Raw genomic sequence first — 56,085 nt, forward strand, 5'->3', positions numbered from 1 at the left:
CGACGGTTCGGTGGCGGTGGCCCTGTTCAACCGGGCCCGCACCAACGCGACCATCTCGATCCCGGCCGAGCAGCTGGGTCTGCCCGCGGCGCCCCACTACCGGTTGCGGAACCTGTGGCGCGACACGGAGTCCACGAGTACCGGAACCGTCCGCGGCGCGGTCGGCGCGCACAGCGCTGTGGTCCTCCGCGTGTGGCCGCGGCAGGGGGATCAGCTCGCTCCGGCGCACGCGCTGGACCTGCGGGCCCCGGAGCACGTCGAGGCCGGTGAACCGTTCACGGTGAACACCACGCTGCACAACGACGGCCGCCGCCCGCTGCACGAGGCCGGGGTGCGCCTGCACGTCCCGGACGGCTACACCGTCGAGAACGGGAACTCCGCCCACACCCGTCTGGTGCGCGGCGGGCAGCACTGGCAGCGGGAGTGGACGTTGCGTCCCACCGCGACGTCGCGGAAACCGGACCGGAAACCCTTGGAGGTCTCCGCGGAGGCGAGCTCGCGCACCGGCGACAACACGCGCACCCGAGGGGCCGGGCAGGAAGTCGTCCCGGTTTCGGCACCCGCGGCCGGACACGTCGAGGTCTCGTCCCTGCCACTGCTGTCGACCGAGAACGGGATGGGCCCGGTCGAGCGGGACCGGGCCAACGGCCACGCCGAGCGCGGCGACGGCGCGACCATGAGCATCGCCGGAACCGAGTACTCCACGGGGCTCGGCGTGCACGCGGACTCCTCCGTCCGACTCTACCTGGGCGGCGAGTGCGAGCGCTTCTCCGCCGAGGTCGGCGTGGACGACCAGTACGACGGGGAGGGCAGCGTCGAGTTCACCGTGCGCGGTGACGGTCGGACGCTGGCCGGAACCGGCAAGCGCGAGGGCGGACAACCCGCTGTTCCGATCGACGTCCCGGTCGCGGACACCACCGTGCTCGAGCTGCGAGTGAGCGACTCGGGCGACGGTGATTACGGCGACGCCGCGGACTGGGCGAAGGCCCGGCTGCGCTGCTGACGACGTTCGAACACCGAGCGCGGGGCCGTCGACACCGCGTCGGCGGCCCCGCCGCTGCCGGGGCGAGTGCTCATTCGGCCGGATCCGACCTGGTGCAAGCGACGGAGCCGCTCGTCACCACCCGAATCAACCGGCCCCGCCGGGTGTTCGGCCACGGGTCCCGAGCGAACCGCCCCGCGCGACCTCCTGGTCAAGACGGGATGGGCTCGCCGAGCTCGGCGAAGAAGGGAGGTTCGGCACCGGCACGCGAACAGGTCACCGCCGCGGTCCTGGCTGCGAAGTGCAGCACCGCACGCCACTGCTCGCCCCCCATCGCCGCCACGGCCGGACCGGACAGCGCGTCGTTTCGCTCCAAACACGCCAGCACGGCCGCCTGCACCGTGTCCCCGGCCCCGATCGTGTCCACCACGGTGGAGCTCGGCACGGGCACGTCGACACGGGTTCCGTCACGGAGCACGGCCGACATCCCCGCCGCACCGTGCGTCACCAGCACGACCGAGGGGCCCATCGTCACCCAGGCACGTGCCGCGGCCACCGGATCACTATCGCCGTCGCCGACCAACCACCGGGCATCCTCGACGGAGAGCTTCAACAGGTCGACGTCCGACAACCAGCTCTCGAAACGAGCGCGATAGGCCGCCGGGTCCTCGACCAGCGTGCCCCGGATGTTCGGGTCGAGCGCGATCAGGCTCCCGCGCTCCGACTCACGCCGCATGACGGACTCGTAGGCGCTGGCCCCTGGTTCGAGCACCAGCGACAACCCGCCCAGGGACACCGCGTGGGCGGAGGTCAGCGGGCCTGGGTCGACGACACACCGGTCGGCGCAGTCGTGCACGTAGAAGGCGTAGTCCACCCCGGCCTCTCCGGGATTGGCCACCGCGAGCGCGGTCCGCTCGTCACCGCGCTGCAGCAATGAGGTGTCCACCCCGGACGAGGCCAGTCGTCGCAGCAGTGCTTCTCCGAACACGTCCGTGGAGAGCCGGGACAGCAGTGCGGTATCCGTGTCCAACCGTCCCAGTGCGACAGCCACATTGCAGGCAGCGCCGCCCAGCCTCGGGGCCAGTGCGGCGAGCCGGAAATCGGTTTGCTCTTGCTCCGGTACGAGGTCGACGAGCGCCTCGCCTCCTACGACGATCACAGCGTTCCTTTCGATGACCAGGTGAAGAACACGCCCGGCGAGGGAGCACGAGCGGTTCCGGTGGAAACGAGCGGGCGCGGCACCGGAAGGACGGGAAAACCCACCCCGGCCCCGAGCGGACGTGACGCGCGCTCGGGGCCCCTCCGGAGGCCTGTGCCTCAGTCGTCCAGCAGCAGCATCCGAACCCCGTGCGGTTCCAGTTCCATCGACTCCACAGCGGTTCCGCTGTCCGGCTCGACGAGCCTGCCCGCAGGGACCTGCGGCTCCACTTTCGCCGCGTGATCGGAATGGCTGACCACGAAGGCGAACCGACGACCGTCACCGTGCCGGAGAACATCGGCGCTGACCAACGGGTTGTCCACCAGTACGGACCGGCTCAGCCCGGCTGTCACGGCGAGCGCGTCGTAGAGCTGGACCGTGGCGTCGGGGTTGACCCCGGGAACGAGGGTGGCCATGTGCTCCAGCGGGTACGTGCACAGCACGACCCAGCCGCTGCCCACCTTCCGGCGCAGCAGCGCGGGTCGACCGTCCTGGTCGACCGCGACGACCTCGGCGTCGGTCGGGCGAACCGGCAAATAGGAGCGGCTGTGCTCGTTGCCCGCAACCGCGAACGGCAGCGTGGTGCCCGCGGGCAGATCACCGAAGTCGGAGGTGAAGGTCATCTCGACCCGGTCGTGCTCGATCCGATCTACCAGGCCGTAGCGCAGCTGGTGTTCGATGCCGAACATCTCGTTCAGGTGTGCGAACCAGGGGCCGCGCTGGAACTCGCTGATGCCGTGGCAGTACGAGACGTAGACGACGGCACCGTCCCGGGCCAACCGCTCCAGCTGATAGCAGCTCGGGGCGGTGAGCTGCTTGGTGGAGGGCAGCAGGTACAACGAGCATTCCTCGCTCACCCCGTCGCGTTCCCGGGTCAGTCCGACCGGCAGATCAGCCAGTTTCGCACTGACGTAGGACTGTCGCAGCACCGCGAACGGGAACTTGTTGTCCTGCTCGTCGGTGATCGGCACATCGCCTTCCATGTGTTCGGGAACCACCAACGCCGCCTGCGCGTCCTCCCGGCTGCAATTGGCGACGTCGATCGTGGACAGCGTCCGCGCGAAGTCGGCCATCTCCTCCAGCTGCGGCTTCGGCGTGCCGTCCACTTCGGTGAGTCCGAAGTGCAGTTCGAACGGGTGATGCCGGTAGGGGTCCTGCTCGACGAGGTTGTCGAAGTCGGTGTTGTTCCAGGCGATCCAACCGGTCGTTCCGGCCAGCAGCGTGTTGTGGAGCGCCTGTCGATAGTAGTGCGCCGCGTGCTCGTCCGAGGCGAAGTCCGAGGACAGCCCGAACTCCTCCAATACGACCGGGTGGCCGAAGGTGCTCACCATCTCGCAGATGAACGCCGCCGCGTAGTGCTGGCGGATCTGGTCGTCCTCCATGCGGTAGACGTGCGGCCCGAGGAAGTCCGTGAGCTCGCCGAGTTCACGGACGGAGAAGCCGTTGTCCGCACCGGTGACCTCGACTCCCCACGCGCCGTCACCGATCGAGACCGGCTGGTGTCCGCCACCCGCTCGGACGGCCTGCACCATCAGCTTCGCCCAGCTGGAGACCACCTCCCGGCCGGCCGCCTCACCGTAAATGGGCATCTCGTTGCTGATCAGCCATCCGGCGACAGCGGGGGAATCGGCGAACCGACGGGTCATCCGTTCGACGAACCAGGCCTGCCGTTCCACCATCCACACATCGGAGTAGAGGTCGCGTCCCGCGCGCCACGGGGGGTCGAAGTTCTGCCCGGACATGTGGCCGACGAGGAAAGTCGGGATCGTGGACATGCCGATTTCCTCGTGCGCCCGCAGGAAATCTGCGTAATTGGCAACGCAGTTCTCGTCGATGCGGTCCGACTCGGGCATGAAATCCGGCCAGAAGAAAAACGAACGAGTGACGTTCAGCCCGTGTTCGCGCAGGGTGCGCAATTCCGAGCGCACGACCTCGGAATTGTATCGGGTCCACATTCGCGGACCGCCCTCGCGGGACCAGAAGTTGACACCCAACCAGTTCACCGGCGAACCGGCACTGTCGACCATCGCGAAACCGCGACGCATGAGATCCCTCCTCGGGACGTAAAAGTGGTGCCCCACCCACGGGGCGAGCAACGGCGAGCACTCACCGGGCGGGAGCGATCGAGAGCGATCACGCTCACTGCGGACACTGCGGAGCCGGGCAGCCCGCTCCGACGACGGCCTTCGCCGCGTCAACCGACCGACTCGCACAACCGGGGACAGCGCGCTGCCTTCTCCCGGGACTCGGCCGCACCGGCACTCGACGAGCACGGAAGCGTCCGTGCGCCGAAGGCACATTAAGCGTTATAGCCCATACAACGCGAACGACGTATCGCTGACCGAAGCGATCGCCCAACACCTCCCAACCATGTGGATCGACCCCCCGCCGGCGCGGTCGACCGCACCGCTGACGCCGGGAGACGAGCCGGTCGATGCGCGCCACCCCACGGCGAAGTCTCGAAAACAACCGCGTACAGCTAATCAGTTAAGCGCTTAAGCGTCAAGCAGGCCGCCATGGCTTCTCCCAGCACACCTCGCGCGGAACCGCGCGAACCGGGTGGAGTCCGGGCCGGGACGAACACGGGATTGTCACCGGGTCGCACCGCGTTCGGACGAATCCTTGAGGCTTCTCGGCTCCCTCGTAATCTCGGAATACCCGCCCCGCGCCGAGTCGACTTCCGCGCCGACACCGGGGCGGACGGCGGCCTCCTCGGACAGGAGCCTCACTCCTGGTGCGGCACCGGGGACGACTCACCGTTGGCTGGTGCGGCGGGTCTGCCGGCCGCTCTCCTGCTGCAGCGCCTCGACCAGCTGCTCCTTGTTCATCGCGGAACGCCCCGGCACGTCCAGCTCCCGGGCGCGCTCGTAGAGGTGCTGCTTGCTGGCCCGGGCGTCGACCCCGCCGCTGGTCGACTTCGCGCGCTTGCCCGCCCCCCGACGAGCCTGCTCGTCCGAGGGGCCGCGCTCCGGCTTGGGCTCCCAGTGGTCGCCCACCTTCTCGAAGCTGTGCTTCAGCGCCGCGTAAGCGGTCCGGTTGGCCCGCTGGCCCTGCCCGTACTCCCGCACCGCGCTGTCGTGGGTCTTCAGCCACGTTTCCTGGGCTTCCTTCGGGGACCGCCGCAGGGTCGAAGGCAGCTCTTCACGAGCAGGCATGGCACTCACCTCCGCATCTCCTACTCCCGAGTGATTGCCCACCGCGCGGCGGAGTAAACAACCTCCGGCTCAGGTGAAGACGATGGTGCCGTTGTCGTGCCGGATCACGCGGTCCTCGCAGTGCCAGCGCACCGCGCGCGACAGCACGGTGCGCTCCACGTCGGCCCCGCGACGCTGCAGGTCGGTGACGGTGTCGGCGTGGGTGACCCGGGCGACGTCCTGCTCGATGATCGGACCCTGGTCGAGGTCCTCGGTCACGTAGTGCGCGGTGGCACCGATGAGCTTGACCCCGCGCTGCTTGGCCTTGGCGTAGGGCGCGGCCCCGATGAAGGCGGGCAGGAACGAGTGGTGGATGTTGATCACCGGCACCCCGAGCTCGGACAGGAACTCGCCGGACAGGATCCGCATGTAGCGGGCCAGCACCACGAGGTCGACGTTGCCCCGCAGCAGCCGCAGGTGCTCGGCCTCGGCGGCCGGTTTGCCCAGCTCACCCGTTGGCACGTGCACGAACGGGATCCCGAAGCCGCGAACCTCCTCGGCGGTGTCGGTGTGGTTGGAGATCACCATCGGGACGGTGATCGGCAGCTGGCCCCTCCGGTGCCGCCACAGCAGGTCGAGCAGGCAGTGATCGGCCTTCGAGGCGAAGATCGCGACGCGCTTGGGCACCGACATGTCCCGCACGGTGAACTCGAGGTCGAACTCCCGCGCCAGCCGCTCCCGGAGAGCGCTCTCGATCTCCGGCAACGCGGCCCGGAGGTTGTCCAAACTGAACACGGTGCGCTGGAAGAACGCCCCGCCCTGCGGATTGTCCGAGTACTGGTCCAGCGACACGATGTTGGCGTGGTGCTCGCGCAGCACCCCCGCGACCGCGGCCACGATACCGGGGCTGTCCCTGCCCCGCACGATCAGCGAGGCGTGCTGGTGCGCGGAGGCGGACTCCACCGTGGAGGAAGCTTGCTGGGAAGCGGTCACCTCAACCCTCCTTCCGAAAGGGACTGATCCGTCGTGGTGGTCATGAGCCCACCGCAGGCCTGCGAGCGCAACTCGGCCCTCACCCACCGAGGTGCCCCGCCGAGGTGTGCCGCCGGGGTGATCGCGCGCACTCCCCGCTAGGAGCGGACCGGTACCGCGCGGGCGGCTGCCCCGGAGGTATCGCTCCTGCTTGTGCGCCCATCGCAGATGTGTGTTTCCCACCGGTTCCGGCCGGTGCCTAGGCTCGAGGCCGCTGTCCCGACCACCGCGCGACACGGACCGACGGGAGCACACCACCGCCGGTCCAGCGCAGCGACACGCCGCACCGGTCGGGACCGTGACGCCCGTGGCACTCGCGCGGTGGACGGTGCGCGCAGCCGCGACCGCGGGCCGGCGGCAGCGGCGACGCGGCCGCGCCAGGAGCGCGCGACCAACCGCGAACAGCTCCGCACCGGCGTGTCGAACGGCTCCGAACCCCCTGGGGGGAGGGAACGGGGGGTGCGCGGGCGGTCCGATGGGGCCGCCCGCGCAGCGTGCCACCGGAGCCACCAAAATCACCTCCGACGAGAGATTTCCGGGGAGGGACGATGGCCGACCAGGACAACGAGGCCGCGGAGTCACGACCGCGGTTGATGCGGGCGCCGGGAGCGGGGCGCTCGGAGGTCGCACCGATCGAGCTGTTCTTCGATCTGGTCTACGTGTTCGCGATCATCCAGGTCTCGCACACGCTGCTCGACGAGCTGAACTGGCTGGGGGCGCTGCGCGTGGCTCTGCTGTTCGGAGCCGTGTGGTGGGCGTGGAACTACTCGGCCTGGGCGATGAACTGGCTGAACCCGCACAGCGGGGCGGTGCGCGTGCTCAACCTGCTGCTGATGCTGGCCGCCCTGGGCATGTCGCTGGGGCTGCCGCACGCCTTCGCCGAGGACGGGCTGCTGTTCGCGGGCTGCTACGTGCTCGCCCAGGTGGGACGCGCGGCGTTCATGGTGGTCGCCCTGCGCGGACACGTGCTGTCGGGCAACTACGCGAACCTGCTGGCCTGGAGCGCCACGGCCGGGGTGCTGTGGATCGTCGGGGCGCTGTTCCCACCCGAGCTGCGGCTGGTGTGGTGGCTGGTGGCGCTGGCCGTGGACGTCGCCGCCCCGCGGTTCGAGTTCCGCTTCCCGCTGCTGGGCGCGGCACCGATGCACACCTGGCCCACCGATCCGGAGCACCTCGCCGAGCGCAACCGCGGGGTGTTCATCATCGCCCTCGGCGAGTCGATCCTGATCATGGGCTTCACCCTGTCCGAGCTCGACCCGATCCCGCCGGGGGCCGTGGCGGCCACGGTGCTCGGTTTCCTCGGGCTGTTCGTGCAGTGGTGGGCCTACTTCGCCCTGGCCGGGCACAACACCCAGGCCAGCCGCGGCGACGCCAGCACCTCGGCGTTGCGCTCGGCCTTCGCCTACGCCCACGCGCTCATGGTCGCCGGGGCGATCGTGGTGGCCGTGTCGATCGAGCTGCGCCTGACCCACGAGCACACCGGCCCCTCGCTGGTGCTGACCACAGTGGGCGGACCGCTGATCTACCTGCTGGGCAACATCCTGTTCCTGCGGTCCCGGACCGGGGCCGTGGCACGCGCCCGCTACGCGGCCGCCGGGGCGCTGGTCCTCGTCGGCGTCGCGGGGCTGGTGCTCGGTCACGCGATGCCGCCGCTGTTGCTCGGCGTGGCCACCGTGCTCATCATGGGCGTGCTCGCCGTGTCCACCCAGCTCAACTCCAGCCAGTCGGCTGCGGAAGCCGTCGAGTGACCGCCGAGGGCGCTCGGCGACCGGCCGGGGCGGGCCGCTGGCGGAGCCGCGCTCGGCCCGGCCGGTCGCGCCCCGAGCGGCGCGGCGGGCCGGCCGGGGCACGCCCGGGTTCACGGCGGGTGGATCACTGCCGAAACACCCCTACCCCGTCCCCGCACATCGCGGGTGCGACGTGATGAGATCGAACAGCCCGTCACAGCGGACGAACGTCGACTGCGAGGAGGAACCACTCCCATGACCGCCGTACGAGCAACCTCGGTGGACATTCCCACTCCGGACGGCGTGGCCGATGCCTACCTCGCCCACCCGGACGACAACGCCGCCCACCCGGCCGTGCTGTTCTACATGGACGCCTTCGGGCTGCGCCCGCACCTGAACGGGATGGCCGACCGGCTCGCCTCCCACGGCTACACCGTCGTGGTGCCCAACGTGTTCTACCGGCACGGCCGCACCCCGGTGGTCGAGCTGCCCGAGTTCATCGACCCCGGCCAGCGCCCCGAGATCTTCGACAAGATCGGCCCGATCATGCAGGACCTCACCCCGGACCGCGCGGTGCGCGACGCCGGGGCCTACCTCGAGTGGATCTCGACCCGCCCGGAGGCCGCCAACGGCCCCGTCGGCGTCACCGGCTACTGCATGGGCGCCGCGCTGTCCCTGCGCACCGCCGCCGCCTACCCCGACCGGGTCGCCGCGGCCGCGGGCTTCCACGGTGGGGGACTGGCCACGGAGGACCCGGACAGCCCGCACCGGCTCGCCGAGAACATCACCGCCGAGCTGTACTTCGGACACGCCGACCAGGACCACGCGCTGCCGCCCGAGCAGATCGAGCGGCTCAACCAGGCGCTCACGGAAGCAGGAGTGCGCTACCGCGCCGAGGTCTACGAGGGCGCCGCCCACGGCTACACCCAGGCCGACACCGCCAGCTACAACCAGGACGCCGCCGAGCGGCACTGGACGGAGCTGCTGGCCCTGTTCGACCGCACCCTGACCAGCGCCGCGTGAGACCGCCCGGCGCCGAGTCGGCCCCGGGCGCGGTCTCGGCACCAGTGCCGACCGCCCCGAGGCCGGCCGGGTCGGCCCGGCTGCTCGGCGTTCAGTCCGCGGGAGTGGCCGGGGCCATGTCGTAGGCCTGCTGGACGAGTTCACCGCGCGTGCCGGAACCGTCGTTCTGCTTGCGGTCCCACACGGCGTCCTGCTGAGTGCGAACCGGGCCCTCCATCTCGGCGGGTACCACGTTGCGGTACCGGTCGGTACCTCCGGTCAGCACCTCGATGGTCTTCTCGAACACGGGCTCGGGATCGAACTGCTTGCGCGGGAAGGCCAGGTTCTCGTAGTCGAACATCCGCCTCGACGGGTCGTCGCGCCACTCCTTCCAGCGCTCCATCGCCGTGTCGTTGAACCCGGTCAGGTAAGGGCCGGGGTTGACGGTGGCGATCGCGACCCCGAACTCGGCCAGTTCCTGGTTCAGTGCCTCGGCGAACGCCTCCAGGGCGTGCTTGGAAGCGGAGTAGGTTCCCGTGAACGCGTCGGTGATCACCCCGGCGATCGAGGACATGAACACGATCCTGCCCGCCCCCTTCGCCGCCATCGCGCGGGCGAACCCCTGGGTGAGCAGCACGGGGCCGAAGGTGTTGACCTCGAACTGGCGGCGCAGGTGCTCCGCGGGGATGTCGGCGACCGCACCGCCCTCGGCGGTGCCGGCGTTGTGGAGCAGCACGTCCACGTCCCAGGACCAGGCCTTCGCCCGATCACCGGGGTCGGTCACGTCCAACTTCTCCACGCGCAGGTCGGCGCCGCGGTTCGCGGCCTCGGCACGCAGGTCCGCGACCTGGGCGACGACCTCGACACCCGCGATCACGTCGTGGTCCCGCTCGGCCAGCCGCAACGCGACCTCCCTGCCGAATCCGTTGCCCGCTCCCGTGATGAGCATGCTTCCCGCCATGTGCTCGCGCTCCTTCCCCGCTGCGGTTTCCGCCGTCTGTCCGCACCAGGGGAGGTACCCACAGCCGGCCACCGGTAACCGGACAGCGGAGCGTTCCCCGGACACCGGCGAACCGAGCGGGCAGCAAGCAGGACCTCGCGTCGGCAGGAGGTACCGGATCCGATGTCGGTGCGGGACACAGCGGAAACCGTGCCGGCAGCCGACTCGCCCGAAGCAGCACCGCCACGGCACCGCTGCGGGCAGCGGGACACCTCGGTGCCCCGCTGCCCGCAGCGCTCGACCACGCACTGCTCCCCGAACACACCTCGGCCTCCGTTCGGCAGCACCACCGGACACCCCCTACGGGACCATCCAGCCCAGCACCGGCGTGGACTGCAGGAAGACCAGCGTGCACACGACCAGCAGCAACAGCAGGCTCCAGCCGAAGATGCGGCGGAACAGCACACCTTCCTGACCGACCAGCCCGACCGCCGCGGTGCCCACGGCCAGGTTCTGCGGCGAGATCATCTTGGCCATCACGCCACCGGAGGAGTTGGCCGCACCGAGCAGGACCGGATCGGCACCGATCCGCTCGGCCGCCGTGGTCTGCAGCTTTCCGAACAGGGCGTTCGCGCCCGCGTCGGTGCCGGTGATCGCCACGCCGAACCAGCCCACGATCGGCGACAGGAACGCGAAGAAGGGGCCGGTGTCGGCCAACCACGCTCCCAGCGTGGCGATCTGCCCGGACATGTTCATCACGTAGGACAGGGCGAACACCGACAGGATCGCCAGGATCGCCCAGCCGAACTGGCGCACCGTCCGGCCCCACACCAGCACCGCGTCCCGCGGTCCGACCCGCAGGAACGGCAGGGACAACAGCCCGGACAGCAGCAGCAGACTGCCGGTGGCCGAGCCGATGGCGAACTCGTAGCTGGTGTCCACGGCCGCCCCCGAGGCCGTGACGACGTCCAGACCGGGCCAGGCGAACGTGGTGCCGATCGAGTCCAGCACCGCCCGGAGCGCGTCGAACCGCACCAGGGAGAACACCGCGATGATGACCACGTAGGGGGCGAAGGCGCGCAGGACGTCCGACCGCGAGTCCCGCTCGCGCGTGGGCTCCTCGATCTCGCCACCACCACCGGCGATGGACGCCGCGGTCACCGGCTCGCCCGCGGGCTTCCACACACGCAGCAGCACCAGCAGCGCCAGCGCCGAGGCGATCGCGGCGATGATGTCGGCCAGCTGGTAGGCCAGCATCGAGCTGACGAACTGGGCCACCGCGAAGGTCACTCCCCCGACCAGCGCCCCCGGCCACGCCTGGCGCAGACCACGCCTGCCGTCGGCGACGAACACCAGCACGAACGGGACCACGATCGCCAGCAGCGAGACCTGACGACCGGCCATCGCCCCGAACTGGTCCGCCGGAAGACCGGTGACCTCGCCGAGCACCGTGATCGGGTTGCCCATGCCGCCGAAGGCCACCGGCGCGGTGTTGGCGATCAGCGTCAGGGTCGCCGCCTTCAACGGCCGCACCCCCAGGGCGATGAGCATCACCGAGCAGATCGCGACCGGACCACCTCCCCCGGCCAGCGCCTCCAGCAGCGCGCCGAAGGAGAAGGCGATGACGATCGCCTGGATGCGAATGTCCTCGCCGACCGAGGAAAACGCCCGCCGCAGCACCGCGAAATGGCCGCTGTGAACGGTGAGATTGTAGATCCAGATGGCGTTGAACGTCAGCCACAGAATGATCAGCACGCTCTGCGCCGCGCCGTACAGCCCCGCATCGACCGCCATCAGCGGCGGCATTCCGTAAACGCCGACCGCGATCAGCAGCGAGACACCGAACGTCGCCACACCGGCCCAGTGCGCCTTCCAGCGGAAAACACCGAGCAGGCTCAACAGCACGAGCAGGGGGAACAGAGCGAGTAAGGCTGACACCCACAGCGATCCGGTCGGATTCGCTTCCTGGTGGTAGGGCACGACGACCTCCGACCCGCAAAAAGTGTTATCGTTCCGAGAAGCAGAACGCTATTCCGTATACCGCGACAAACATCGTGACGCCGACCACAGGCCGGCAACAGCGACCATTCGGTGGAATTCAGAATCATCCGAAAAGCGGTTGTTCCGAAAAACAGAACGCTGTTCCATATCCCGCGACAGGCACAGCGATTCGCCCCACGAACCGGCGTCACCGGCCCGTGGCCGAATCCCGCTCTCCACGGAGGACAGCGACATGGACGTCAGGCACCCCACGCACCCCGAGCAGATCCCGACCTTCGACACCGCGGCGCTGCGTGGGCACTACCTCGTCGAGGACCTGTTCGAGCCGGGCACGATCCGCACGGTCTACTCCCACCAGGACCGGGTCGTCCTCGGCGGTGCGGTGCCGCAACCGGGATCCCCGCTGCAGCTGGAAACCGAGCCCCCGCTGCGCAGCGAGCACTTCTGCGAACGCCGGGAACTCGGCATCCTGTCCCTGGGGCAGGGGACGGTGACCGTCGACGGCAGCACCTACGAGCTCGACCACCGCGACTGCCTCTACGTCGGCCGCGGCACGCGATCCGTCACGTTCGACAGCTCCGCGGGAGGCCACTTCTACCTGGCCTCCACCCCGGCGCACACCACCTACCCGACCAGCGTGGCCCGGCACGCGGACACGGTCCCGGCCAAACTCGGCGACCCCGCCACCGCCAACGTCCGCGAGCTGCGCAAATACGTCCACCCAGACGGGATCCACTCCTGCGAACTCGTCATGGGCGTCACCGAGCTCGCCGAGGGCAGCATCTGGAACACGATGCCCTGCCACACCCACGACCGGCGCACCGAGTGCTACCTCTACTTCGACCTGCCCGAGGAGCACCGGGTGATCCACCTGCTCGGCCAACCCCACGAGACCCGCAGCATGATCGTGCGCAACGAACAGGCCGTGATCTCGCCGAGCTGGTCGGTCCACAGCGGAGCCGGCACCCACCGCTACGGTTTCGTGTGGGCGATGGCCGGGGAGAACCAGGCGTTCACGGACATGGACCACGTCGCCATCGACGAGCTGCGCTGAGCGGAGGCACCACCATGAGTACCGATCTGTTCTCCCTGAGCGGGCGCACCGCTCTGGTGACGGGAGCACGCACCGGCATCGGACGGGCCGTGGCCCTGGGCCTGTCCGCGGCCGGGGCCGACCTGGTCCTGCTCGGACACAACGACGACCTCGACGAGGTCGCCGGCCAGGCCCGCGCCCAGGGCAGCGCGGTGCGCCAGGTCGCCGCCGACCTCACCGACCCCCAGCACGCGCGCGAACTGCTGGAACCGGTCGTGGCCGAGCACCGGATCGACGTGCTGGTCAACAACGCCGGAACCATCCACCGCGAACCCGCCACCGAGGTCGACCTGGCCGACTGGCGCCGAGTGCTCGACATCAACACCGACTCGGTGTTCGCGCTCAGCCAGCTCGTCGGCAGCGGCATGGTCGAACGCGGGCACGGCAGGATCATCAACATCGCCTCCCTGCTGTCGTTCCAGGGCGGCAAGGGCGTGCCCGCCTACGCCGCCTCCAAGCACGCCGTGGCGGGGCTGACCAAGGCCCTGGCCAACGAGTGGGGCCCGCACGGGGTGCGGGTGAACGCGATCGCCCCCGGCTACATCGCCACCAACAACACCGCCGCCCTGCGCGCCGACCCCACCCGCGAGCCGGAGATCCGGGGACGCATCCCCGCGGGGCGCTGGGGCACCCCCGAGGACCTCAGCGGTGCGGCGGTGTTTCTGGCCTCGGAGGCGGCGAACTACGTCAACGGACACGTGCTCGCGGTCGACGGTGGCTGGATGAGCAGGTGAGCACCCAACCCCCCTTCGAGGAGCCGGGCGCGACCCCCAAGGCGCTGCGCGTCCTCGAATCCCTCACCGAACACAGCCGAGTCAGCGATCTGGCCACAGCCACCGGACTGCCCAAGTCCACTGTGCACCGATTGCTGAAGGTCCTCGTCGAGATGGGGTTCGTCGGCACGGACGGGGCGGGCAACTACCGGGTCGGCAGCCGGGCGGTCCGCCTGGCCAACCGGGTGATCGACCGCTTCGACCTGACCACGCAGGCCGAGCCCGCCCTGTCCAGGCTGCGGAACGAGACCGGCTGCACCGTGCACTTCGCACTGCGCACCGGCGGCGAACTGTTCTACACCCACAAGAAGGAACCGGACAAACCGTACCGGATGAGTTCGCGGGTCGGGATGAGCCTGCCGTGGCACAGCAGCTCCATCGGCAAGGCGGTCATGGCCGCGATGCCCGCCGAAGAACTCGACGCCCTGCTGGACACGCTCCCCCTGGAGGCGAGAACACCGTACACGCTGACCACGCGCGAAGCGCTCACCGCGCAACTCGAGCACACGCGCCACACCGGCTACGCCGTCGACGACGGGGAGAACGAGGACGGCATCCGCTGCGTGGGCGCCGCCGTCCGCGACCACACCGCCACAGTCATGGGCGGAGTCAGCATCTCCACGCTCTCGCTGGAGCACAGCATGCACGACCTCGTCCTGCTCGCCCCCACCGTGACCCGCGCCGCCACCATCGTCTCCAGCTCACTCGGCTACCCGGGCTGAAGCGAGACCGCACCCGGCGGAAGGCGACACCGGGCTCGTCGAGCGTGGCGCAGCGAGCTGCTCGCCCGGCACCGGGGAGGATTCCGCCGCCGGAACCACCCCGGTGCCGGTGCGGTGCGCGGCCTACTCGCCGCGAGCGAAGCGGCGGGTCGCCAGAGCCAGCGCCGCGACGCTCAACACGCACATCGCGGCTATCTCCAACCCGACAGGCGGCACCCACTCCCCCCAGCGCACGAAGTCCGACATCGCCGAACCACCAGCATCCACCCCCAGCACGGCGGTGCGGCGCAACGCGTCCACCGCGTAGGTCAACGGGTTCAGCAGCACCAGCGGGGCCAACCAGTCCGGCAGCATCCGGACCGAGAACATCGCCCCGGACAGCAGGTACATCGGCATCAGCATGACCGCCACCATGGACTGGAAGGTCTCAGCCCGCCTGACGCTCACGGCTCCGAGCGCCCCCACGGCGGTGATGGACACCGAGATCAACGTCAGCACCAAGAACAGCAGGACCAGCACCCCGGGGTGGTAGGACAAGCCGACGAACCCGGCCAGCGACAGCAGCAGCGCCCCCTGGGCAGCGGCCGCCGTGGCCCCGCCCAGGCACTTCCCGACCACCAGGCTCGCCCGGTGCACCGGGGCCACCAGCATCCCGCGCAACAACCCGGACTCGCGGTCCCGCACCAGCGACAGCCCCGCCGAGATCGAGGTGGCCTGCACCGCGAACACCAGTATCCCGGGGAACAAGAAGGTCAGATACATGTCCGTGCCACCGGCCCGCGCGGCGATCGTGTCCACCCCGGTGCCGATGACCACAAGAAACAGCAGCGGACTCAGCAACGTGAAGAACAACTGCACCCGGTTGCGCAACGTGCGCACCAGCTCGCGCCGCCAGAGCGCGAGCACGCTGCGCAGCTCGTGCCGGATCCCCCGGTGCAGCGCCTCGTGGCCGTACATCCGTTCGACGTCGAGATCGGTGCTCTGGATCTGGGTCAACTGTCCCTACTCCTGCAGCGAACGGCCGGTGTAGTGCATGAACACGTCTTCGAGGCTGGGTCTGGACACCGACACGGCATCCACCCGGACCCCGAGGTCGGAGCACAGCCGCGGCACCAGCTCCGGCCCGTCCGCCGCGTGTATCCGCAGCCCCTCGGCACCGCCGGAGACCTCCACGCCCAGGCGGCAGCGGGCGTTGCGCGCGGCCAACGCGTCGTCACCGGTGCGCAGTTGCACCACATCGGCGCCGATGGTCGCTTCGAGCTCCTGCGGCGTGCCCTCGGCGACCAGCGCCCCCGCGTCCAGGATGGCGACCCGATCGCACCGCTCGGCCTCGGCCAGGTAGTGCGTGGTCAGAAACAGCGTGATGCCCTGCTCGTCCCGGAGCCGGTCGAGCAGCTCCCACACCAGCGCCCGCGCGTGCGGGTCCAGCCCGGCCGTGGGTTCGTCCAAGAACAGCACCCGCGGGTTGTGCATCAGGCAGCGCGCGATCTCCAAGCGGCGCCGCATCCCCCCGGACAGGGTCGTCACGTTGTGCCGGCCGCGCTCGGCCAACCCCATCAGCTCGAGCAGCGCGGCCATCCGCTTCCGCGCCGCGTTGCGCGGCACCCCGTAGAGCACGGAGTGCAGCAGGAGGTTCTCCTCCACCGTCAGATCGCCGTCGCTGACCTGCTCCTGGAACACGAGACCGATCCGCTCACGCACCCGGTCGGGCGAGCACGTGACGTCGAAACCGGCGACGGTGGCGGCGCCTCCCGTCGGCCGCAGCAACGTGGCGAGCATGTTCACGGTCGTGGTCTTGCCCGCGCCGTTCGGCCCGAGGAAGGCGAACTTCTCCCCTTCCGCGACCGCGAGGTCGATGCCGGCGACGGCGTCCACCCCTCCGAAGCGCTTGCGCAGGTTCTCGCACCGCACCGCCGCCATCACGATCGCCCCGTCCGCTCGACCAGCGGCGGAACCGACCAGACCGTGCGAAAGTGGGGCATGGTGTGCGGGTTCTCGCCCACCGGTTTCCCGTCGACGGCCACCCAGGCGTGCGCTTCGAACGGCTGCAGCCGCACCCCGGTGCACCATTCGGGCCAGGTCCCCGTCATGCGACAGGTCAGCGCGCAGGCGAGCGCCCGCTGCAGACACCACTCCCCACCACAGCGGACGCTGACCTCGAGCACGGCGTCGAGCGCCCTGGAGACGTCCGCCTCGCCGGCAGGTTCGGCACCGCACCGCACCAGCTCCAGCACGGGTCGCAGCACGGCAGGCTTCGCACGGCCCAGCAGCCGGGCGAGCCCGACGGCGAGCAGGGCGATCGGCCGTATCCACCAGGGCACCGGCGCCGAAGGCTTCAACCCCGTGACTCGGACGCTCATGGCAGCACCAGCCCGGAACGTCGCAGCTGCTCGAGCAGCGCCGCCGCATCGCGCTCGGCGTCGTCCATGGTCACCCCCGTGTGCGCGGCGCACAGCGCCGCGGCCGCGTCCAGCACCGTCCCGCCCGCGGCGAAGGAACGCAGCACGGTCCTCCCCGTTGCGTTGGTCATCCAGTACCGTCCCGTGTGCTCGTCCAGCAGCACCGTCCCGTGCTCGGTCTCCGTCAGGATCACCCGAGCAGCGAGCTCGACCATCGATTCCTCCTCGCGTGCGGAGCTCTGCCGTTCCGGCCGCCGCGAAACGCCCCTCGACGAACCCGGGCGATCACGGCGGGAGCCGCGGGAACTCACTCCCGTGGCCACAGTCGCTTCTCGACCGCTTCCGAGCGCAGCCACAGTTCACAGGCCAACGTCGGCTGCAGCGGGATGACCGAGGTCAGACTCGGGTGCAGCCCGAACAGCGTGGAACGCAGCCTCTCCGGGTCGAGGAACCCGAGCCGGGCCAGCCGGGAGTCCCGGCAGAGCCCTGCCATCGCGGCGCGGTGGCGGCGCAGACTGCGGTACATGTCCCGGTTGCCCACGCCCTTGTAGTCCCGCTCCAGGAACTCGCGCGGCACGATCCCGGCCATGGCCGCGGCCAGCACCGGCTTGTTGCGCTCGGCCCGCACCCGGTCCTCCAGCCGCACGGACATGGCCGCCTCGATCACGTTGTCGTCGATGTAGGGAGCCTCGAACGAGACCCCGTAGGGCTCGGCGATCCGCGAGCACTGCCGAACCGTCGCCCCGTTGGACTGGGCCTGCATGAGCATCTCGTGCTGCAGCGCCGTGCTTCCGAACGTGGCGGGAGGAGCGGCCGCCGCCCTCGCGAAGGCCTCCCGCACGAGCGAGACCGCCCGCCCGGTGGCCCAGTCCGGCATCTTGGCCTGGTGGTCCCAGCCCACCTCGGGAGCGCCCACCCCTTCCGCGACGGTCTCGCCGGACCGCCGCAGCCACTCGGAGAACTCGGCGGGAGCGCGCAGCGAGCGCAGCGTTCTGCCCGGGGACATGCGCCGGTTCGCTCGCGTCCGCCGCAGGCAGGCGAGCGCACGAGCGGGGCTCTGCCGGAAGAAGGCGTTGAGGAAGGTCATCTCCGTGCGGAACAGCTCGTCCGATCCGTGCCCGCCGACGTGCCGGACGGCACCGGTCCGGGCGGACACCTCGGCGAGGTGCTCGACGTAGCAGCGGCTCACCTGGATGTAGGGCGACTCCAGGCTCGGACCGTGCCGGTCCGGGGTGGAGACCTCACCGTAGAAGCCCGACCAGCTCTCGGGGGAGAGGACGCGGTGCTCGGTGGCGCCGATCAGCGAACGACACCGGCTCGCCCACTCGGCGTCCTCGTTCGCCGGGTCGGCGGCCTCGCAGTGCACGGTCGAGAACTTCAGTCCGGCCTCGTCGGCCAGAAAGCACAGGCTCGTCGAGTCCATCCCTCCCGAGAGGTCGAAACTCGTCGGCACCGAGCCGTTCGGCCCGCCGCAGGAGGACACCGCCTCGAAGAGCGCCTCCCGGATCACCTGCCTGCCCCGCTCCAGCGGAACCTCGGGCTCGGGAGGTCGCCACCAGCGCACGGTCGCGCCCACCCCGGCGGGGTCCACGCGCAGGTACTCGCCCCCTGTCACGGCGTGGACACCGCGCCACAGGCACGTGTCCTTCAACGGCCACGGCGGCCCGTACGGGACCAGCATGCGCAGCGGCAGTGCCCGCTCGTCGATGTCGGAGCCCGCCAGCGCGGCGATCCGTTCCGGGCGGTCGGCGGCCACGGTCACGCCCGAGACGTTCGCGTGGAAAACCTGGCGGATCCCGGACAGGTTCCCCTGAACGCGCAGCGCACCATCGAGGGAGGCCACAGCGTGGAAGCACCCCACCAACCCGCGCAGCACACCGTCCAACCCCTCGACGTCGCGGATCCGGGCGATCCGTCTTCGCAGCGTTTCCGGGTCGACGTCACCGCGCCCCAGCAGCACCAACCCGTTCTCCCCCGCCGAGACGTGACAGACCGCCTCCTCCTCCCAGCGACCGACCAGCCAGGGCCGCCCGGAGGCGTGCCGCAGCACCTGCGCGCCCCACCAGTTCAACCCGGAAAGAAGCGACGGCCCCACCGGATGGTCCGGAAGCACCACGAATTCCAAGAGACTCCCCCGCGATCGATTTCCACGACCGGACTTCCACCCGAAAAATTGCCGCCGGCTGGCCGAAACCAGAAGAATCGACCAGCCAGGAATCGACGTCACATTTATCCGCAGTTGCCGACGCACCAAACGCCGTACGGACTGTCGATGTAGTTACCCGCGGTCTTTATCCTGGTCAGATCGTTGAACGAGCCGACCTCGACCATGCGGGGCGGATCGTACACACCGTCCTCGACGTCGGCAGCCTCCTGTCTCACGATTTCTTCTCTCATGTCGTTTCTCCTTTCCGCGGGACGCGAACCCGACGAGAGAAACACTAGGCAAAATCCAACACGGGGTCAATCACCCCGTTGTGCGAACAACGACACCGACCCCGAAAATCACGAACAAGAGAATAGATTTCACAAAAAAGACGAGCAATTCATTCCCCCGGAAACAGTAGAATCCACGGGGAAGGCGCCCGATCGGCGCACGGGACGGTGACGCTGCGAGACCACCCCGAGCACCGACGGCACGAACGAGTGGACAACGACTCGCCCGATCGGCAACGACCACTCGACAGTGGGAACCTGGCCGGCCAACCACGCCGAAGCCGCCCGCGTGCACGCGGGCGGCACGATCCCGATCACGAGCCCGCGCACGAGCCCCGCCGAGGCCCTCGCCTCCACGGCCCGTCCGCGTCGACCGTTATGCTGCCCGGCGATGACCACCCCGTCCTCTTCGCCGGAAACCGACCAGCCCGCCGCGGTCGACCAACTGGCGACCGCACTGCAAGCACTGGGCCACTACCGCGGCAACAACACCGCCGACGAGCACGCGGGCGCGGCCGAACAGCTCGGCGGCGAAACGGTCTACCGCGCCTACCTGGCCAACGCACTGCTCGGGGCGGCCCAGTTCGAAGCGATCCTGAACGAGTCCGTCGAACTCGACAACGAGCAGCGCGCCGCCGTCTACCTCCAGCAGCAGCAAACCGTCGGCGTCGCCGGAGACCAGACCGGCATGCTCGAATTCCTGCGGTGGCAGCTGCTGCGGATCTCCGCGCCGCTGCGGGAGAACGCCCAGAGCGAACAGGCAGGCCCCGTCCCGGTGGCCGCGGCCCAGACCGCCGAAGGGCTCGACCGGCTGCTGACCGTGAGCGCGGCGGGCCACACCCTCACCGAGCAGGCCGACATCGACGCGGTCGCCGAGCAGCTCGACACGGCGCACCAGGCGTTGAGCAGCGCTCTCGACAACATCGACCAGCTGCGCGCGCTGACCGAACAGGCCCGCTCCGGCTCGTCCGCCGGCTCCGACGACTCCGAGTCCTGAACCGGCCGATCCCCGCGGGAACGGTTCGGCCCCGCACGCGGGCGCCGAGCCCGCCACAACCGCCCCGTTCCCCGGGGGATGCTTTCGCCCCGCAAGCACCGGCGAACCCGCTCGGGTGCGCACGCCCCGGCGTCGACATCTGAGTAGTCGTACTGTTCCCGCGGCAGGAACACACCCAGCAACCTGGGCGACATGTCCGCCCCGGAGCAGCACACGCTGGAGGCCGTCGCCGACGAACTCACCGAGATGGGGCTTCGGCTGGACCGTCTCGCCGAGGCGGTCCAGCTCCAGGCCGACCGGCAGCCACCACACGCCGAGCAGGACCAGCAGATGCCTGCGCCACCGGCGGAACCACCGTCCACAGCGGACCTCGCCCCAGAACCCGACGGCCCCCTCCCGGACGAGCCCGCCCCGCACGAGTCCGACTCGGACCCCCCGGACGAGCAGCAACGCCTCCTGGCCGCCGGGCGCGGCTGGAGCCCGAGCAGGCTGCTGGCCTGGGGCGGCGGGGCGGTGACCCTGCTCGGCGTGGTCTTCCTGCTGGTGCTGGCCGTCCAACGCGGCTGGCTCGGCCCCACCACCCGCGTGCTCGGAGGCGCCGGACTGGGCACGGCCCTGCTCGCGGCCGCCTTCCGCGCACGCGGCGGCCCCGCCGGCCCCGGCGGCAGCTACGCGCTGGCCGCCACGGGCCTCGCCGCGCTGTACCTGGACACGATCGCCGCCACCACGCTGTACGACTACCTGCCGGTCGCAGGCGGCCTCGCAGCGGGTTTCGCCATCGCGGGCGGGGGCCTGCTGCTGGCCGACTGGTGGAACGCCCAACCGCTGGCCGTGGGAGTGGTGCTGGGATGCGCGGTGTGCGCGCCGCTGATCACCGGGGAACCGAACACGCCCCTGGTCGGCTTCCTGATGCTGCTACACCTGGCGGCCACCCCCGTCCAGCTCCGGCACGGCTGGAGGCAGCTGGCCCGGGCCGCCGCGCTGCCCGTGGTGCTCGCCGCGCTCGGCGCCGACACGTGGGCGATGCTGACCGCAGACGAGCACCTCGCCGTGGTGCTGACCGTCAGCGCCGCCGCACTGCTGGGGGTGGCCATCGCCACGCTCACCGCCGCCCTGCGCCCCGCCGACCACACCGCGACCGCGACGCTGGTGGCCGCACCGCTACCGGTCCTGCTCGCCACACCACTGGTGCAGCGCCCGAGCGCGGCGCTCCTCGCGGCGGGAGCGGCCGCGCTGCTGGCGCTGCTGTGGAGCGCGCGGTTCGTGCCCGGCCCGCGCGCCCGACTGCCGGAGGCGTTCACCACCGCCGCGGGCGGACTCGCGGCGGTGGCCGCGCTGCAGTCCACCCTGATCCGGCTCGACGCCTCGGCGTGGGCCACGGCGCTGCTGTGCGAAGCGCTGCTGCTGACGCTCGGGGCGCTGTGGCTACGCAGCCCCGGGGTGCTGCTCGGAGCGCTGTGCTACACCGGCCTCGGCACAGTGCTGGCGCTGCACCACGACATCCCGCCGTGGCATCTGGTGCTGACCACGCACTCGGCCGGGCTCGCCGGGGCCCTGGTGGGCGCGCTGACCGCGCTGGCGGCGGTGGCGGTCCCGCTGGTGGCGGTGCGCCTCGACGTGCTGGCCCGCCCACCCGCGGGGAAGGTCTGGTGGATCCTGGCGGGAATCCTGGTGCTGTACGGCACGGCCAGCACGACGATGGCACTGGTCGCGCTGTTCCAGCCGGACCGCTCCGGATTCCTGACCGGACACGTGCTGATCACGTTGAGCTGGGTGATCGTGGCGATCGCGCTGCTGCTGCGCGGGATCACCCTGGCCGCGCTGCGCGTGGCGGGCATGGTGCTGCTTCCCGTGGCACTGGCCAAACTCTTCCTGTTCGATCTGGCCACTCTGGACGGATTCGCCCGGGTGGTGGCGTTCCTGTGCACCGGGCTGGTGCTGCTGGCCGCCGGGGTGCGCTACGCACGCCTGGTCAGCGCGGAAACCACGGCCGGAGCCGAGCCGTGACACCGCCCGAGCCGCACCTCACCCGCGCGGCTTGAGCCGGGCGGCGGGCGGCTCGGGAGCGGGCAGCGTCTCCTGCCACTGCACCGGAAACGCCCCGAACCGCGTCGAGTCCGCCCCGCCACCGGCACGCGCGGCGTGCCACTGCTCCCGCCAGGCCAGGATCTCCTCGTGGGTGCGCCCGACGAAGTTCCACCACATCACGATCCGCTCCTCGAGAGGCCGTCCCCCGAGCAGCAGCACCCGCGCGCCCTCGTCCCCGGCGCGCAGCGACACCTCGCGCGCTCCCGGCGCCCGGTAGACCAGCTGCCCGGCGGTGGCGTCGACACCGGCGGTGGTGACCGCCCCGGTGTCGACGAGCACCCCGTGCTCGAACGTCGGGTCCACGTCCAACCGCAGCGTCCGCCCGGCAGGCAGCGTGAGCTCGGCACCGAGCAGCGGGGAGAAGGTGCGCACCGGCGAGCTCACCCCGCACAGCTCCCCCAGGAAGACCAGCACCCGCGCGCCCGCGTGCTCGAACGCCGACGGCGCGTAGTGCTCGAAGCCCGGGGCGGTGAAGCGGTGGGCCTCGGGCAGCGCCAGCCACAGCTGCACACCGTGCAGCACACCGGTCCGCGAGGTGGAGTACTCCGAGTGCGCGATCCCGCTGCCCGCCGTCATCAGGTTGAGCTCGCCGGGACGCACGAACGCGTGCGCCCCGGTCGTGTCGCGGTGTTCGATCTCGCCGCTGAACAGCCACGACACCGTCCGCAGCCCGACGTGCGGATGCCCGGGCACCCGCATCCCGCCGGTGACCGACACGTCCTCGGGACCGTAGTGGTCCACGAAGCACCAGGCGCCGATCAACGACCGGGCGCGCTGCGGCAGCGTGCGCCGCACCCGCATCGCGCGAGGCCCGCCCAGGGGCACCTCCCGCGAGTCGAGCACCACCCCGCTCGGGGCGTCATCGGCCGGTGTCGCCGAGCACACCAGCTCCTCCGGCGCGGTCTCCAGATTGCTCACGGTCCCTCCCTCGCACCTCCACGATAGCCGCCGACGACGAAACGGACACCGGCGACACCGCCACCGAGGCGGACGAAATCCCCAGCACCACCGAAAAGGGAAATCGGAACTGAAAACGGAAAAATGCCATCACCGCCCGCGAAGCGAGAACGAGGGAAAAATCGCAGCCGCGGCGGGAATAGCGTACCGACCCGCCGCGCGGCATTCGAACACCGCGGCCGACCGACCCAACTGAACAATGTTTTCGCAGCGCACAACCTCTAGAAACGCTCGAGGTTCCGCAGTCGTCGCCTCCGAACGAATCACCGGGAAAACCGGCAGAGATCACGCCCGCGTCCAGCGCGGGCGGCACGATGATAGCGTTTCCGACGGAACCCGTTCGGGGGATTTCACGGTCTGCATCGACGCTGTTTCCGCCCCGACGGTTCCTGGTCCGCGGCGCTGTGACCACAGCGCCGATCACGATCTCGAAGCACCCGGTGCCCCGCGACCCCGGAACCCGCCACGGCCGGTGGGCGACGGACAGGAGTCGGATTCCGCGCCCCGCCACCGCACGCGGTGCGACGGAAACCTTCCGGCACGCCCCGCGCGGTCGGCAAATCCCCGCGCGGACGGTGGCCGGCTCGGACAACCCCGGTTCGGGGGACGCCGTCCCACGTCTCCGGAGCGGAGACCGCTGCCCGGGTGAGCTTCGCGCGTTGACGAGCGGAGGTGTTCGTGGCGAACAGTTTGCGAGACGGGACGCGACAGGCCTGGGACCGGATCGTGGCCTCCGACCCCGGGCTGAACCGGTTGCGGCTGGCCCTGTCCGGCGTGCTGGCCGTGGGCACGACGCTGCTCGTCGAGTACGGGCTCGGCCTGCTGCTCGAGGCGGGCCCGCGCGGATCGCTGGTGGTCATGTTGCTCGGCGCGGTCGTGGGCATGATGGGCGCGATGGCGCTGACCGGATCGCAGGTCTGGCCCAAGATCCGCACCGCGGCCTTCTTCCCCGTCGCGATCGGCGTGGGAATGGTGCCGTCCATGCTGACCTCCGGCCACCACGCGCTGCGGCTCACCCTGTTCGTGGCGATGATGTTCGCCGCGGTGTTCGTGCGCCGGTTCGGCATGGCGTTCTTCTTCTACGGGTTCATGGCCTGGATGGGCTACTTCTTCACCACCTTCCTCGGGGCCACGCCCGACCAACTGCCCACGCTGCTGCTGTCGGTCGCCGTGGCCACGGTGACCCTGCTGGTGCTGTCGACGACGGTGCTGCGGGTGCACGTGGGCCGGACGCTGCGGCGCACGCTGAGCGCCTTCCGCAGCCGGGGACGCGCGGTGGCCGCCACCGGCGCCGACATCCTCGCCGCCGAGGAGCCCACCCAGCGGATGTGGCGCCGCCTGCACGGCAGGCAGGTCCGACTCGCCGAAGCCGCGCTGATGGTCGAGGGATGGCTCGGTGAGCAGGAGTCCACACCGCGGGGGCGCTCCGCGGCCGGGCTGCGCCGCCAGCTCATCGACGCCCAGCTCGCCGTGGAGGGCGTCGCCGCGAGCGTTTCCCCGCTCACCCGGGCCCCGGCGGAGCTGCGGGCGGTGGCGGCCCGCACGATGCGGGCGCTGGCCACCAGCGATCACGAGGCGGCGGTGCGGGCCGCGCGCGAGCTGCGGTCGATGTCCACTCCCGACGAGGCGCTGTCCGGAGCGGTCCGCCAGCTCGCCGCCTCGGTGCAGGACTTCGTCGCGATCGTGCGGGACTGGACGGACCAGGACTCCGGCCAGCGGCACCACGCCGAGGAATTCGCCCCCGCCGTCACCCTGGCGATGGGCAACCTGCCCGGCTCCGCCGCCGTGGCCGGCGGCGTGCCCGCCCGCGGCTCCCGCTGGAACCCGCTCAGCAGGCTGGACCTGAACACGCGGCAGGCCATCCAGGTCACCGTGGCCGGAGCGCTGGCCGTGCTGGCCGGGCTGGCGGTGTCGCCCACGCGGTACTACTGGGCGGCGATAGCCGCGTTCGTGGTGTTCACCGGCGCCTCCACGCGCTCCGAGACCTCCATCAAGGCGGTCAACCGCGTGGTGGGCACCTGCGCGGGGCTGTTCGCCGCCCTGTGGCTGGCCCAGCTCACCGCAGGCAACACCCCGCTGATCCTCGCGGTGATCCTGGCCTGCATCTTCTGCGGCTTCTACCTGATGCGCGTCTCCTACGCGTTCATGATCTTTTTCATCACGATCCTGGTGGGCCAGCTGTACACGGTGTTGAACCAGCTCTCCGACCAGGTGATGCTGCTGCGCCTGGAGGAGACCGCCGTGGGCGCCGCCAGCGGGATCCTCGTCTCGCTGGTGGTGGTGCCGCTGAGCACCCGGGACACCGTGCGCAGCGCCCGCGCGAGCTTCTTCACCGATCTCGCCGTGCTGCTGCGGGCCGCCGCGCACCGCCTCGGCGTGCCCGACGAGAGCCGCACCGACGAGAACCAGGCCGACGAGCCCGCCGAACAGCAGCAGAGCCCGGACGGGCTGTCCCGCGTGCTCGACCAGCGACTGCAGCAGATACAGCTGATCGCCGACCCGCTGACCCGCCACCCCATCGGCGGCAACGACGTGCGGTGGTTCCGCCACCGGCTGGTGTTCTACACGGCCTGCGCCAGCTACGCCCGCCAGCTGGCGGCGGGGCTGCGGCACGTGGAACCCGACTACCGGGTCGAGGGAGCCGGTCACGCCTGCGGCTACCTCGCCGCCGTCGCCGACGCGCTCGCCGAACACCGGCCGGACCGCACCGCCCCGGGCATCGACCGGGACCTGTCCCTGGCGGGACGGGCCCTGGAGCACCCCACCACCCCGGCCACGGAGCCGGTGCGGCACTCGCTCTCCCGGCTGCACCAGGTGCTGTACCAGCTCGCCGTGCCCGGGGACATGACCGCCGACCCGCACCTGCTCCCCGAGGCCGAGACCACCGGTGGCACCGCAGCGCCCGCGGGGTGGGAATCCACACCGGACGGCCACGAGGAGCACCGCGGAAGCGGCGGCACCGGTCTGCACGGTGTCGTGCGCGACACCGCGGGCGACCTGCTGCCGCACGCCGTGATCACCGTGATCGGCACGCACGGGCAGCAGCTCGGCCGGATCGACGCCGACGACCGGGGCACCTACGCCTTCCCCGAACTGCCCGCCGACGCGGTCACCGTGGTCACCAGCGCCGCCGGGTTCGTCTCGGACGCCCGGTTCGCCCCGCTGCCCGTGCCCGGCCGGGCGCAGGCCCGCCACGACTTCACCCTGGCGCCGACCGCGGCACGCGAGCGGCGCACGGCGGAGCACAGCGGCAGCGGACCCGCCCGCTCCTGAAACGGCCCGCCCCGGCGAGCGGGCCCGGAGACGGCCCCGAGGGAGGCGAACGGCGCGCGAGGCTCACCCGCCTGCGGGCACACCCGGAATGCGCCGCACCCTGGCCTGCACGCGGCTACCCACCACCCGGGTGTGAAACGTCGGCTGGGGAGCCGTCGCCGGGCCGTGCTCCACACCTCCGTCGGAGAGCCGGAACACGCTGCCGTGCCACGGGCACTGCAGGCACGGTGCGTTGCCCGAACTCCCCGCCCGCCAGGACAGCGTCCCGTCGGACAGCGGGCCCGAGGCGTGGCTGCACCGGTCGGCCAGCACGTGCAGCTCCGCCCCGTCCCGCACGACCACCACGGGCACCTCGCCCACCATCCGCCTGCTCGGCACCCGGTCCCGCAGCTCGCTCAGCGCACCGAGGTCCGTCCAGTCCTCCGGGGCCACGTGCGGGACCGCGTCGGCGTGGTTGACCCCGGTGGACTGGTGGTACGACAGGTGCCCGCCCAGCAGCCCACCGGCCGCGATCAGCGCCAGCCCCGTCCACCCGGCCAGCACCCCGGCGCGGTCGCGCCCCCCGGCCCGCCAGCGCAGGGACAGCACGTAACTCGCCAACGCGGCACCGTTGGTCGCGGCGTGAACCAGCCCGGTGCGCTGCTGCTCCTCGTGCCCCTGCGCGAAATCGGCCGCCCCGGCCAGCGTGGCCGGAAGGCTGGTCACCACCCCCAGCCCGATCAGCGACTCGGCCGCGCGCCGCTCCCCCGCCCCTCGGTCGGGGGACGCGTCGAGCACCCCGGCGGACAGGAACGCGCCCACCGGCGCCTGCACCAGCATCGGGTGCACGGGGTGCCCCAGCCACACACCGTGGAGCACGTCCCGGAACCGGCGGTTCCGCAGCACGGCGAACACCGCGTCCCGCAGTGCCGAGGCGGGCTTGTCCAACCAGGACCACTCAGCGATCCGGTCCAGTGCGGAAAACGGGCGCATGGCCCCAGTGTTGCCCGCCACCGGGCGGCCCAAACGCCGTGCCCGGCTCGACCACCCCCGCGGGCCGGTCCCGCCCGGACAGCTCGTGCAGGAACGCGGCCAGCCCCCCGTGCGCGCGTCCCCTGGTCCGGTCGCTGGTGAACACCACCAGCTCGTTCGGCTGCCCGGTCACCCACCCGGCCTCGACGATGCGCCGCCACAACGCGTGGTCCTCGCCGGTGGCCACCGCCGGGAACCCGCCGAGCGCGGCGAACACGTCCGCGCGCACCCCCAGGTTGGCCCCGTAGACGTGGTGGTGCCCACCGGCGTGGACGTGCTCGGCGACCAGGGCCTCGTAGCGGTACCGCGCCGGCGCGGCCGGGCCCGACCAGCGCCGGATCATCGCCCGCCCCGCCACGGCGTGCGTGCCGCCCTCGGCGTGACGCAGGTGCTCGCGCGCCCAGTCCGCCGGGACCGTGGTGTCCGCGTCGGTGTGCAGCAGCCAGACCCGCCCCGGCGCGTGCGCCGACAGCGCGCGGAACGCACCGCCAGCCCCCAGGTTGCGCACCCCGCCCAGCTGCAGCGGGGCCGAGTTGACCAGCAGCGCGAACTCGTCGAACTCCGCGGCGCAGGACAGCGCGCGGGCTTCGGTGCCATCGGCGCACCGGTCGGCCACGACGAACACCCCCGTGCGCACACCGGCCGGAACGCGACGCAGCGCCCTGGACACGCTGTGCAGGCAGCCGGGGAGCAGCTCCTGCTCGTCGTGGGCCGGCACCACCACGGCCACCGCTCCGACGCGCGACCTCAACGCAGCCCCAGCACTTCGGCGCGGAACTCGGCCTCGCAGTGCGTGACCAGCACCTCCAGCCCGGAGCGCTCCCGCAGTCGCCGGTGCGCCGAGTCCCCGTCACGAGCGGCGTCGTCGGCGCGGGGCCGCCAGTGCACGGCGAGCAGCTCACCCCCGCGGCGCAGGGCGCGCACCGCCGCGTCCACGACGGCGTCGAGATCACCGGTGTCGAGGTAGTACAGGATCTCGCTGAGCACGACCAGATCGGCGCTCGCGCGCTCCGGCGGGAAGCCGTCGGGCAGCCGACGGCGGCACACGCTCACGTGCGGCCAGCCGGCCAGCCGCTGCCGCGCCCGCCGCACCGCCACCTCCAGCCCGTCGGAGGCAGCCAGCCGCGCGCACCGCGGAGCCAGCTCGGCCGTGAACGCGCCGATGCCGCAGGCCGGTTCGACCACCGCGGCATAGGCCGGTCTCGGCAGGCAGGCCAGCGCGACGGCTCGCTTCCGCCGCTCGTACCAGGAACGCGCGGTGTCCCACGGGTCGAACCACCTCTCGTGCAGCTCGCCGAAGCGTTCCAGCGGTGTGCTGCTCACCGGCGCTCCTCGAACAGCACTTCGACGTCGCGTTCGAAGTGCGCCAGCACCCGCGGGGGAAGCACGGGACCGTTGCCCGCCGGGCCCGGCCCGGTCTGGGAGACGAACTCGGCCAGCCCCGCCGACTTGCGCGCGCGCTGCTCACCGCTGAGCCGCTGGACAGCCGCACGCCGCCACGGGATCACCGCGGCGTCCGGGCGCATCCAGTGCCACATCCACACCGGGTAGGACCACACCCGGCCTCCCCAGGGGGCGGCGGCCGAGGCGGCGCGGCCCGCCGCCCGGTGGTCCGGGTGCGGATCCCCCGGCCACGGGACCACGCTCGCATCGGCCCCGGCCAGCAGCGGCCGCAGCGCGCGCGTCAAGCGCTGCTCGTGCTCGCCGAGACGGGAGTCCGGCAACGCCAACCAGGTCACCGGAGCGGTGCCCAACCCGTGCGCGCGCAGGGCCGCGTGCAGCTCCCGCCTGCGCGTGTCGGCCAACCGCGCGCGCTCCGCCGCGGACAGCGCGGGAAAGGCGGCTTCCCCGTCGGTGGCCACGACGATGGCCAGGCGCACCGCCCGCGCGGACAGCTGCTGCAGGAACCCGCCCAGCGCCAGGGTCTCGTCGTCCGGGTGCGCCGCCACGATCACCACCCGGGAGCCCTCCGCCACGTCCAAAGGCCCCCGCCGGACCCGGGCGAGCGCGTCCAACCACTCGGCTTCGGAAGTGACCGGAACGGGATCAGGAGTCACGGTCACCCCCACCCGCCCGGTCGTGCAGCACCCGCCTGCCCAGCTCGGCGAGTTCGCGCTCGCCGTGGTGCTGGCGCACGTACACCTCGAGGTCCGCCAGCCTGCGGCTGAAGACCGGGTCCCGCGTCAACGGGCCGGGGCCGCTGACCCGGGGAGCGCGTTCCAGCACCTGGCGGGCCGCGTGCTCCACGGCCGACCGGCAAGTGTCGGCGGCCCCGCTCGGGTCGGTGCCCGACTCGTCCACGATGGCGGCCGCGCGGGCCAGCGCGCTCTCGGCCGCCACCAGCGCCACGTGCATCGCGGCCACGTGCGCCAGCTGGTGCTCATCGGCCACGCCCCGGCCGAGCAGGTCGAGCACCCGATCGTGCAGCCCGACCGCCCCGCCGAGCCACACCGCCGCGACGCCCGCACCACCCAGCCGGAACCCCGGCCGCGCGGTGTAGAAACCGGGCGGGCCGACGGGCTCCCGCCCGGCCACGGGCAGCTCCCGCAGCTCGACGTCCAGCGTGCGCGAGGCGGCCATGCCGGTCGCCTGCCAGGTGTCCGGGACCGAGCGCACCCGGGAGTCGTCCAGGGCGAGGTCGAACACCACGTCGTGCTCGGCACCGCTGGCGCCCTCCGGGCGCGCCACGACCAACGCCCGGTCGAGCAGGTCGGCGCCCGAGCAGAACGGCACGGTTCCGGTCAGCACGGCCGCGTTGCCCGCCGAGGAGAGCACGGCGCCCCGTCCCGCGGCCCGGGAGGCCCACACCCCGTAGAGGGCGTTCGGCTCCGGCTTCTGCCCGGCTTCGTGCAGAATGGCCGTGGCGTCCGCGTGCCCCTCGACGAGCCGGCCCAGGGCCAGGTCCCGCCGCCCGTGCCCGGCCAGCTCGGTCCAGCGACGCGCGGTCTCGCCCCGCCCGGGCAGCGGCAGCTCCAGCTCGCCCCGCTCCAGCGCCTGCCGCAGCGCCGCCGCCACGTCCTCCGGATGGTGCAGGGGCTCGTCCCGCACCGGCCGCGCCGACTCGACGATTCGCAGCACCCGCGCCCCCTTCGCAACGGCACCGGGACTCCCCCGGTCGATGCCCCGGGGCACCGAGGGCTAAACCCGCCGCGGGCCGGGCCCGGTCCGCGCCGGCGGGTCAGACCGCGCCGGGGGAGGTCTGCCGTCGCGCACCGGCGGGGGCGCGCAGCGGGTCGCGGAACACCTCCTCGGTGATCACGCTCGTTCCACCCCGCACGGCGGCGGTGAAACCGAAGAAGGACGCGGTGATGGGGCAGATGGCCGTCTCCCCCGCGATGGTGCGGCTGCGCAGCTCCCGCATCGCGGCCGGGACCACGTAGGCCGAGACCACGGCGAAGTAGCCGCCGAGCACGACCGCCCCCGGGTTGAGCATGTTGACCGCGATCGAGACCCCCACACCGAGCCAGCGGCCGACCTCGTCGAGCCCGGACAGCGCCTGCGGATCCCCGGCCTCGGCGCGCTGGAGCAGCACCCGCGCCTGCTCCTCGGGATCGCGGAACGCCCCGTCCAGATCCGGCGCGGCCGCCCGGGTCGCCGCGGCCAGGCCGATCTTGGTCTCCAGGCACCCGTGCTGCCCGCAGCCGCACCTGCGCCCGCGGGGGTCGACCGGCACGTGCCCGAGCTCGCCGCTGAAACCGTCCGACCCGCGCAGCAACCTCCCCCCGGAGACCACACCGGCGCCGATGCCGAGCTCGCCGGTCAGGTACACCAGATCATCGGCCGTGTTGACCACGCTGCCGAACTCGGCCAGCGCCGCCAGGTTGGCCTCGTTGTCGACCGTGATCCTGGTCTCCTCCCCGAGTTCGAGCCGGTGGCGCAGCCACTCGGCGATGGGCACGTCCTGCCAGGGCAGGTTCGGCGCGTAACGCACGGTGCCGCTCGGCACGTCCACCAGCCCCGGCACGGCCACGCCGATGCCGACCAGGCTCGTGCGCGCCCTGTCCAACTCGGCGATCGCCTCGCCGGCGAGCCGCGCCAGTTCCCCGACCGCGCGGGAGGCCTCCGTGCGGACCGCGTCGAACCCCACGCGTCGCTCGACCAGCACGCGCTCGGCGAGGTCGACCCCGCGCACGGCGAGGTAGTTCGCGTTGACCTCCAGCCCCAGCGCCGCCGCCGCACTGCCGTCGAGCTCCAGCAGCCGCCCCGGCCTGCCCACGTTGCCCGTCTGGCGCCACCCGGTCTCCCGGACCAGCCTGCGCTCGAGCAGCTCGGTGACCAGGTTGGACACCGTGGCCTTGGTCAAGCCGATCCGCGTGGCCAACGCGGCGCGGGACAGCGTTCCGGGAGAGCGGATCTCGCCGAGCACGCGGGCGAGGTTGCCCCGTCGGACGGCGGTGTGGTCCACACCCCCGCGTTTGCCGTCCCGTCCGCGCCCGTCGTCGTCCTCGCGCACCCGATCTCCTCTCGAATAAGGACAATCGGAAAACTAACTCAGCCCTTCCCGGAACGCCATAGCCCGTTAAGACGAGCGCCTCGGCGGGGACACCACGACAACGGGAACACGGGACAGCCCTGTCACCAGGGGACACTCCTCATCGCGACCGGAGGACCGGCGGGATTTCCGCGGTCGCGACACCCACTGGTTCGTACACGAAATGAACCAACGGGCGTGCTCAACCGCGGGCGGGAAGCGTGAACTCCCACCCCGCCTCGCGCGCCCACGGGACGAAACGCGACACCGCCTCCACCGTCTGACCGCGGTCGCCGCCCCCGTCGTGGAGCAGCACCACGCCGCCCGGGGCGATGCCCTCGCGCAGCCTGCGGACCAGCACGTCCGCGCCGGGCCGGTTCCAGTCCCCGACCGAGAGGCGCCAGCCCAGCGGCTGCATGCCCAGCTCCGCCGCCACCCGCGGTGTCTCGCCCCAGGCGCCGTTGGGCGCGCGGAAGTACCGCACCTCGGCACCCGGGGCCGCCTCGTGGATCGTCGCGTTGGTGGCCCGCAGGTTCTGCCTGATCGCGGCAGGCGACCACGTGCTCATGTTCTCGTGCCGCATCGTGTGGTTGCACAGCGTGTGCCCCTCGGCAACGATGCGCCGCACGAGCTCCGGGTGCTGCCGCACGTGCTCGCCCCACAGGCAGAAGACCGCCTCGACGTGGTGCTCGTCGAGCACGTCGAGCATCCGCGCCGTGTTGCGCGGGTCGGGCCCGTCGTCGAAGGTCAGCGCCGCCGTGCGGCCCGCGCGTCCGGTCGAGTCGACGATGGTGGCATCCGCCGACTCGCGGGGCCCGGCCTGCGCGGAACTCACCGCGCCGAACAACAATCCGACGGCCAACAGGCCCGCGCACACCCGCCCGCGCCGTCGCCGAAATCCTCGATTCACCATAATGGTCCTCCCCCAGGACGCTCCGACGCAGAATCGCCGGAAGCGCCCGGAAAGAATACGGGAAACACGAGAAACGTAGGACCGACCTCCGGGGATGTCAACGCCGCTCACCGGCGCATTCACCCCGACCGGACGCTTCCGGAGCACGACAACGAATACACCGGACAAAGCACCGTTCCACAGTGTACTCTGCTTTACCTGGACGAATTTAGTATTTACCGTCCTTTGTGCCGCCACGACTCGGGAGCGCAATTCGAAAACAGCCGGGGAACGCATTGACAATCCGACGTGACCTGGCCAACACTGCCCGGTGTCGACAGGCCTTGATCACCGTTGATCCCGGCCATCCGCGCGAGCATCGCTTCACCGACGGGCCCGTCGGTGCTCACCACCCGTTCGAAACCCCTCACGAGGAGGAAGCATGAGCACGGAGGATTCCTACGCACGTTCGTTCGGCCGCAGGAGTTTCCTCGGAGGAGCCGGAACTGTGGCACTGGGCGCATCCGCCCTGCTGCTGCCCGGAACCGCCTCCGCGGACACGACCATCACCCAGAACCAGACCGGAACCCACGGCGGATTCTACTATTCTTTCTGGACCAATGGTGGCGGTTCGGTCTCCATGACCCTGTCGTCCGGGGGCAGCTACAGCACCTCGTGGACCGACTGCGGCAATTTCGTCTGCGGAAAGGGATGGAGCAACGGCGGCCGCAGAAACGTGTACTACTCGGGCAGTTTCAACCCGTCCGGGAACGGATATCTGACCCTCTACGGGTGGACGTCGAATCCGCTCGTGGAGTACTACATCGTCGAGAGCTACGGCAGCTACCGCCCCGGCGGAGACGACCACCGGGGAACGGTCACCAGCGACGGCGGCACCTACGACATCTACCGCACGATGCGCTACGACGCGCCCTCCGTGGAGGGGACCGCGACGTTCCCGCAGTTCTGGAGCGTCCGGCAATCGCCGAGAGCGGGCGGAACGATTACCACCGGAAACCACTTCGACGCGTGGGCCCGGCACGACATGCCGCTGGGAAGTTTCGACCACTACATGATCCTGGCGACCGAGGGCTACCAGAGCAGCGGAAGCTCCAACATCACCGTCAGCGGATGACCGTCCGCACGAGAACCCTCCCCGGTCGGATCGACGGCCCGCCCTGATCCGACGAACCGGTGCGGACCGTCCACAGCGGACGCCCGGATGCGTGGGGCGCGGGCCGTTCCGGCGGCGTGCGCCCCACGGCGCTCGTGCACACCTACACCTTCTCGGACCGAAGCTCCGCCCAGCCCCGGTCGTGGTGCTGCCCCAGGCGTGCCCGAGGCACTCGTGGCCCGCGGTTGGCCAGCACGACGGCAGCGGCGACGAACGGCACGAGCACGGCCGCGACCGCGCTGAGCCAGGAGATCGCCGTGGCCAGGGGAAACCGCAGCGTCAGCAGACCGACCGCCACGGCGGGCCCACCGGTTCCGCAGTAGAACGCGAGGTACAACGCGGAGTTGATCGCCGCACGCTCCCGCGCCGGTGCGACCGCGTCCACGGCCGCGGCGGCCCCGCCGTAGGCCGGACCGTGCCCGAATCCGGCCACCACCGCCGCCAGCACGGTCACCATCAGCGCCCCACCACCGGTCCACGCCAGGGCCGCGAGCGCGGCCAGCAGCGCTCCCAGACCGATCAGCTGCGCACCACGCGCACCGCAGCGCGACACCAGAGGCTGGGACAGCACCGAGCAGACCAGCACGGCACCGAGCACGCCGCCGATGACCGCCAGGTCGTCGATCCCGGCGGCGCGGCCGAGCACCGTCGGGACGACCGCCAGGAAGAGACCGGCCACGGTCCAGGCGAGAAAACCGGTCGCCGCGGCGGAGGTGAACAGCCACCGCATCCCGGCCGGTATGCGCGGGCGCGTCGGACGCCAGCGGGCCACGCGCGCGGCGGGCGCGCTCAGCGCCGAGACGCGGTACCACCCCACCGCGAGCAGAACCAGGTGCACCACGTACGGCAGCACCCGCGGCGCGGGCGCGTACTGTGCCAGCAACCCGGCCACCACCGGCCCCGCGGCGGTTCCGCCCACGAAGGCCACACCGGCCAACACCGACGCCCGCCCCCGGTTGCCACCGGAAGCACGCGCCGTGATCAACGCCGTCGTCGCCCCCGTGGCCGCGCCCAGCGCCACCCCCTGCGCGGCGCGGCCGAGCAGCAGCCAGCCGGGTCCGGTCGCCAGCGCGAAGCACCCCGAGGCGAGCGCGGCCACCACCACGCTGATCCGCAGCACCGCCCGGGAACCGAGCGCATCGGCCGCCGAACCGAACAGCAGCAACGCCGGAGCGCTGACCAGCGCGAACATCGCGTAGATCAGCGTCATCGTCAGGTCGCCGAACCCGAAGGCGTGCTGATAGCCCGGGTACAGCGGGCTGGGCAGATAGGCCCCGGCCGTGAGCACCACCAGCAGATACACCGCCGTGCGCACCTCGCGCGCGTCCCGGCGACTCCGGTGCACGATCCGACCGTGGGAAGCACCGGCACAACCCTCGTCGAAGATCCCTTTGAGCAGCACAACCACATCCTGGTGCTCGACACCAGCAAAGAGAAGCAAACGTTCGTGCAAGTAACTGTGTAAAATATTTGCATGATCGATCCGAAGCTGCGCGTGCTGCAGCTGGTGGCCCACCACGGCACGGTCACCGCCGCGGCGGCTGCGCTGCACTACACTCCCTCCGCGGTTTCGCACCAGCTGCGTCAGCTGGCCGCCGAGCTCGGCGTCGAACTGGTGACCCAGTCCGGCCGCGGCATCCGCCTGACCACCGCGGCGCACACCGTGCTCCGCCACGCCGACGTGCTCCACGCCCAGGTAGAACGCGCACGCGCCGAGCTGACCGCAGCCACCGAGGCGGCAGGCGGATCGTTCACCCTGTGCGGCTTCTCCACCGCCGCCATGCACCTGCTGCCCCCGGCCGCGGCCACCCTGCGCGACCACTACCCCCAGTCCACGGTGCGGGTCATCGAAGCCGAACCCGCCCGCTGCTTCGACCTGCTGCTGGCAGGCGACGCGGATCTGGCGCTGCTGATCGCCACCGCCGAGACTCCCCCGACTTCGGACACCCGCTTCGAGCAGCACCCCCTGCTGGACGACCCCCTCGACCTGGTCGTGCCCAGCGGGCACCCGCTGGCCGCCCGCAGGAGGGTCACCCTCGCCGACGCCGCCGACGAGCCGTGGATCGTGGGCCAGCCCGGCAGCACCTACCACCACCTGGTGCTCACCGCCTGCATGGCAGCCGGGTTCACCCCCAACATCGCCCACTACGCCGACGAGTGGGACACCGGCACCGCCCTGGTCGCCCACGAGTTCGGCATCATCCTCGTGCCCCGACTCGCCCGGCTGCACGAGGACCGGCCCGTGACACGCATCCCCCTGCACGGCGAGCCCGCCCCCGCACGCCGCATCCTCGCCGCCACCCGCCGCGGCAGCCGCGAGCACCCCGTGGTCACCACCGCCCTGGACACCATCACCACCACCGCCACCGCGCTGCACCCGGCACCCCGGCAGCCCGCCGAGCAGGAGGAATGAGCGGAGAAAGCGAATTCACCCGAGGCCACCACTGCTCGTCGTCATCCCGCCGGGCGGAATCAACCTCGGCGCGAAAGCACGCTGTATGAGGTCCAACCGGCCGCTGTCGGTCCGGATGACCTCTCGCGCTGGGAAGAAGGACGCGGCGGAACCACTCTCGGCAACATGTGGACCGTCGCCGAGCATCCGAACAGGCGGATGGTCTAGGCCACGATTCCCAAGAACTCCTGACGAAGCGGTTCGTTCGGTTCGGCTGCTCATCCGGATTGGGTGAGCAGCACCGACGTATACGGCGAACGCTCCACGAGGCGACAGAGCACACGAGGCAGCTAACTATTCGAAGTTCCCCGCAACGCTCCCGCTCTCGGCGTCTCACACGCAGGCTGTCCGACCGCCCACACGAGTTCCGCCCCGAAACCTCACTGCTGCCCCGGCCAGTCCACATCGGACTCGGTGGGCTGCTGATAAGCGAATCTGGCCACGTCGAAGCCGTACAGCTGCCGGATATCGGTGGCGATCCGGACGGGAAGCGCCCAACTCGGACAGACCACCCGCCCCGCCCCCCGCTTCCAACGGTCGACGAGACCGTTCTGCACCGGATCGTCGAGCTCCCTCAGACCGTGGGGTTCAGCCGGGTCACCGCAGCCCCGTTGACCGAGGTGCACCGGCGGGCACGTGGCTCAGCACCTACTGCGCGGATGGAGCGCTCGCCACGCGCCGCCGAAGCTCCGAGACCCGCCGACTGAGCTGATGGTTCACCGACATCAGTCCCAACAGCAACAACCCGACTCCGAGCCCGTACGAGTTCGCCCCACCGACCGGATCGATCAGCTGATCCCCCAGCAACACGCTCACCCCGGCCAACATCAGGAACAGGGCCACCACACGGTGGTACATCGCTGCCATGAAACTCCCCTTCAGGACTCGCCCTCAGCAGTTCCCGGAACTGCTCCGTTCAGTGCCACGAACAGGTTCGTCCGCAGCTGTGATCATGGTCTGAACGGGGGATTAGAGGATCTTCATCCTCCGCGCCCTACTCCACCGAACCGGCCTCGGCGACCGACGAACCAGCGATCCGTCCCGCCGCCCGCTCAGCTCACGGCCGCTGCCTGTCCCGGCCGCGCGCGGGCCGCACCGGCGCGACCTCCGCCTCGGTGGGACCGTCGACCACGGTGTTGGCGATGCCACCGATGCCCTCGACGGTCATCTCCACCACGTCGCCCGGCCGCAGCGGCGGCGGCTGCCCAGCACCGCCGGTGCCCCACAGCTCGGCCAGGCACCCGCCGTTGCCGCAGGTGCCCGAACCGAGCACGTCACCGGGACGCACCCGGCTGCCGCGCGCGGCGTGCGCGACCAGCTCCTCGAACGGCCAGCCCATATTGGACAGCAGGTCCCGGCCGAGCTCGACCCCGTTGACCGAGACGGTCATGGCCAACCGCAGGAACCCGTCGGCGTCCCGGTGCGGTTCCAGCTCGTCGGCGGTGACCAGCACCGGCCCCAGGGTCCCGGCGAAGTCCTTGCCCTTGGCCGGGCCGAGCCCCACCCGCATCTCCCGACGCTGCAGATCACGGGCGGACCAGTCGTTGAAGATCGTGTACCCCGCGATGTGCGAACGCGCCCGCTCCGGGGTGAGATCGGCCCCCACCCGCCCGATGACGGCGGCGACCTCGAGCTCGTAGTCCAGCACCGCGCACCCCGGCGGGACCGCGACCTCGTCGTGCGCGCCGATGAGCGAATGAGGGTTGGTGAAGTAGAAGGCCGGCGCCTCGTACCACTCCGGCACCACACCGGCCCGCCCCTCCACACCGCGGCGCACCCCCTCGACGTGCTCCTCGAAGGCCACGAAGTCCCGCACGGTGGGCGCTTCCAGCGGCGGCAGCAGCCGCACCTCCTCCAGCGGGACCGAGTCCCGCGCGGAGAGCGCTCCACGACCGGCCGCGAACAGCCGGTCCTCCCGCAGCAGGTCCAGCACCGTCGTTCCGAGCGGCAACCGGTGCAGCACACCGTCCACGACGACGCCGCACCGCACGGCCCCGCCGGGTTCCTCCACTGTGGCGAAACGCAACCTCGCTCCCTCCTCGTCGTCTCCGTCCCGGCCCCGGCGGTGCGATCACACCGGCGGCGCCTGGAACAGCCCGCGATCGGGATCGTTGAACGACTTCTTGGCGACGAACTCGTCCATCGGGTTGGCCGTGCCCCACTGGTCGGAGACCATCGGGTCGGTCAAGTCGTGCAGCCCGGGGTGCCAGGTGTCCTCGTCGAGCCGCTCCAGCTCGGTGGTGTACTCGACGGTGTTGCCCTGCGGGTCGAGGAAGTACGAGAAGGTGTTGTTGCCCGCCCTGTGCCGGCCCGGCCCCCACACCTTCTCCACCCCGGCGCGCATCAGCCTGCCGGAACCGCGCATGTACTCGTCGAGGCCGCGCATCTCGAAGCTGGCGTGGTGCAGCGAGGCGTGCGGGCAGCGAGACACCGCGAAGCTGTGGTGCCAGTCGTTGCAGCGCAGGAACCACATCATGCGGCCATTCTCCGGGTGCATCAGCACATCGGACAGCGCGAAGTCGAGGTGGCGCCGGTAGAAGTCGACCGTGGCCTCCGGCTCGGCCGAGTTGACCACCACGTGCGACAGCCGCACCGGCACGGACTCGGCCTCTTCGATCCTGCGGTGCGGGCGCAGCGCCACGTCGCTGGAGATCTCCACGGTGCGGCCCTCGTTGTCGAAGAACCGGAAACCGTAGCCCCCGCCCGGGGTGGCGATCACGCCCGGTTCGGAGATCAGCCGCACCCCGCTGCGCCCCAGCCGCACGGCCAGGGCGTCCACATCGGCCGCGTTGGCGGCGCCGAACGAGACCAGGTCGATGCGCTTGTCGGCGGCCTCACGCAGCCGCACCACGTACTGCTCCGGCGAGCCCTCCGCGGCCAGGAAGCTCACCCCCGTGTCGGCGGCGACCTCGGTCAGCCCCCACAGGTTGCGGTAGAACTCCAGCTCCCGGTCGAAGTCGGGCACGGCCACCGCGATGTGCCGCAGGTGCGTGATCAGGCGATCCATGGGAAACCCTCCCGGAGGTGCGAGCGTTACTGCGTGTCCTGCTCTCGCCCGGCGCGCGGAACGAGACCGAGGAGTTCGGCGTTTCCGGTGCTGATGGCGTGCTGGTCCTCTACGGACAGCTCGGCCGCGGCCAGCCGGTCGACGGGATCCGGCACCCCCATGTCGAACGGGTGGTCGGAACCGAGCAGCACCCGGTCGGCGCCGACCGCGGCGACCAGCGCGCGCAGCGCCTCGGGGGTGTGCACCAGCGAGTCGAACCAGAGCCCGCGCAGGTAGCTGCTCGGCGGGTGCGCGCACTCCCGCGCGTCGGGACGCACCTGCCAGGCGTGGTCCGAACGGCCGAGGTAGGTGGGCAGGTAGCCACCGCCGTGGGCGGCCAGCACCCGCAGCTCGGGGTGCCGGTCCAGCACGCCGGAGAAGATCAGGTGGGACAGCGCCACGGCGTTCTCCACCGGCTGGCCGACGGTGTTGGCCAGGTTGAAGCGATCGAGGCGGGCGCCGAGCGTGCAGCCGAACGGGTGCAGGAAGACCACCGCCCCGCGCCGGGCCGCGCGCTGCCAGAACGGTTCCAGCCGCGGGTCGGACAGCTCGACCGTGCCGCCGTCGGGTCGCTGGGCGTGCGAGGAGATCTCCACCCCGGCCAGCCCGCGATCCAGCGCGTCGTCCAGGGCAGCGGCAGCCAGCTCCGGGTGCTGCAGCGGGACCAGCCCGAGCCCGTGGAACCGGCCCGGGTCCGCGGCGACCGTGGCGGCGATCCCGCGGTTGGCGGTCAGCGCCACCGTCCACGCCGGACCGGGCTCGGCCCAGTAGTGGTACTGCGACGGCGAGGGCGACAGCAGCTGCGCGTGCACCCCGGCCGCGTCCATGTCGCGGCGCCGCGCGTCGAGGTCGGTCAGCCGGTGCATCCGCTCGGCAACCATGCGCCCGGACACGGCACTCGACTCCGCGCCCTGGCGCTGCAGGTCCAGCTCCTGCTGGGCCCGCAGCCCTGCAGCACCGGTCACCGCGTCCTCGACCTCGGTCAGCAGCACGTGCGCGTGCACGTCGACCACCGGGGCGCTCGGCTCTCCGCTCATGCCGGCCGCCCCACCACGCGCGCCACCCGGTCCATCAGCTCGGGGACGTCGCCCTGCTCGCCGTCGAGCAGCCACTGCCCCAGCTGCACGGAGGAGTCCACCACGGTGCGGGCCCGTTCGAGCCTGCGCGCGGTGAAGGCCTGCCACAGGGTCTCGTCCACCCGGGCCGAGTCGCTCAGCAGTTCGGCGAGCACGGCCGCGTCCTCTAGCGCCAGCGCCGCGCCCTGGGCCAGCGTGGGCGGGCACACGTGCACCGCGTCGCCGATGAGCACGACCCGGCCGCGGTGCCACGGCCCGTCCAGCAGGTGCGACTCGAACCACGTGTAGTTGATCCGGGACGGGTCGTCGAGGTGCGGGCTGATGTCGTCCCACGGCCCGTGGTAGTGCTCGGCCAGCTCCCGCATCACCGCCAGGCGCCGCTCGGCGGGAAGCTTGCTGCGGTACTGGGCGTCTTCGACCAGGTAGGCGTAGAGACCGTCCTCGGACACCGGGCAGTACCCGGCGATGTAGGCGGCCCCGCCGTAGTAGAGGTCGGTGTGGGTGACGCTGTCCGGCCGGGGAGTGAACGCCCGCCAGATGCCCATGCCGGTGGGGCGGGTGCTCAGCTCGACCCCGAGCATCCGCCGGGTCGAGGAGCGCACCCCGTCCGCGCCGACCGCCAGGTCGTAACGCGCCGAGGTGCCGTCGTCGAAGTCGGCCAGCACGCTGTCGGCGTCCTGCTCGAGCCCGGTGCAGCCGGTGCCGAAGTGGACGTTCACCCCCAGCTGCACCGCCCGGTCGGTGAGCACGCGGGCCAGGTCGGGGCGGTACATGCCGAGCGTGGCGGGCAGGTCGTCGCCGCCGGTGCGGGTGTCGGTGATCTCCTCCAGCAGCTCCCCCGAGGGGGCGCGCATCCCCAGCGTGGAGAAGGGGTATCCGCGGCGCCGGACCTCCTCCCACACGCCGAGCCGGCGCAGCACGCGCAGCGCGTTGCCCTGCAGGGTGATTCCCGAGCCGAGCGCGGTCACCTCGGGGTTGGTCTCGACCAGGTCGACGGCGACGCCCTGCTCGGCGAGCAGGACGGCGGTGGCGGTGCCAGCGGAACCACCGCCGATGACGAGTACGGAACGGACGGCGGGCATCTCGGTTCTCCTACTTCACGGCCAGCGGGTTGAGGGGTGAGCCCACGGCTCCGGTCACGGGCAGGGGCGCGGCGGTGAGCCAGAACTCGAAGCGGCCGTCGGCGGCGCAGTCGGCGGCCAGCTCGTCGAGGTCCCACATCTCGCCGATGAACAGACCCACGTGCGGGATCACCACCTGGTGCAGCGGCTGGAACGCCTCGTCGAACTCGTTGGGACGCACCTCGAAGCCCCACGTGTCGGTGGCGATCGCGGCGATCTCCGTGCCGTGCAGCCAGTCGGCGGTGGCGAACGACAGCCCGGGGGCGGGCCCGCCCGCGTAGTCGCCCCATCCTTCGCGGCGGGCGCGGGCGAGCCGGCCGGTCCGCACGCACAGCAGGTCTCCCCGACCGACGGTCACGCCCTGCGCGGCGGCGGTGGCCTCCAGCAGCTCGGTGTCGATCGCGAACCCGTCGGGCAGTTCGCCCTCGTCACCGGCGAACCGGCCCACGTCCAGCAGCACTCCCCGGCCTGCGATGTGGGCCGCGGCCGTCTCGATGCCGGTGACCCGGTCGCCCTCGCTGGTGACGACCTCCTCGGCGCGGCGGGAGTTGTAGGCGGTGCCGTGGTCGAAGATGTGGCCCAGCCCGTCCCACTGGGTGGAGCACTGCAGCGGCATGAACACCACGTCGTCGGCCCCGCCGAGCCCGTGCGGAAATCCCTGCCCCCGCGCTGCGTCGAGCCCGGTGTCGAGCATGGTGTGCACCGGGTTGGTCCGGCGCCGCCACCCGTTCTGCGGGCCGTTCGCGTCGAACCGCTGGGCCAGCGAGAACACCGTCCCGCGCCGCACCAGCCCGGCCCCCTCGACGCGTTTTCCCTCGTCGAGGAAGTTCAGGGTGCCCAGCACGTCGTCGGCGCCCCACCGGCCTGCGTTCGAGCAGCGCCGCGCCGCGGCGGCGACGGCCCCCTCGGGATCGCTCGAGTCCATCACACCTCCTCGCCGACGCACCTGGTGCGCTGGGCGCCCAGGCCGGTGATCGTGGCCGTCATGACGTCGCCGGAGCGCAGCAGCCTGCCGTGGTGCAGCCCGTTGCCGGCCGGGCTGCCGGTCAGCACCAGATCCCCCGGAAGCAGCTCGGCCACCTGGGAGGCCGCCGAGACCAGCGCAGCCACGTCGAAGATCATGTCCGCTGTGGACTCGTCCTGCATGACCGCGTCGTTGAGCTCCAGCCTCAGCCGCAGCTCCCCCGGGTCCACGAACGACGACGGCACCAGCCACGGCCCGGTCGGCAGGAATCCCGGGGCGTTCTTGGCGCGCAGCCAGTCGGTGCCGATCTCGGGCATGTCCCGGCGAAACACCAGGTCCCGGGTGGTCAGATCGTTGACGATGGTGTATCCGGCCACGTGCTGGGCGGCCGACTCGCGGCCGACGCGGAAGGTCCTGCGGCCGATGACGGCGGCCAGCTCCAGCTCCCAGTCGTGCTGCTCGGAGTAGCCGGGCAGCACCACGTCGTCGTACGGGCCTGCGACCGCACCGGGCAGGCCGAGGAACAGGTACGGGGTGCCCTCGGCGGCCCGCCGGTCCATCATCTCCGCGGTCTCGGCCCGGACCCGCTCCTCCGTGCGCTCGGGGCCGAGCTCGGCGTGCTTGACGGCCAGGTCGACCACGTGGGTCCGGTAGTTGGCCCCGGCCTGCACGATCTGCCGGGGACGCAGCGGGGCGCGCACCTCCAGGTCGCGCACCAGCAGCCAGTCGGCACGCCCCGAGCCCGCGGCCAGCTCTTCGAGTCGCGGCAACACCGCGTCCCAGTTCTCCACGATGGACGAGACCTCTCCCGGCAGCCCCGGGACGTCCGACAGGTTCAAGGTCCGATCATCGACCACGAGCCCGGGAAACTCCTCGTTTCCGGTGGCGAACGTGCCGAGCGCGAACGGACTGCTGGCCTCAGCCACGGCGACGTCCTTTCGACTTCGTAACGACACGTTTACTCTGAAGCGCCACCAGGGCATCACGGAAGACGAATCTGCGAATGCTGGAGATCGATACCATCGATAAGAAGGCCGTGCACAACCTCGACCTCAACCTGCTGGTCTCGCTGCACCACCTGCTGCGGGAGCGCAGCGTCACCCAGGCCGCCCAGCGCATGAGCCTCGGCCAGCCCGCGCTGAGCGCCGCCCTGGGGCGGCTACGGCGGCACTTCGGTGACCAGCTGCTCACCCGGGTGGGAAACCACTACGAGCTCACCCCGCTGGCCGCGCGGCTGCGCCCGCGCACCGAGGCCGCCCTGGCCGGGGTCGAGCGGGTCTTCACCAGCGAACCCGTCTTCGACCCCGCCACCTCGCAGGCCACCTTCCGGGTGCTGGCCTCCGACTACGCCATGTCGCTGCTCGGCGGCCGGGTGGGGCGCCTGCTGACCGAGCGGGCGCCGAACATGCGGCTGCGGTTCGAGCTGCACAACCCGAGCGTGATCGACGCGGCCGACGAGGTGCTGCGCGACGTCGACGCGCTGCTGCTGCCGCACGGTTTCCTCACCGACCTGCCGAACCTCGACGTCTTCTCGGACACCTGGAGCTGCCTGGTGGCCGCGGACAACCCCCACGTGGGCGACGAGCTGACGATGGGGCACCTCGCCGAGCTGCCGTGGGTGCTGACCTACCACTCGCCCTCGGCGTTCACCCCGGCCGCGCGCCAGCTGCAGATGCTGGGCATCGAACCGGACGTGCAGGTGGTGGTGGAAAGCTTCCTCGCGCTGCCGTCCTTCGTCGCCGGGACGAACCGCATCGCGCTCACCCAGACCAAGCTCGCGCCGCTGCTCACCGCAGGGGGCGAGGTCCGCGCGCTGCCCTGCCCCTACGACGCCGTGCCGCTCGTCGAAGCCCTGTGGTGGCACCCCACGCACGACAACAGCCCCGAGCACACCTGGCTGCGCTCGATCTTCGCCGAGGCCGGACAGCAACTCGCCGAGGCTTCCGCCTGAACGGGCCCGCGGGAGCGGGCCCGGCGGGGCGATCGGAGGAAACCGGCGGTCGCCGAGACGAGAAGAGCACCCCCGGAGGCTCCGGGGGTGCTCGACGTGGCCGTGCGGCTCACTCGAACCGGCCGGTTTTCACCGCGGCGAGGAACGCCTGCCACTGCTTCCGGTCGGCGGTGACGTAGCCGAGGCCGCGGTCCTTGGTGTCCCGCACCGCCGCACCGTGGGGAATCCGGCCGACTTCGACGCAGTTACTGACTTTTCCTGACCGGCTCGATTTGCGCCATCCTTCGGGTTGTACAGTCACGACGAAACAGCCTCCATTTCCTCTGCGCAGTTGGCGATGAACTTGGCCGACTCCTCCTCGCTCATCGCCAACGTTCGCAGGGTAGTAACCGCTTCGGCGTACTCCTGCGCGATGGTCGGATTGTGCAGGAACGTGGCCGACTGGTAGTGCTCCAAATGCACGATCGGTGAGGCCTTGGGAAACTCGAAGTGCACGAACGCGCCCATGTGCGCCGGGTGCGCTGTGGTGAATCCCGCCCGCAGCACCTGAACTGCGATGTTGGGCCGCTCAGTCATGTCGATGATGTGACGCAGCTGCTCGGCCATCACGGCGGGCCCACCGATCGGTTCGGTCAACGCCCGTTCACTGATGATCGCGGTGAACGCGATCCCCTTGTCCGTCAGTATCTCGCGTCTGCCCACACGCATCAGTACGCGCGTCTCGCGCTCCTGCTCGGCCATCCCCTGCATGATGACGCGGGCATACGCGGAAGTCTGCAGCAAGCCGGGAACCAGGTCGGTGGCGACCTCGGAGATCGAAGTAGCGGTCCGCTCGAACTCGATGAGCGTGGTCAGTTCGTGCCTCGGTCCGTTGCGCCCCGTGGTGAGCCAGTCCGGCTGATCGGCGTCGCGAGCCATCTCGACGACGCGATCACGTTCGGCGGCAGGCACATCGCACGCAGCCAAGTACACCGCGACGAACTCGGGGGCGGGTACCTGACTCCCCGACTCGTACCGTCCGAGTTTGACGTGGTTGGTTTCGAGCTCGCGTGCCAGCGCACGAAGGCTCTGCCCGTTCGCCTCACGTGCTTCTCGCAGCTCAGCGCCGAGCGCACGAGCTTTGGGTGTCCCACCTCTGGTAACCGCCATGTACCAGATACTAGGCGGTTCCCACTGGTACTTGACCATCACCTGTTTGAGGGATTGTGGACTGTGGACATGTTCCAGAAAACTGAAACATGTCCATCAGGAAGGACTTGACCATGTCCATCAGCACATGTGGAGCGCAGTGAATGTCTTCGACCACCAGAGCCCTGAAAGGTCCGGGTGTGAAGGTGCCGTGCCAGTCCGAAGGTGGGGCGGTGTCGTTGCGGGTCTCGACCGTGGACCGCGAGGTGCGCATCACCACGCCGACGATCTTCAACCGGACGCGGTGGACGCTCGAGCAGGCCCGCGAGCTGCGCGACGTGCTCGACGCGGCGCTGCGGGAGTGGTCGTGAACCGGGGCGAGCTGGCCGTGTGGACCGCGCACGAGCAGTGGCGCATGGAGCAGCTGTCCTACGACCTGGCCGGTGGGCACGCCACCGGGCGGCAGTGCCGCGAAGCCGCCGCGGTGTTCGACCACCTCGCCGCACAGCTGCGCGGCCACGCCGACGGACTCGACGGCACCGTGACCCTCGACGAGCCCGACCGTGATTGACCCGCTCGCCGAACCCGCGCGGGCCGATGCGGCACCCACCGAGATCATGCCGGCGGTGGCGCGGACACCGCGCTGGACGCACTGGTCGGGAACACTGTCGCCCACGGTGATGAGAGTGGACTCCCCTGGTAGCTCGCACCTACCAGGGAAGCCCCTCCAGGATACCGCACCCGATCAACGCCCCGCGCCGGAGCTGATGCGCCGCGTCCTCGACGGACTGCGCCGCCTGTAGCAAGCACCGCCCGGCCGCGCCCCGACAGCGGCCGGGCGGTTCCACCCCTGCCCGCTGTTCGGAGGCAGCCATGAGCGTCACCAAGCACACGAACATCACCAGACGACTGCGCAGCCAGTTGGGCACCGAATTCAAGCACCACCACGAGAGCTGAAGCCAGCATCCGCTCACTGGCGCGGGCCAGCGGACGGTCCTACGGCTTCGTCCGCACCGTGCTCAGCGAAGCGGGAACGCGACTGCGCGCACGCGGCGGAGCGAACCGCCGGCGCACCACCACCGACACGCACTCGCCGGATTCTTCCGCCGAAACGCCGGGCTCCTCCGCCGAAGCGCTGAACAGCGCCTGAATCCCCCGGAAAATCCCCTCGGCGGGCTCCGGTGCCCCACCAGGCCGGATCACCTGTCGGACCTCTGCTCCGCGATGGCGGACTCGATGCGCATGCCCTGCCCGACCACGCACAGCAGGACAGCGATGAGATTCGGAGTGGACTGGGCGGGGGCGTCGGTGACGAGCTGGATCACGGCGATGAGCGCTGCGGCCAGCAGTGCCGTGTTGCCGACGGGACGCAGGTTGGCCACCGGTCTGGACGATCTGTCGAACATCCCCCCGATCGTGCAGCAGGGACACGCGTTCCCCGAAGAACCCTCGCAAAGCTGCGAAACGCCGAAAAACGCCCCGAGAACCGGCAACAGCACGAAACCTTCCTCGAACACGAGGAGTCCTCGCCGGACGCGAAATTTGGCCCCCGACCGGAAAAGCGGGATAGGCTGCCGACATGTCGCACGACGCGGAACCAGCCGCCCAGGTGGAGGACGCGAACTTCGACCGGCCCAGCATCGCGCGGATGTACGACTACCACCTCGGCGGGTCCGCGAACTTCGCCGTCGACCGGGCCGCGGCCGAACAGGCGCTGCGGATCGCCCCCACCGAACGGGACTACTGCTGGGCCAACCGCTCGTTCCTGGGCCGCGCGGTCCGCACCCTGGTCACCGAGCACGGCATCGACCAGTTCCTCGACCTCGGCTCCGGGGTGCCGACCGTGGGCAACGTGCACGAGATCGCCCACCAGCACGACCCGTCCGCCCGAGTGGCCTATGTGGACTGGGACACCATCGCCTGCCACCACGCCCGCCACCTGCTCGGCAGCTCGGAACACCGCGTCACGGTGACCGAAGCCGACGTGGGCGACCCCGCCACCGTGCTCGGCGCCCCCGGGGTGGCGGGACTGCTGGACTTCACCCGCCCGATCGCGGTACTGGCCTTCGGCATCCTCGACATCCTGCCCACCACCGACGGAGCGGGTCTGGTGGCGCACTACCGCGACGCCTGCGTGCCGGGCAGTGCGCTGGCGGTGTCCAACAACGCCCAGCTCAGCCGCACCGACCAGGAAGTCGCAGGCCTGCGCTCCCTGCTGGCCGACACCGCCACCCCGAACCTGCACATGCGCACCAGCGAGGAAGTCGCCGCGCTGCTGCCCGGATACACCCTGCTGGAACCGGGAGTGGTCCCCGCGGCGCTGTGGCGCCCCGACCAGACCGTCACCGAGCAGCAAGCACGGCGCGGCAACGTCCACGGAGCCGTCGGAATCCTGCCCTAGGAAGCACGCGGGCCAGCTTGGGTCCACGGGGAACCTCGGCCGGGAGCTGCTGCGGGAGCCAGTACACCGAGCGCGCCTCGTCGGCGTGGGCCGAGGCGCGTCGTCGCGGCGGTCGCCGGGGACTGCTCCCGATTCCGCCCGTCCCCTGCTGGCGGGATCACTCGGGCGCGGAGGCCGTGACGGTGGCGACCTCGGCGTGCAGGGCCTCGAGCACCGCGGCGACGCCGGGGCTGGTCGCCGTACCGGTGCGGACCAGTGCCTCCATGTGCCGAGCGGCGCGGATGCCGCTCAGCGGGCGCTGCAGCAGCCAGGTCCAGTTGGTGGTGTAGCGCGGCAGCAGGGCGACGCCGTGCCCGGCGGCCACCAGCTCCTCGGTGACGCGGAAGTCGTTGATGCGCTGCACCACGCGCGGACGCACGCCGGTGCGCACCGTCAGCGAACCCAGCACGTCGTCGACGGGCATCCCCACCTCGACGCTGATCCACGGATCGGTGTCCAACTCCTCCAGCCGCACGGTGCGCCGCCCCTCCAGCCGGTGCCCGGGAGGCAGCGCCACGTCCAACGGCTCCCGCAGCAGCGGAACGGCGTCCGCGCGCTCGTCGGCGGCCGAGAAACCGCGCTCGTCGTAGTGGGTGACCACGATGTCGAAGTCGGCCAGCAGGCCCTTGGCCTCGGAGTGGCGCACGTCGACATCGCGGTAGTCCACGGTCAGCTCCGACAGCGCGTCCACCCGGCGGATCAGCCCGGCCAGCAGCAACAGCGCCCCCGAGGGGAACAGGGCCACCCGCACCCGCCCGCGGGGCACCGTCCGGAAGGCGTCCAGCTCCGCCTCGGCGCGTTCGGAGGCCGCCAGGACCTCGTCGGCGTGCCGCAGGAGGGCCTCCCCGGCGTCGGTGAGCCGGAGGCCGCGCCCGGCCGGCTCGGTCAACGCCACCCCCAGCTCCGCCGACAGCGCCTTGATCTGCTGCGACACGGCCGAGGGCGTGCAGTGCACCGCGGCGGCCGCCGCGGCGACGGTGCCGCGGTTGGCCAGCTCGCGGAAGGTCCGCAGGCGCGTCATGTCCATGAAGCAATGCTACCGATGTGGTGTAAATATCTGAGCTGATGCTTCACGGTCGCGGGCGTGCAGGTTGAGCACGTGCCGATCCGAGACCGCCTGCTCGCTCTCACCGTCGCGGTGCTGTGGGGAGTCAACTTCCTGGCCATCGACGTGGGACTGCGACACTTCCCGCCGCTGCTGTTCGCCGCCCTGCGGTTCGCAGTGATCGCGGTGCCCACCCTGCTGCTCGTCCCCCGCCCGGGGGTGCCTGCGCGCTGGGTGCTCGGCTACGGGCTCGGATTCGGTACCGCCCAGTTCGGACTGCTGTTCACTGCCATCCATGTGGGAATGCCCGCCGGGCTGGCTTCCCTGGTGCTGCAGGCATCCGCTCCGTTCACCGTGCTGCTGGGGGTCCTGGTACTGCGGGAACGCCCCAGCGGCGTTCAGCTCGCCGGGATCACGTTGGCCATCGGCGGGATGGCGGTGATCCTCCTGCACCGCGCCGAGGTCGCCGCGGCGCTTCCCGTGGTGCTGACCCTGGCCGGGGCCCTGGGCTGGGCCCTCGGCAATCTCTGCAGCCGTCAGGCACTGTCCCCCACGAGTCACTCACGCCCGGAGGGACGGCCCGGCCAGGACGCCCCCATGCGGCTGACGCTGTGGATGTCGGTCGTGCCGCCGGTGCCGCTGGCGGCGCTGTCCGTGACGTTCGAGGGCCCGCGGGCCGGACTGCACGCGATGACCACTCTGGACATATCGACCGGGTGGCCGCACTGGCCGCGCTGGCCTACATCGTGGTGCTGGCCACCGTGGTGGCCTCGGGCATCTGGACCACCTTGATGCGGCGCCACCCCGCAGGTGTGGTCGCTCCCTTCTCACTGCTGGTGCCCGTGGTCGGCATGAGCACGAGCCGGCTCGTGCTCGGCGAGCAGTACTCCCTCGTCGAACTGGCCGCCGCCATCGTGGTCATCACCGGTGTGTTGCTGGGCAGCCACCGGCCTTCCCACACCACCCGGACCGGACCGGGCCTGTCCACCCACGACACCGAGCACGAACCCGTTCGAGCGGAGTAGCACCTGCCGAACCCCCGTCACGATCCGCTTGCGGTGTGCAACGAGCCGGACACAACGGGCCGGAGAAGTCCCGCGCCCGTGCGATCGTGATGACCATGAGACGTCGGGGAATCGTGGCGCTGCTACCGCTTGTCCTCGCCGGTTGTGCCGCGCATCCGACGCAACAGGACGGGCAGGCGTCGTCAACACCCTCCCCGAGCTCCGCTGCGCCCACGTCCACCACCACGAGTCCCTCCACTCCCACGAGCTCGACCACCGTCACGGACTCGGTCACCACCGGCTGCCCGGATACGGGCGTACGGCTCACGACCGACCTGGTGGAAACGGCGATGGGCCTGCGGCTGATGCACGTCGAGTTGGCCAACTGCGGCGACCGGCCTTACGCGCTGAACGGCTACCCACGCGTGCGCGTGCTGGACGAGGACCGGAAACCGTTGGACGTGCGGACCGCGCAGGGCTCGGCCGACATCGCCAGCGTCGACGGTTTCGACGCCCCACCCGAGGCGATCACGGTACGACCGGGTGAGCACGCCGAGACCCAGCTGATGTGGCGCAACACCAACACCAGCTTCGACGCTCCCGCAGTCGGTAAGTACCTGAGGATCACCCCGGCGCGGGACCGGCCCTGGCAACCGGTGGAGCCGGTCGGCCGGGAACGGAACCCGCCCGGGCAGGACCGCAACGAGATCACCATCAACCTCGGAAGCTCCGGCAAGCTCGGCACCAGCGCCTGGACTCACCAGTAGACTCCCCCGCCGCGCACCGGCTCGTCGAGCAACTCGTGCCGCCACGGGTTCTCCCGTGGTGCTCTCGCGAGGACGGTCCCGACGTTGTGGAGCAACTACCCGATGTCGGACCACCCGCTCACGAGCCCGCAAGAGGTTCCGTCAAGCGAGCACCTGATCAACCTGAACGGAAAACCCCAGCCAGGCAGGGTCAACGATCTGACGGGCCGTCTGTTGCGGTGATGCGGGTGACCGCCTCGCGGGTCAGGGCTCGGTCGTGAGGTTCGCGGGCCAGGGCGCGGTGCAGCGTCAGGCCTTCGACGAGCGCGTCGAGTTGACGGGCCGTGTCCGGGTCGAAGTGCCGTTCCAGGTGGTTACGGCTGCGGCGCATCCACTCGTGGGTGAGCTCCCTGTAGGCGGGTTCGCGAGCGGCGAGCGTGCACAGCTCCTGGGCGAGCACGAGATCGCGTTGATTGTCCTCGGACAGAGCGTGGACGAGGTCGGCCACGGCCTCGCAGGCCTGATCACGGTCGGCCGCGGTGGCGAGGTGATCGTCGAAGACGGCGACGATGTGGTCGGTGAACCGGGTGAACGCCTCGCGAAGCAGGTGATCGAACCCGGTGAAGTGATAGGTCATCGAGCCGAGGGGGACACCGGCACGCGTGGCGATCTTGCGGTGGGAGGCGTGGGCGCTCCCCTCCTCGGCGATGAGGTCGAGGGTGGCGGTGATGATGCGCTCGCGCCGTTGCGGGTCGGTGTGTCCGGTGGCCATGGCAACGCCTCCTCAGAGGGTGCGGACCGGGTGGGCGGGATTACCGACGGCGACGACATCGGCGGGCACGTCCTTGGTCACCACCGAGCCGGCGCCGATGACGGCGTTGTCACCGACGGTCACGCCGGGCAGGACGATGACGCCTCCACCGAGCCACACGTTGTCGCCGATGGTGATGGGCTGGGCGGTTTCCAACTTGTCGCGCCGTAGCTGCGGGTCGAGGGGGTGCGTGGGGGTAAGCAGCTGGACGCCGGGCCCGATCTGGCAGTCCGCGCCGATACCGATCGTCGCGACGTCCAGCGCGGTGAGGTTGTAGTTGACGAAAGTGCGCGCCCCGAGCGCGATGTTGCTGCCGTAGTCGACGTGCAAAGGGGGCCGCACGTGCGCCTGCTCCCCCACGGAGCCGAGCAGCTCGACGAGGATCGACCGGGCCGCCTCGGCGTCGTCGATGTAGGCGGCTTGGTAGCGGGCTGCCTGGTGCACGGCCCGTTGCTGCCCGCGGATGATCTCGGGGTCGTCGGCGATGTAGTACTCGCCCGCCCGCATGCGTTCGAGGTTCGTGCGCGGGTCCTGCGCGAAGTAGTCCGTCACCACGTGTACGACCGTACGCTCCCGGGTGCGCGCTGTGTGACCGAGCTAGCCGCCCGGTTCCCGGGCTCGTGGTCGCAGCACTCCGGCGTGCAGCAGGGCGAGCAACCCGGCCAGCGGAACCACCAGCAGTCCCGCCCTGAGCCCGGCGGCATCGGCGACCATCCCCACAGCGGGCGGGGAGAGCACGAAGCCCAGACGCATGAGCCACGAGACGATCGTCAGTCCCGAACCGTGCTTGAGCCCGGGAATCCGGTCGGCCTCGTGCATCGCCGCGGGCACCAGCGTGGCCACTCCGAGCCCGGCCGAGGCGAAACCGAGGATCGTCCCGCCCACCGTGGGCACGGCCAGGGCCAGGCTCATGCCTGCTGCGGTGAGGAACCCGCCCGCGCGGACCACGGCGCGCTGACCGAACCGGTCGACGAGCCGGTCACCGAGCAGGCGACCGATGAACTGGGCCCCGACCAGAGCCACGTAACCGGCAGCCGCCAGTGCTTCGGGCGCGTGCAGCGAGGTGGCGAGGTAGAGCGTGGCCCAGGAGTTGCCCGCGTCCTCGACGAGCGTGCCCGCGATGGCGATGACGACGAGCGCCCCCAGCACGACGGCGATGCGCGGCCTCGACATCGGAGTCCCCGCCCGCCCCGTGCGGTCCTCGGAGTCGGGCTCCGCCTCCGGTTCGACGTCGTGCCCGGGTAGGCAGAACCGCCAGGCGACGCCTGCGGCGATCGCGAACACCGTGGCCGAGATCGCCAGGTGGTGCTCCCGCGGCAGGCCGAGCGCGATCGCCGCGGCAGCCATGGAACCACCGGTGACGGCACCGATGGACCACACGGCGTGCAGCGAGTTGACGATGGAACGGCCGTAACGGCGCTGCACCCGCAATCCGTGGGCATTCTGCGCGACGTCGGTGACCGCGTCCATCGCTCCGGCCACGAACAACGCGGCGACGAACAGCACCACCGAGGTAGCCATCCCCGCGCCGAGCAACCCCGCCCCGGTCAGTACCGTGCTGACCACCGCCACGTGCGCCGAGCCCCACCGCCGTATCAGCGTCCCGGCAGCCAGGCCAGCAGCGAGCGCACCCACCGGAAACGCCACCACGGCCAGGCCGTAGGCGGCGTTGCCGATGCCGAGGTCGGCCTTGATCTCCGGGTACCTCGGGATGAGGTTGGCGAACAGCGCCCCATTGGTGAAGAACAGCACCGCAACAGCAACACGAGCCTGTCGTTCGGTCAGAGCGGGGCGCGGCGGTGCGACAACAGACACGTGCCGCACCCTACAAGGAGAGCGGACGAGCGTACACTCCTCGAGCCAGTGCAGGGCACGGAATCGCTGACCTACTTACCCCGGCCGAGCCCTTCGACGGACGCGGTCTCATGGGGCGTCCCAGCCGGCGAGGTCGACGGCTCCCGATCGAGACGTTGGAGCTCGCGCACCCCGTCGGCGAGCGTGCGGTCACCGAGCGCACCGAGCACGGCCTGCTCGGCCTCCGCGGTCAGCTCGGCGAAGTAGGACTGCGCGTTCGCGGCGACCCGGCAGTCGTGCTCGTTGCCCGAACGGCAGTTCCACAGCGGCTTGTCGCCCGTCGAGCAACGGTAGATCTCGGCCAGCGTGATCTGCTCTGCGGGCCGCGCCAGCCGAGCACCCCCCGCGCGCCCCTTGGTGCAGACGACGAGTTCGGCCCGCGCCAGCGGGACGAGCAGCTTGCGCACCAAGCTCGCGTTGGTGTCCATCCTCTCGGCGAGCTGGGCCGAACTGAGTGTCGGGGCCCCGTCCTCCTCCGCGGCCGCGAGGATCAGCATCGCCATCAGGCCACTGGAAAAGCGGATGTCCAGCACGCGGGCAACACCTCCCTTCCTCGGCCGAACCCGGCGACTGCTCACCGGCGGCACCCAGGCTAGCAACGCCTGGCGGTAGCACCCCCACAAAGAAGTGTATCTTTATTATGAACACTTTGTTTCGCGTGCACCAGGAGGACGCCCGCATGTCCGCTCACGCCGCCCAGGCACTCGACCGACCGTTCGCCCTCGGATCGATGGAAGTGCCGAACCGGCTGGTCATGGCCCCGATGACCCGCGACCAGTCCCCCGGCGGCGTTCCCGACGAGAACGTCGTCGCCTACTACGCCCGGCGCGCCGCCGCCGGAACCGGCCTGATCATCACCGAGGGCACCTACGTCGACGACCCCTCCGCCGGGGACAGCGCCAACGTGCCGCGCTTCCACGGGCAGGACGCGCTGGCGGGTTGGGGCGAGGTCGTCTCTGCCGTGCACGAGGCAGGCGGCAAGATCATGCCGCAGCTGTGGCACGTCGGCATCCAGCGCCAGGCAGGCAAACCGCCCTACCCCGACGCACCCTCGATCGGGCCCTCCGGCATCGCACTGGACGGCACCCCGCAGGCCGGTGAGGAACTCGCGCTGAACGACGTCGAGCGCATCGTCGAGGCCTTCGCCGCGGCCGCGCAGCAGGCCGAGCGCACCGGCTTCGACGGCGTGGAGATCCACGGCGCGCACGGCTACCTGATCGACCAGTTCCTGTGGGAACGCACCAACAAGCGCACCGACGCCTACGGCGGTTCCCCGGTCGAGCGCACCAAGTTCGCCGCCGACATCGTCGCCGCCGTGCGCGAACGGGTCTCGCCCGGATTCCCCGTAGTCCTGCGCTTCTCGCAGTGGAAGCTCGATCACTACAGCGCCAAACTCGCCGAGACCCCGGACGAGTTGCAGGCGATACTCGCCCCGCTGAGCGAGGCCGGCGTCGACGCCTTCCACGCCTCCGGACGTCGCTACTGGGAACCCGAGTTCCCCGAATCCGACCCGAACCTCAACATCGGCGGCTGGGCCCGCAAGCTCACCGGCAAGCCGGTCATCACCGTCGGCTCGGTCGGGCTGGACGCGGTGTTCGACCCGGCCACCCTCGCAGAGGGGTCGGGGACCAACGTGGCCAGCGTCGAAGGGCTGGCCGAGCGGCTGGAACGCGACGAGTTCGACCTCGTCGCCGTCGGTCGCGCGCTGCTGGCCGACCCGGAGTGGAGCCGCAAGGTCCTGGATGGCCGCGAGAGCGAGCTCGTCCCGTTCACCCGCGAGGCACTGACCACCCTGTACTGATCAGCCCGTGCTGATCACGCAGCACCGATCACGCCGCCCGGCGCGGGCGGGACAGCGGCCCACGAAGCAACTCCCGCGCGGAAGCTCGCCGCCCCCGCCCGCACCGGGCAGTCAGCGCCGGAACCGGACTCGCAGCAGCGTCCGGGACGGGCTCAGTCGAGCCCCCCACTCCTCGGCCAGCACCCCGACCAGATCCCGCTGGCACTGCTCCAGCAGCGCGGGAGTCCACTCGTCGACACCGAGCAGCTGGTTCGTCAGCACGAACAAGGACTCCCACCCTTCATCCAGCCCCTCGACAGGACACGAACCGGGGCACACACTGTCTCCGTGGCTGGATCACCCGG

General features: G+C 71.1%; 57 protein-coding genes and 1 pseudogene (2 of these 58 running past the window's edge). 20 read left to right on the top strand and 38 right to left on the bottom strand.

The genetic code is table 11. The annotated features are described in order from the left end of the window. A protein-coding gene (locus G9Q41_RS03280; RefSeq protein WP_165631307.1) for an NPCBM/NEW2 domain-containing protein crosses the window boundary here: on the top strand, positions 1 to 1,003 show its 3' portion. 1,001 nt of this gene lie to the left of the window's left edge; 1,003 of the gene's 2,004 nt are visible here — the last part of the coding sequence; its start codon lies off the left edge, out of view; its stop codon occupies positions 1,001 to 1,003. Between the two features lie 190 nt (positions 1,004 to 1,193). Here the strand turns inward: G9Q41_RS03280 and G9Q41_RS03285 are convergent, their stop codons facing one another. The 4 genes from G9Q41_RS03285 to purU all read right to left on the bottom strand — a co-directional run bounded on the left by G9Q41_RS03285 (position 1,194) and on the right by purU (position 6,307). Continuing rightward, positions 1,194 to 2,141, bottom strand: a complete 948-nt coding sequence (locus G9Q41_RS03285; RefSeq protein ID WP_165631306.1) for a carbohydrate kinase — start codon at positions 2,139 to 2,141, stop codon at positions 1,194 to 1,196. 158 nt (positions 2,142 to 2,299) lie between these two features. After that, positions 2,300 to 4,225: a cellulase family glycosylhydrolase gene (locus G9Q41_RS03290; RefSeq protein WP_165631304.1), complete on the bottom strand. Its 1,926-nt coding sequence runs from the start codon at positions 4,223 to 4,225 to the stop codon at positions 2,300 to 2,302. Between the two features lie 708 nt (positions 4,226 to 4,933). Beyond that, positions 4,934 to 5,335 (bottom strand): ChaB family protein, encoded by a 402-nt coding sequence (locus G9Q41_RS03295; RefSeq protein ID WP_165631302.1) that lies wholly within the window; start codon positions 5,333 to 5,335, stop codon positions 4,934 to 4,936. A gap of 69 nt (positions 5,336 to 5,404) precedes the next feature. Continuing rightward, on the bottom strand, positions 5,405 to 6,307 hold the full coding sequence (gene purU / locus G9Q41_RS22560) for a formyltetrahydrofolate deformylase (protein ID WP_165631300.1): 903 nt from the start codon (positions 6,305 to 6,307) through the stop codon (positions 5,405 to 5,407). 587 nt (positions 6,308 to 6,894) lie between these two features. Between purU and G9Q41_RS03305 the strand changes: the two genes are divergently transcribed. Both G9Q41_RS03305 and G9Q41_RS03310 read left to right on the top strand, forming a co-directional pair. Continuing rightward, positions 6,895 to 8,094, top strand: a complete 1,200-nt coding sequence (locus G9Q41_RS03305; protein WP_165631298.1) for a low temperature requirement protein A — start codon at positions 6,895 to 6,897, stop codon at positions 8,092 to 8,094. 234 nt (positions 8,095 to 8,328) lie between these two features. Continuing rightward, entirely contained in the window at positions 8,329 to 9,096 is a 768-nt protein-coding gene (locus G9Q41_RS03310) for a dienelactone hydrolase family protein (protein WP_092521102.1), read from the top strand. Between the two features lie 91 nt (positions 9,097 to 9,187). Here G9Q41_RS03310 and G9Q41_RS03315 read toward each other — a convergent pair whose 3' ends face one another. Then, on the bottom strand, positions 9,188 to 10,036 hold the full coding sequence (locus G9Q41_RS03315; RefSeq protein WP_092521100.1) for an SDR family oxidoreductase: 849 nt from the start codon (positions 10,034 to 10,036) through the stop codon (positions 9,188 to 9,190). Between the two features lie 339 nt (positions 10,037 to 10,375). Next, entirely contained in the window at positions 10,376 to 11,953 is a 1,578-nt protein-coding gene (locus G9Q41_RS03320) for an L-lactate permease (protein ID WP_245695591.1), read from the bottom strand. Between the two features lie 295 nt (positions 11,954 to 12,248). Between G9Q41_RS03320 and kduI the strand changes: the two genes are divergently transcribed. Genes kduI through G9Q41_RS03335 form a run of 3 tightly spaced genes read left to right on the top strand, consistent with a single transcriptional unit; the run spans position 12,249 to position 14,604 of the window. Further along, positions 12,249 to 13,070 (top strand): 5-dehydro-4-deoxy-D-glucuronate isomerase, encoded by an 822-nt coding sequence (gene kduI, locus G9Q41_RS03325; RefSeq protein ID WP_165631296.1) that lies wholly within the window; start codon positions 12,249 to 12,251, stop codon positions 13,068 to 13,070. A gap of 14 nt (positions 13,071 to 13,084) precedes the next feature. Next, positions 13,085 to 13,843 carry a glucose 1-dehydrogenase gene (locus G9Q41_RS03330; RefSeq protein WP_092521096.1) on the top strand — a complete coding sequence of 253 codons (759 nt, stop codon included), beginning with the start codon at positions 13,085 to 13,087 and terminating at the stop codon, positions 13,841 to 13,843. Next, positions 13,840 to 14,604 carry an IclR family transcriptional regulator gene (locus G9Q41_RS03335; RefSeq protein ID WP_165631294.1) on the top strand — a complete coding sequence of 255 codons (765 nt, stop codon included), beginning with the start codon at positions 13,840 to 13,842 and terminating at the stop codon, positions 14,602 to 14,604. Before G9Q41_RS03330 ends, G9Q41_RS03335 begins: the two co-directional genes overlap by 4 nt. A 123-nt stretch (positions 14,605 to 14,727) precedes the next feature. Here G9Q41_RS03335 and G9Q41_RS03340 read toward each other — a convergent pair whose 3' ends face one another. From G9Q41_RS03340 to G9Q41_RS03365, 6 genes are all read right to left on the bottom strand, one after another. After that, positions 14,728 to 15,600, bottom strand: a complete 873-nt coding sequence (locus tag G9Q41_RS03340) for an ABC transporter permease (protein WP_165631292.1) — start codon at positions 15,598 to 15,600, stop codon at positions 14,728 to 14,730. A gap of 6 nt (positions 15,601 to 15,606) precedes the next feature. Next, positions 15,607 to 16,524, bottom strand: a complete 918-nt coding sequence (locus G9Q41_RS03345) for an ATP-binding cassette domain-containing protein (RefSeq protein WP_165631290.1) — start codon at positions 16,522 to 16,524, stop codon at positions 15,607 to 15,609. Continuing rightward, positions 16,524 to 16,964 (bottom strand): lasso peptide biosynthesis B2 protein, encoded by a 441-nt coding sequence (locus G9Q41_RS03350; protein WP_092521090.1) that lies wholly within the window; start codon positions 16,962 to 16,964, stop codon positions 16,524 to 16,526. Before G9Q41_RS03350 ends, G9Q41_RS03345 begins: the two co-directional genes overlap by 1 nt. Continuing rightward, complete coding sequence (locus G9Q41_RS03355) at positions 16,961 to 17,218, bottom strand: lasso peptide biosynthesis PqqD family chaperone (RefSeq protein ID WP_092522614.1); 258 nt, start codon at positions 17,216 to 17,218, stop codon at positions 16,961 to 16,963. Before G9Q41_RS03355 ends, G9Q41_RS03350 begins: the two co-directional genes overlap by 4 nt. 92 nt (positions 17,219 to 17,310) lie before the next feature. After that, complete coding sequence (locus G9Q41_RS03360; protein ID WP_347567452.1) at positions 17,311 to 19,119, bottom strand: asparagine synthase-related protein; 1,809 nt, start codon at positions 19,117 to 19,119, stop codon at positions 17,311 to 17,313. 113 nt (positions 19,120 to 19,232) lie between these two features. Beyond that, positions 19,233 to 19,400, bottom strand: a complete 168-nt coding sequence (locus tag G9Q41_RS03365) for a lasso RiPP family leader peptide-containing protein (RefSeq protein WP_165631286.1) — start codon at positions 19,398 to 19,400, stop codon at positions 19,233 to 19,235. A gap of 430 nt (positions 19,401 to 19,830) precedes the next feature. On the opposite strand from G9Q41_RS03365, the gene G9Q41_RS03370 reads away from it, so the two are divergent. Together G9Q41_RS03370 and G9Q41_RS03375 are read left to right on the top strand one after the other, a co-directional pair. After that, on the top strand, positions 19,831 to 20,436 hold the full coding sequence (locus G9Q41_RS03370) for a DUF6245 family protein (protein ID WP_165631284.1): 606 nt from the start codon (positions 19,831 to 19,833) through the stop codon (positions 20,434 to 20,436). Between the two features lie 192 nt (positions 20,437 to 20,628). After that, positions 20,629 to 22,443 carry a DUF2339 domain-containing protein gene (locus G9Q41_RS03375; protein WP_165631282.1) on the top strand — a complete coding sequence of 605 codons (1,815 nt, stop codon included), beginning with the start codon at positions 20,629 to 20,631 and terminating at the stop codon, positions 22,441 to 22,443. Positions 22,444 to 22,461: 18 nt separating this feature from the next. Here G9Q41_RS03375 and G9Q41_RS03380 read toward each other — a convergent pair whose 3' ends face one another. Next, on the bottom strand, positions 22,462 to 23,442 hold the full coding sequence (locus G9Q41_RS03380) for a pirin family protein (protein WP_165631280.1): 981 nt from the start codon (positions 23,440 to 23,442) through the stop codon (positions 22,462 to 22,464). Between the two features lie 717 nt (positions 23,443 to 24,159). On the opposite strand from G9Q41_RS03380, the gene G9Q41_RS22565 reads away from it, so the two are divergent. After that, positions 24,160 to 26,754, top strand: coding sequence for an FUSC family protein (locus tag G9Q41_RS22565; protein ID WP_165631261.1), 2,595 nt, complete (start codon positions 24,160 to 24,162; stop codon positions 26,752 to 26,754). Positions 26,755 to 26,817: 63 nt separating this feature from the next. Here G9Q41_RS22565 and G9Q41_RS03390 read toward each other — a convergent pair whose 3' ends face one another. The 7 genes from G9Q41_RS03390 to G9Q41_RS03420 all read right to left on the bottom strand — a co-directional run bounded on the left by G9Q41_RS03390 (position 26,818) and on the right by G9Q41_RS03420 (position 33,146). After that, a complete protein-coding gene (locus tag G9Q41_RS03390; protein ID WP_165631259.1) occupies positions 26,818 to 27,726 on the bottom strand; it encodes a Rieske 2Fe-2S domain-containing protein in 909 nt (302 codons plus the stop codon). Then, positions 27,692 to 28,516, bottom strand: coding sequence for a glycosyltransferase family 2 protein (locus tag G9Q41_RS03395; RefSeq protein WP_207630371.1), 825 nt, complete (start codon positions 28,514 to 28,516; stop codon positions 27,692 to 27,694). Before G9Q41_RS03395 ends, G9Q41_RS03390 begins: the two co-directional genes overlap by 35 nt. Continuing rightward, complete coding sequence (locus tag G9Q41_RS03400; RefSeq protein WP_165631257.1) at positions 28,513 to 29,088, bottom strand: SAM-dependent methyltransferase; 576 nt, start codon at positions 29,086 to 29,088, stop codon at positions 28,513 to 28,515. The genes G9Q41_RS03395 and G9Q41_RS03400 overlap by 4 nt, the downstream gene beginning before the upstream one ends. Then, positions 29,085 to 29,822 (bottom strand): PIG-L family deacetylase, encoded by a 738-nt coding sequence (locus G9Q41_RS03405; protein WP_165631255.1) that lies wholly within the window; start codon positions 29,820 to 29,822, stop codon positions 29,085 to 29,087. The genes G9Q41_RS03400 and G9Q41_RS03405 overlap by 4 nt, the downstream gene beginning before the upstream one ends. Continuing rightward, positions 29,812 to 30,843 carry an acyl-CoA dehydrogenase family protein gene (locus tag G9Q41_RS03410; protein WP_207630369.1) on the bottom strand — a complete coding sequence of 344 codons (1,032 nt, stop codon included), beginning with the start codon at positions 30,841 to 30,843 and terminating at the stop codon, positions 29,812 to 29,814. Before G9Q41_RS03410 ends, G9Q41_RS03405 begins: the two co-directional genes overlap by 11 nt. Positions 30,844 to 30,943: 100 nt before the next feature. Beyond that, on the bottom strand, positions 30,944 to 32,218 hold the full coding sequence (locus G9Q41_RS03415; protein ID WP_165631253.1) for an ROK family transcriptional regulator: 1,275 nt from the start codon (positions 32,216 to 32,218) through the stop codon (positions 30,944 to 30,946). Between the two features lie 220 nt (positions 32,219 to 32,438). Further along, a complete protein-coding gene (locus tag G9Q41_RS03420) occupies positions 32,439 to 33,146 on the bottom strand; it encodes a polysaccharide deacetylase family protein (protein WP_347567423.1) in 708 nt (235 codons plus the stop codon). A gap of 424 nt (positions 33,147 to 33,570) precedes the next feature. Between G9Q41_RS03420 and G9Q41_RS03425 the strand changes: the two genes are divergently transcribed. Then, positions 33,571 to 34,263, top strand: coding sequence for a glycoside hydrolase family 11 protein (locus G9Q41_RS03425; protein WP_092521071.1), 693 nt, complete (start codon positions 33,571 to 33,573; stop codon positions 34,261 to 34,263). Between the two features lie 142 nt (positions 34,264 to 34,405). Here G9Q41_RS03425 and G9Q41_RS03430 read toward each other — a convergent pair whose 3' ends face one another. After that, positions 34,406 to 35,704 (bottom strand): MFS transporter, encoded by a 1,299-nt coding sequence (locus G9Q41_RS03430; protein ID WP_347567422.1) that lies wholly within the window; start codon positions 35,702 to 35,704, stop codon positions 34,406 to 34,408. Between the two features lie 72 nt (positions 35,705 to 35,776). Between G9Q41_RS03430 and G9Q41_RS03435 the strand changes: the two genes are divergently transcribed. Further along, entirely contained in the window at positions 35,777 to 36,715 is a 939-nt protein-coding gene (locus G9Q41_RS03435; protein ID WP_165631249.1) for a LysR family transcriptional regulator, read from the top strand. 419 nt (positions 36,716 to 37,134) lie between these two features. Here G9Q41_RS03435 and G9Q41_RS03440 read toward each other — a convergent pair whose 3' ends face one another. From G9Q41_RS03440 to G9Q41_RS03475, 8 genes are all read right to left on the bottom strand, one after another. Next, positions 37,135 to 37,311 (bottom strand): hypothetical protein, encoded by a 177-nt coding sequence (locus G9Q41_RS03440; protein ID WP_165631247.1) that lies wholly within the window; start codon positions 37,309 to 37,311, stop codon positions 37,135 to 37,137. 91 nt (positions 37,312 to 37,402) lie between these two features. After that, positions 37,403 to 37,621 (bottom strand): hypothetical protein, encoded by a 219-nt coding sequence (locus G9Q41_RS03445; protein ID WP_165631245.1) that lies wholly within the window; start codon positions 37,619 to 37,621, stop codon positions 37,403 to 37,405. A 190-nt stretch (positions 37,622 to 37,811) separates the two neighbouring features. Beyond that, on the bottom strand, positions 37,812 to 38,780 hold the full coding sequence (locus G9Q41_RS03450; RefSeq protein WP_165631243.1) for a fumarylacetoacetate hydrolase family protein: 969 nt from the start codon (positions 38,778 to 38,780) through the stop codon (positions 37,812 to 37,814). Between the two features lie 45 nt (positions 38,781 to 38,825). Beyond that, positions 38,826 to 39,761: a VOC family protein gene (locus G9Q41_RS03455; RefSeq protein WP_165631241.1), complete on the bottom strand. Its 936-nt coding sequence runs from the start codon at positions 39,759 to 39,761 to the stop codon at positions 38,826 to 38,828. Between the two features lie 26 nt (positions 39,762 to 39,787). After that, positions 39,788 to 40,837: an amidohydrolase family protein gene (locus G9Q41_RS03460; RefSeq protein ID WP_165631239.1), complete on the bottom strand. Its 1,050-nt coding sequence runs from the start codon at positions 40,835 to 40,837 to the stop codon at positions 39,788 to 39,790. Continuing rightward, the gene (locus G9Q41_RS03465) at positions 40,834 to 41,958 is read right to left on the bottom strand and encodes an FAD-dependent oxidoreductase (RefSeq protein ID WP_165631237.1); all 1,125 of its coding nucleotides are present in this window, start codon (positions 41,956 to 41,958) and stop codon (positions 40,834 to 40,836) included. Before G9Q41_RS03465 ends, G9Q41_RS03460 begins: the two co-directional genes overlap by 4 nt. Positions 41,959 to 41,968: 10 nt before the next feature. Further along, positions 41,969 to 42,922 (bottom strand): cyclase family protein, encoded by a 954-nt coding sequence (locus G9Q41_RS03470; protein ID WP_165631235.1) that lies wholly within the window; start codon positions 42,920 to 42,922, stop codon positions 41,969 to 41,971. Continuing rightward, positions 42,922 to 43,887, bottom strand: coding sequence for a fumarylacetoacetate hydrolase family protein (locus G9Q41_RS03475; RefSeq protein WP_165631233.1), 966 nt, complete (start codon positions 43,885 to 43,887; stop codon positions 42,922 to 42,924). The genes G9Q41_RS03470 and G9Q41_RS03475 overlap by 1 nt, the downstream gene beginning before the upstream one ends. Positions 43,888 to 43,964: 77 nt before the next feature. Between G9Q41_RS03475 and G9Q41_RS03480 the strand changes: the two genes are divergently transcribed. Next, positions 43,965 to 44,912, top strand: coding sequence for a LysR family transcriptional regulator (locus G9Q41_RS03480; RefSeq protein WP_165631231.1), 948 nt, complete (start codon positions 43,965 to 43,967; stop codon positions 44,910 to 44,912). 109 nt (positions 44,913 to 45,021) lie between these two features. On the opposite strand, the gene G9Q41_RS03485 is transcribed toward G9Q41_RS03480, so the two are convergent. Both G9Q41_RS03485 and G9Q41_RS03490 read right to left on the bottom strand, forming a co-directional pair. After that, positions 45,022 to 45,213, bottom strand: coding sequence for a DUF397 domain-containing protein (locus tag G9Q41_RS03485; RefSeq protein WP_165631229.1), 192 nt, complete (start codon positions 45,211 to 45,213; stop codon positions 45,022 to 45,024). Then, complete coding sequence (locus G9Q41_RS03490; protein ID WP_165631227.1) at positions 45,210 to 46,061, bottom strand: helix-turn-helix transcriptional regulator; 852 nt, start codon at positions 46,059 to 46,061, stop codon at positions 45,210 to 45,212. The genes G9Q41_RS03485 and G9Q41_RS03490 overlap by 4 nt, the downstream gene beginning before the upstream one ends. A 212-nt stretch (positions 46,062 to 46,273) precedes the next feature. Here G9Q41_RS03490 and G9Q41_RS03495 point away from each other — a divergent pair, with 212 nt between their 5' ends. From G9Q41_RS03495 to G9Q41_RS22570, 3 genes are all read left to right on the top strand, one after another. Further along, on the top strand, positions 46,274 to 46,411 hold the full coding sequence (locus G9Q41_RS03495) for a hypothetical protein (RefSeq protein WP_165631156.1): 138 nt from the start codon (positions 46,274 to 46,276) through the stop codon (positions 46,409 to 46,411). Beyond that, entirely contained in the window at positions 46,408 to 46,611 is a 204-nt protein-coding gene (locus tag G9Q41_RS03500) for a hypothetical protein (protein ID WP_207630538.1), read from the top strand. Before G9Q41_RS03495 ends, G9Q41_RS03500 begins: the two co-directional genes overlap by 4 nt. A 402-nt stretch (positions 46,612 to 47,013) precedes the next feature. Continuing rightward, positions 47,014 to 47,190, top strand: a complete 177-nt coding sequence (locus G9Q41_RS22570; RefSeq protein WP_347568686.1) for a helix-turn-helix domain-containing protein — start codon at positions 47,014 to 47,016, stop codon at positions 47,188 to 47,190. 49 nt (positions 47,191 to 47,239) lie between these two features. On the opposite strand, the gene G9Q41_RS03505 is transcribed toward G9Q41_RS22570, so the two are convergent. Then, positions 47,240 to 47,446, bottom strand: a complete 207-nt coding sequence (locus G9Q41_RS03505; RefSeq protein ID WP_165631225.1) for a hypothetical protein — start codon at positions 47,444 to 47,446, stop codon at positions 47,240 to 47,242. Positions 47,447 to 47,619: 173 nt separating this feature from the next. Here G9Q41_RS03505 and G9Q41_RS03510 point away from each other — a divergent pair, with 173 nt between their 5' ends. Beyond that, entirely contained in the window at positions 47,620 to 48,441 is an 822-nt protein-coding gene (locus G9Q41_RS03510) for an SAM-dependent methyltransferase (protein WP_165631223.1), read from the top strand. Positions 48,442 to 48,598: 157 nt separating this feature from the next. Here the strand turns inward: G9Q41_RS03510 and G9Q41_RS03515 are convergent, their stop codons facing one another. Then, on the bottom strand, positions 48,599 to 49,507 hold the full coding sequence (locus tag G9Q41_RS03515) for a LysR family transcriptional regulator (protein WP_165631221.1): 909 nt from the start codon (positions 49,505 to 49,507) through the stop codon (positions 48,599 to 48,601). Between the two features lie 72 nt (positions 49,508 to 49,579). Here G9Q41_RS03515 and G9Q41_RS03520 point away from each other — a divergent pair. Both G9Q41_RS03520 and G9Q41_RS03525 read left to right on the top strand, forming a co-directional pair. After that, a pseudogene (locus tag G9Q41_RS03520) lies at positions 49,580 to 50,550 on the top strand (EamA family transporter). A 95-nt stretch (positions 50,551 to 50,645) separates the two neighbouring features. Beyond that, on the top strand, positions 50,646 to 51,296 hold the full coding sequence (locus G9Q41_RS03525; protein ID WP_092522612.1) for a DUF4232 domain-containing protein: 651 nt from the start codon (positions 50,646 to 50,648) through the stop codon (positions 51,294 to 51,296). Positions 51,297 to 51,486: 190 nt separating this feature from the next. Here the strand turns inward: G9Q41_RS03525 and G9Q41_RS03530 are convergent, their stop codons facing one another. From G9Q41_RS03530 to G9Q41_RS03545, 4 genes are all read right to left on the bottom strand, one after another. Beyond that, the gene (locus tag G9Q41_RS03530) at positions 51,487 to 52,047 is read right to left on the bottom strand and encodes a TetR family transcriptional regulator (protein WP_165631219.1); all 561 of its coding nucleotides are present in this window, start codon (positions 52,045 to 52,047) and stop codon (positions 51,487 to 51,489) included. 12 nt (positions 52,048 to 52,059) lie between these two features. Next, positions 52,060 to 52,641 carry a sugar O-acetyltransferase gene (locus G9Q41_RS03535; RefSeq protein ID WP_092521057.1) on the bottom strand — a complete coding sequence of 194 codons (582 nt, stop codon included), beginning with the start codon at positions 52,639 to 52,641 and terminating at the stop codon, positions 52,060 to 52,062. Positions 52,642 to 52,683: 42 nt separating this feature from the next. Then, positions 52,684 to 53,901, bottom strand: a complete 1,218-nt coding sequence (locus G9Q41_RS03540; RefSeq protein ID WP_092522610.1) for an MFS transporter — start codon at positions 53,899 to 53,901, stop codon at positions 52,684 to 52,686. A gap of 71 nt (positions 53,902 to 53,972) precedes the next feature. Then, positions 53,973 to 54,473 (bottom strand): Rrf2 family transcriptional regulator, encoded by a 501-nt coding sequence (locus G9Q41_RS03545; protein ID WP_281241054.1) that lies wholly within the window; start codon positions 54,471 to 54,473, stop codon positions 53,973 to 53,975. Between the two features lie 146 nt (positions 54,474 to 54,619). On the opposite strand from G9Q41_RS03545, the gene G9Q41_RS03550 reads away from it, so the two are divergent. Beyond that, a complete protein-coding gene (locus G9Q41_RS03550; RefSeq protein ID WP_092521056.1) occupies positions 54,620 to 55,741 on the top strand; it encodes an NADH:flavin oxidoreductase in 1,122 nt (373 codons plus the stop codon). 111 nt (positions 55,742 to 55,852) lie between these two features. On the opposite strand, the gene G9Q41_RS03555 is transcribed toward G9Q41_RS03550, so the two are convergent. Continuing rightward, the gene (locus tag G9Q41_RS03555) at positions 55,853 to 56,002 is read right to left on the bottom strand and encodes a hypothetical protein (protein ID WP_165631154.1); all 150 of its coding nucleotides are present in this window, start codon (positions 56,000 to 56,002) and stop codon (positions 55,853 to 55,855) included. A 66-nt stretch (positions 56,003 to 56,068) separates the two neighbouring features. On the opposite strand from G9Q41_RS03555, the gene G9Q41_RS03560 reads away from it, so the two are divergent. Further along, positions 56,069 to 56,085, top strand: the 5' end (the start) of a protein-coding gene (locus G9Q41_RS03560; RefSeq protein ID WP_165631217.1) for an IclR family transcriptional regulator. It continues 766 nt past the right edge of the window; the window shows 17 of its 783 coding nt (coding positions 1-17); it begins with the start codon at positions 56,069 to 56,071; the stop codon falls past the right edge of the window.

This window comes from Actinopolyspora sp. BKK2, from assembly GCF_011291845.1.
GTDB classification, from domain to species: domain Bacteria; phylum Actinomycetota; class Actinomycetes; order Mycobacteriales; family Pseudonocardiaceae; genus Actinopolyspora; species Actinopolyspora saharensis.

What these genes read in the sequence shown, in the direction of transcription:
- G9Q41_RS03390 (WP_165631259.1), bottom strand. Translation starts at nt 27,726, where the DNA reads ATGCGCCCGTTTTCCGCACTGGACCGGATCGCTGAGTGGTCCTGGTTG.
- G9Q41_RS03315 (WP_092521100.1), bottom strand. Translation starts at nt 10,036, where the DNA reads ATGGCGGGAAGCATGCTCATCACGGGAGCGGGCAACGGATTCGGCAGG.
- G9Q41_RS03370 (WP_165631284.1), top strand. Translation starts at nt 19,831, where the DNA reads ATGACCACCCCGTCCTCTTCGCCGGAAACCGACCAGCCCGCCGCGGTC.
- G9Q41_RS03295 (WP_165631302.1), bottom strand. Translation starts at nt 5,335, where the DNA reads ATGCCTGCTCGTGAAGAGCTGCCTTCGACCCTGCGGCGGTCCCCGAAG.
- kduI (WP_165631296.1), top strand. Translation starts at nt 12,249, where the DNA reads ATGGACGTCAGGCACCCCACGCACCCCGAGCAGATCCCGACCTTCGAC.
- G9Q41_RS03445 (WP_165631245.1), bottom strand. Translation starts at nt 37,621, where the DNA reads ATGGCAGCGATGTACCACCGTGTGGTGGCCCTGTTCCTGATGTTGGCC.
- G9Q41_RS03350 (WP_092521090.1), bottom strand. Translation starts at nt 16,964, where the DNA reads ATGAGCGTCCGAGTCACGGGGTTGAAGCCTTCGGCGCCGGTGCCCTGG.
- G9Q41_RS03290 (WP_165631304.1), bottom strand. Translation starts at nt 4,225, where the DNA reads ATGCGTCGCGGTTTCGCGATGGTCGACAGTGCCGGTTCGCCGGTGAAC.
- G9Q41_RS03470 (WP_165631235.1), bottom strand. Translation starts at nt 42,922, where the DNA reads ATGGACTCGAGCGATCCCGAGGGGGCCGTCGCCGCCGCGGCGCGGCGC.
- G9Q41_RS03515 (WP_165631221.1), bottom strand. Translation starts at nt 49,507, where the DNA reads ATGGACATGACGCGCCTGCGGACCTTCCGCGAGCTGGCCAACCGCGGC.
- G9Q41_RS03365 (WP_165631286.1), bottom strand. Translation starts at nt 19,400, where the DNA reads ATGAGAGAAGAAATCGTGAGACAGGAGGCTGCCGACGTCGAGGACGGT.
- G9Q41_RS03505 (WP_165631225.1), bottom strand. Translation starts at nt 47,446, where the DNA reads ATGTTCGACAGATCGTCCAGACCGGTGGCCAACCTGCGTCCCGTCGGC.
- G9Q41_RS03330 (WP_092521096.1), top strand. Translation starts at nt 13,085, where the DNA reads ATGAGTACCGATCTGTTCTCCCTGAGCGGGCGCACCGCTCTGGTGACG.
- G9Q41_RS03305 (WP_165631298.1), top strand. Translation starts at nt 6,895, where the DNA reads ATGGCCGACCAGGACAACGAGGCCGCGGAGTCACGACCGCGGTTGATG.
- G9Q41_RS03375 (WP_165631282.1), top strand. Translation starts at nt 20,629, where the DNA reads ATGTCCGCCCCGGAGCAGCACACGCTGGAGGCCGTCGCCGACGAACTC.
- G9Q41_RS03310 (WP_092521102.1), top strand. Translation starts at nt 8,329, where the DNA reads ATGACCGCCGTACGAGCAACCTCGGTGGACATTCCCACTCCGGACGGC.
- G9Q41_RS03490 (WP_165631227.1), bottom strand. Translation starts at nt 46,061, where the DNA reads ATGGCGGTTACCAGAGGTGGGACACCCAAAGCTCGTGCGCTCGGCGCT.
- G9Q41_RS03530 (WP_165631219.1), bottom strand. Translation starts at nt 52,047, where the DNA reads ATGGCCACCGGACACACCGACCCGCAACGGCGCGAGCGCATCATCACC.
- G9Q41_RS03525 (WP_092522612.1), top strand. Translation starts at nt 50,646, where the DNA reads ATGAGACGTCGGGGAATCGTGGCGCTGCTACCGCTTGTCCTCGCCGGT.
- G9Q41_RS03355 (WP_092522614.1), bottom strand. Translation starts at nt 17,218, where the DNA reads ATGGTCGAGCTCGCTGCTCGGGTGATCCTGACGGAGACCGAGCACGGG.
- G9Q41_RS03460 (WP_165631239.1), bottom strand. Translation starts at nt 40,837, where the DNA reads ATGAGCGGAGAGCCGAGCGCCCCGGTGGTCGACGTGCACGCGCACGTG.
- G9Q41_RS03465 (WP_165631237.1), bottom strand. Translation starts at nt 41,958, where the DNA reads ATGCCCGCCGTCCGTTCCGTACTCGTCATCGGCGGTGGTTCCGCTGGC.
- G9Q41_RS03435 (WP_165631249.1), top strand. Translation starts at nt 35,777, where the DNA reads ATGATCGATCCGAAGCTGCGCGTGCTGCAGCTGGTGGCCCACCACGGC.
- G9Q41_RS03510 (WP_165631223.1), top strand. Translation starts at nt 47,620, where the DNA reads ATGTCGCACGACGCGGAACCAGCCGCCCAGGTGGAGGACGCGAACTTC.
- G9Q41_RS03455 (WP_165631241.1), bottom strand. Translation starts at nt 39,761, where the DNA reads ATGGATCGCCTGATCACGCACCTGCGGCACATCGCGGTGGCCGTGCCC.
- G9Q41_RS03480 (WP_165631231.1), top strand. Translation starts at nt 43,965, where the DNA reads ATGCTGGAGATCGATACCATCGATAAGAAGGCCGTGCACAACCTCGAC.
- G9Q41_RS03425 (WP_092521071.1), top strand. Translation starts at nt 33,571, where the DNA reads ATGAGCACGGAGGATTCCTACGCACGTTCGTTCGGCCGCAGGAGTTTC.
- G9Q41_RS03345 (WP_165631290.1), bottom strand. Translation starts at nt 16,524, where the DNA reads ATGGCGGCGGTGCGGTGCGAGAACCTGCGCAAGCGCTTCGGAGGGGTG.
- G9Q41_RS03550 (WP_092521056.1), top strand. Translation starts at nt 54,620, where the DNA reads ATGTCCGCTCACGCCGCCCAGGCACTCGACCGACCGTTCGCCCTCGGA.